Source organism: Streptomyces sp. NPDC088915, from assembly GCF_044749825.1.
Classification (GTDB): domain Bacteria; phylum Actinomycetota; class Actinomycetes; order Streptomycetales; family Streptomycetaceae; genus Streptomyces.
Genome location: NZ_JBIVIR010000010.1, coordinates 111748 through 168192, shown reverse-complemented (window position 1 = coordinate 168192; position 56445 = coordinate 111748). Strand labels below are relative to the sequence as shown.

Sequence of the window (56445 nt, the reverse complement as noted above, 5' to 3'; positions counted from 1 at the left end):
GGCCGCGCCACCATGGTCAGGACCAGGCCGATGACGACGGCGGGCCAGAAGTCGTTGACGAGGTCGTGCGGGGTGACGAGCAGGCCGAGCAGGACGAACATGCCGATCTGCGCGATCCAGCCGAGCCCCTCGGCGAAGCCGCGGTTCGCGGGCGCGTGCGGCAGCTTGGCGTTGCCGAGGATCATCGAGGCCAGGTAGACGGCGAGGAACCCGGAGCCGTGGGCCAGGGCGCCGGCCGCGTACGCGACGACGGCGATGGCCATGACGGCGATCGGGTAGAGGCCGGAGGCGGGCAGGGCGACGTGCCGCAGCCCGTAGGCGCCGAGGAAGCCGACCGCGACGCCGACGGCCGCGCCGATGGCCAGCTCCAGGGTGATCTCGCCGAGGAGCACGTACCAGTGGTCGATCGGTCCCGCGGTGGAGAAGGCGACGACCAGGATGACGACGGGGGCGTCGTTGAAGCCGGACTCGGCCTCCAGGACGCCGGTGACCCGTGAGGGCAGGGGCACCTTGCGCAGCACGGAGAAGACCGCGGCGGCGTCGGTGGAGGAGACGACGGCGCCGATGATGAGGGCCTGCCGCCATTCCAGGCCGACGAGGTAGTGCGCACCGGCGGCGGTGACGCCGACGCTGACCGCGACGCCGACGGTGGAGAGGACGGCGGCGGCCGGGAGGGCCGGCCTGACCTCCTTCCACTTCGTGCCGAGGCCGCCCTCGGCGAGGATGACGACGAGGGCCGCGTAGCCGATGACCTGCGTCAGCTCGGCGTTGTCGAAGGCGATGTTGCCGATGCCGTCCTGCCCGATGGCGACGCCGATCCCCAGGTACAGCAGGAGGCTGGGGAGGCCGCTCCGGGAGGAGATCCGCACGGCGGCCACCGCGATCAGCAGCACGAGCGAGCTGACGAGCAGGAGTTCGTTGAGCTGGTGGACAGTCAGTGGCCGGTCCTTCCCCTCACATGCAGCTGGATCGTTCCTCCAGCGGGCGACACTTCGTTACCTTACCTAATCTTTAACGTTTTCTTGACGCCTTCCCGGTGGCTCACCCGCTCACCAGTACGGTTCTCTTCCTGACACCGCGTCCGAGCCGTCCGGACGCTGCGCCTAAGGTGGCTCCCGTACTCCAGGACCACCCTGCCCCTCGAAGGACAGCGATGCCCTCCAACACGTCCGCGCCCCCCGCCAAGAAGAAAGGGCGGCGTGCCCGCCTGCTCCTCGTCCTCCTGGTCCTCGTGCTGGTCGCGGGCGTCGGGGCCGGCGGTTACTGGGGCGTCAGCACCGTCCGGGCCTCGTTCCCGCAGACCACCGGTGAGATCCGCCTCGACAGCCTCTCGGGCCGGGTGGAGGTGAAGCGGGACGCCACCGGGGTCCCGCAGATCTACGCCGACAACGAGACGGACCTCTTCCGCGCCCAGGGCTACGTCCAGGCGCAGGACCGCTTCTACGAGATGGACGTCCGCCGGCACGTGACCGCGGGCCGGCTCTCCGAGATGTTCGGCGAGGGCCAGGTCGAGACCGACTCCTTCCTGCGGACCCTCGGCTGGCGCCGGGTCGCGCAGGAGGAGTACGACAAGGTCCTGTCGGCGGAGACCAAGAAGTACCTCCAGGCGTACGCGGAGGGCGTGAACGCCTACCTGAAGGACCGGAAGCCGGGCGACGTCTCCGTCGAGTACGCGGCCCTGGCCCTCACCAACGACTACGCGATCGAGCCGTGGACCCCGGTCGACTCGGTGGCCTGGCTGAAGGCCATGGCCTGGGACCTGCGCGGCAACATGCAGGACGAGATCGACCGCTCGCTGCTCACCAGCCGGCTGACCCCGGCGCAGATCAAGCAGCTCTACCCGGAGTACCCGTACGCGCTCCACCAGCCGATCGTGGACGAGGGCGCGGTGGACGGCTCCACCGGGAAGTTCGACCCCGAGGGCAAGGGCGACGACGACCTGGGCACGGGCGAGACCCCGGGCACCAACCCGGCCGGCTCGAACGGCACCGGTGGCTCCGACGGCTCCACCGGCACCGGCAGCTCGAACGGCTCCACCGGATCGAACGGCTCCCAGGGCATGTCGTCCCAGCTGAGCGCCCTCTCCGAGGTCCTCGACGGCGTCCCGGCCCTGCTCGGCCCCAACGGCAACGGCATCGGCTCGAACTCCTGGGTCGTCGCCGGGAAGTACACGACCTCCGGCAAGCCGCTGCTCGCCAACGACCCGCACCTCGCGCCGCAGCTCCCGTCCCTCTGGTACCAGATGGGCCTGCACTGCCGCTCGGTCTCGGCCACCTGCCGCTACGACGTCTCCGGCTACACCTTCTCCGGCATGCCCGGTGTGATCATCGGACACAACGACAGGATCGCCTGGGGCCTCACCAACCTCGGCGCCGACGTCACCGACCTCTACCTGGAGAAGATCGGCCCCGACGGCTACCTCGTCGACGGCAAGGTCAAGCCCTTCACCGTCCGCGAGGAGACCATCAAGGTCGCCGGCGGCGCCGACCGGAAGATCACCGTCCGCTCCACCGGGCACGGACCGCTGGTCTCCGACCGCTCCTCCGAGCTGGAGACGGTCGGCCAGAAGGCCCCCGTCGGCAACGCCGCCCCCGACCGCGGCACCGGCTACGGCGTCTCCCTCCAGTGGACCGCCCTCCAGCCCGGCAGGTCGATGGACGCGATCTTCGCCATCGACCGCGCCAAGGACTTCGACACCTTCCGGGCCGCCGCCAGGAACTTCGAGGTCCCCTCGCAGAACCTGATCTACGCCGACACCGAGGGGCACATCGGCTACCAGTCGCCGGGCAAGATCCCGCAGCGCGCCAAGGGCGACGGCACCCTGCCCGCGCCCGGCTGGGACTCCTCGTACAAGTGGAAGGGCTACATCCCCTTCGAGAAGCTGCCCTACGAGTACGACCCGGCGCGCGGCTACATCGTCACCGCCAACCAGGCCGTGATCGACGCGAAGAAGTACCCCGACCTGCTCACGAAGGACTGGGGCTACGGCTCGCGCAGCCAGCGGATCAACGACCTGATCGAGTCGAAGATCAAGGACGGCGGGAAGGTCTCGCCGGACGACATGCGGACCATGCAGACGGACAACCGCAGCGAGATCGCGACCCTGCTCAACCCGCTCCTGCTCAAGATCGACATCGCCGACCCGCACGTCCGCGAGGCGCAGAAGCTCCTGGAGGGCTGGGACTACACCCAGGAGCCCGACTCGGCCGCCGCCGCCTACTTCAACGCGGTCTGGCGCAACGTCCTCAAGCTCGCCTTCGGCAACAAGCTGCCCAAGGAGGTGCGCGCCGAGGGCGACTGCGTCAACGTGCGCCCGGCCGACGCCACCGGCCCGGTCGACGAGCAGAACAAGCTCGTCCGCGAGTGCGGCCAGCGCGACCCCGACTCGGCGCAGCCGGACGGCGGCGACCGCTGGTACGAGGTCGTCCGCCCGCTCCTCAAGCAGGAGAAGAGCGAGTGGTGGACCACCCCCGGCACCCGCACCGACCAGGCCACCGAGACCCGTGACCAGCTGCTCGCCCGCGCCATGAAGGACGCGCGCTGGGAGCTGACCGCCGAGCTCGGCAAGGACGTCTCCACCTGGAGCTGGGGCCGGCTGCACCAGCTCACCCTGAAGAACCAGACCCTCGGCACCGCCGGACCCGGCGTCGTGCGGCAGCTCCTCAACCGCGGCCCGTGGAACCTGGGCGGCGGCGAGGCGGCCGTCGACGCCACCGGCTGGAACGCGGCCGGCGGCTACGAGGTGATCTGGGTCCCGTCGATGCGGATGGTCGTCAACGTCGGCGACTGGGACAAGTCCCGGTGGATCAACCTCACCGGCGCCTCCGGGCACGCCTTCCACACCCACTACACCGACCAGACGGACGCGTGGGCGAAGGGCGACCTGTACGACTGGGCCTACGGCAAGGCGGCGGTCGACGCGGCGACGAAGGACACGCTGGTCCTCAAGCCGTAGGCGCGGGGGCGGCCCGGAAACGGATCACCGCCTCCGGGGTCACCACCGCGTGCACGGGGTGGTCGTGCGGTTCCTCCGGGACCCGTCCGACCACCTCGTCCGCGTAGAGGAGGACCACCAGGGCCGGGTCCCGGCCGGCCCGTACGAGCCGGGCGAGGACGCGGTCGTACGAGCCGCCGCCCCGCCCGAGCCGCATCCCGCGCGCGTCCACCGCGAGCCCCGGCAGCAGCACGGCGTCCGCCGCGCACACCGCCTCCGGGCCGAGCCGGGGTCCGACCGGTTCGAGCAGCCCCCGGCCCGCCCGCGCGAGCCGGTCCGGACCCTCGTACGCGGCCCAGTCCAGGTCGTTGTCCGGGAGCAGGACCGGGAGCAGGACCCGCACCCCGCGCGCGTGGAGCGCGTCGAGCAGCGCGCGCGTGCCCGGCTCGCGGCCCACGGACACGTACGCGGCGACGGTGAACGCCCCGGCCAGCTCGGCCAGTTCCACCCCCTGCCGGGCGAAGGACTCGGCGGATTCCGCGAGGAATTCGGGAGTCAGCGCGGCGCGGGCGCCCAGAAGTCGGCTGCGCAGCATGGTCTTTTCGGACATCTCCGGCGTCATGAAGGTTCCTTCTCAATGCGCGAAATTCTCGTCACTGCCTTTATGTGAAGGAAGTTAATCCGAAGCACATCTTCCTCTCATTCCGTGCGGTTTCCGAGTCGTTAAGGTGCACCGTATGAATCAGTCCCTCCCCAGGCTCGGCCGGATCAGCAAGGCCGTCATCCCGGCCGCCGGCCTCGGCACCCGCTTCCTCCCGGCGACCAAGGCGACGCCGAAGGAGATGCTGCCGGTCGTCGACAAGCCGGCCATCCAGTACGTCGTGGAGGAGGCCGTGGCGGCCGGCCTCTCCGACGTCCTGATGATCACCGGCCGGAACAAGCGTCCCCTGGAGGACCACTTCGACCGGAACTACGAGCTGGAGGAGGCCCTGAGCCGGAAGGGCGACGCCGAGCGCCTCTCCAAGGTCCAGGAGTCCAGCGACCTCGCCACCATGCACTACGTGCGCCAGGGCGCCCCGCGCGGCCTCGGCCACGCCGTCCTGTGCGCCGCCCCGCACGTCGGCGAGCAGCCCTTCGCGGTGCTCCTCGGCGACGACCTGATCGACCCGCGCGACCCGCTGCTCGCGCGCATGGTGGAGGTCCAGGAGCGGGAGGGCGGCAGCGTGATCGCCCTGATGGAGGTCGAGCCCTCGCAGATCCACCTCTACGGCTGCGCGGCGGTCGAGGCCACCGCCGACGGGGACGTCGTCAAGGTGACGGACCTGGTCGAGAAGCCCGGACCGGGCGAGGCGCCCAGCAACTACGCGATCATCGGCCGCTACGTCCTGGACCCGGCCGTCTTCGGCACCCTGCGGGAGACCGAGCCGGGCCGCGGCGGGGAGATCCAGCTCACCGACGCCCTGCAGAAGCTCGCCTCGGACGAGAAGATCGGCGGCCCGGTGCACGGCGTCGTGTTCAAGGGGCGCCGTTATGACACCGGCGACCGCGGCGACTATCTGCGTGCCATTGTCAGACTCGCGTGCGAACGTGAAGATCTGGGACCGGACTTCCGGGCCTGGCTCCGGAGATACGTCAGCGAGGAGATGTAGGCCTTGAGCAGCAGCACGACGCCGTCGCCGTCCCACGACGACCACGACGAGGACCGGCAGAAGGGCGCGTCCGACCCCTGCGCGGGCCCGGCCCGCGACCTGTGGACGGTCGACGAGCACCTGGCCGACGTCCTCGCGTCCGTGGGCCCGCTCGAACCCATCGAGCTGCAACTGCTCGACGCGCAGGGCTGCGTCCTCGTCGAGGACGTGACGGTGCCGGTCGCGCTGCCCCCCTTCGACAACAGCTCCATGGACGGGTACGCGGTCCGGGTCGCCGACGTCGCCGGGGCCACCGAGGAGTTCCCCGCCGTCCTCACGGTGATCGGCGACGTCGCGGCCGGCGCGGACGGCCTGCCCGAGGTCGGCCCCGGCCAGGCCGCCCGGATCATGACCGGCGCCCCGTTGCCGCCCGGCGCCGAGGCCGTCGTCCCCGTCGAGTGGACCGACGGCGGTACGGGCGGGGGAGCGGCCACCGGCATGAGCGCCGCGAGCGCCTCACCCGAGGGCGCGGCCGGCGAGGTCCGGGTGCACCGCGCCGCCGGGGCCCGCGCCCACGTGCGCGCGCAGGGCAGCGACGTCCGCGCCGGAGAGCTGGCCCTGGCGGCCGGCACGGTCCTCGGGCCGCCGCAGCTCGGGCTGCTCGCCGCGATCGGGCGCGGCACGGTCCGGGTGCGGCCCCGCCCCCGGGTCGTCGTCATCTCCACCGGCAGCGAGCTGGTCCAGCCGGGCGAGCCGCTGGGCCCGGGGCAGATCCACGACTCCAACAGCTTCGCGCTCGCCGCCGCCGCGCGGGACGCCGGCGCCCTCGCCTACCGGGTGGGGGCCGTCGCCGACGACGCGGAGTCGCTGCGCTCCACCATCGAGGACCAGCTCATCCGGGCGGACCTGATCGTGACCACGGGCGGGGTCAGCGTCGGCGCGTACGACGTGGTGAAGGAGGCGCTGACCGCCGACGGCGAGGTCGACTTCCGCAGGCTGGCCATGCAGCCGGGCAAGCCGCAGGGCTTCGGCGCGATCGGCGCCGAGCGGATCCCGCTGCTCGCCCTGCCGGGCAACCCGGTCTCCTCGTACGTCTCCTTCGAGCTGTTCGTCCGGCCCGCGATCCGCGCCCTGATGGGCGTGGAGGACCTGCACCGGCCCCGGGTGCGGGCGGTCCTCGACGCGGACGGCCCCCTGAGGTCCCCGGCGGGCCGCCGGCAGTTCCTGCGCGGGGTGTACGACCGGGAGACCGGCGCCGTCACTCCCGTGGGCGGTGCCGGCTCCCACCTGATCGCGGCCCTCGCGCACGCGGACTGCCTGCTCGTGGTCCCGGAGGAGACGGAGCGCGTGGAGCCGGGCGCCGAGCTGGAAGTGGTCCTCCTCGGCTGAGGGGGCGAGGGTGGGGGTACGGTGTCGTCCCACACAGCGACCGGGAGTGTCACGGCCATGAGCACGCAGCAAGGTCTCACCCACATCGACGAGGCGGGGGCGGCCCGCATGGTCGACGTCTCCGCGAAGGACGTCACGGCCCGCACGGCGCGCGCCAGCGGACGGGTCCTCGTCTCGCCGCGCGTGATCGAGCTGCTGCGGGGCGAGGGCGTCCCCAAGGGCGACGCGCTCGCGACCGCCCGGATCGCCGGGATCATGGGCGCGAAGAGGACCCCGGACCTCATCCCGCTCTGCCACCCGCTCGCCGTCTCGGGCGTCACCCTCGACCTGTCGGTCGCGGACGACGCGGTCGAGATCCTGGCGACCGTGAGGACCACGGACCGCACGGGCGTCGAGATGGAGGCCCTGACGGCGGTCTCGGTGGCGGCCCTGACGGTCGTCGACATGGTGAAGGCGGTCGACAAGGGCGCGGTCATCTCCGACGTGCGGGTGGAGGAGAAGACGGGCGGCAAGTCCGGCCGCTGGACGCGGGGCGAGTCGTGACGCGCGCCGGCCGGGTCGCGGGCACCCACGAGCACCCGGAGCCCGCCGGGACCGCCGCGCCCCGGGAGACCCCGGCGGACGCCTACTCCGCCCTGGTCGTCACCGCCTCCAACCGGGCGGCGGCCGGGGTGTACGAGGACAAGGGCGGCCCGCTGATCGCCGAGGCCCTGACCGCGCTGCGGTTCGCGGTCGAGGGTCCGCAGGTCGTCCCGGACGGGGAGCCCGTCGAGGCGGCGCTGCGGGCAGCCGTGGCCGCCGGGTACGACCTGGTGGTCACCACCGGCGGCACGGGCATCTCGCCCACCGACCTGACCCCCGAGATGACCCGCCGGGTCCTGGAACGGGAGATCCCGGGCATCCCGGAGGCCATCCGCGCGTACGGCCGGGAGAAGGTGCCGACGGCGGCGCTCTCCCGGGGCCTCGCCGGGGTCGCGGGCACCACCCTGATCGTGAACCTGCCGGGCTCGTCGGGCGGGGTGCGGGACGGCCTGGCCGTCCTGGAGCCGCTCCTGAGGCACGCCGTCGACCAGATCCGCGGCGGCGACCATCCGAGACCGTCGTGATCCCGTCCTGGCCCGCCGTCCTCGTCGACGGCGAAGTGGTCCTGCGGCCGATAAGGATGCGGGACCACGCGGTCTGGCGCGAGGTGAACCGCCGCAACCGCGAGTGGCTGCGGCCCTGGGAGGCGACGGTCCCGCCGCCGCCCCCGGGCGCCCCGCCCGCCCAGCGCCCGACCTACCGTCAGATGGTGCGCCACCTGCGGTCGGAGGCGAACGCGGGCCGGATGCTGCCCTTCGTGATCGAGTACCGGGGGCGGCTCGTCGGCCAGTTGACGGTGGCCGGGATCACCTGGGGCTCGATGTGCTCGGGCCACGTGGGCTACTGGGTGGACAGCGCGGTGGCCGGGCGCGGGGTGATGCCGACGGCGGTCGCGCTCGCCGTCGACCACTGCTTCCGCACGGTCGGTCTGCACCGCGTGGAGGTGTGCATCCGCCCGGAGAACGGGCCCTCGCGCCGGGTCGTGGAGAAGCTGGGCTTCCGCGAGGAGGGGCTGCGGCCCCGCTACCTCCACATCGACGGGGCGTGGCGGGACCACCTGGTGTTCGCGCTCACGGCGGAAGAGGTGCCGGAAGGGCTGCTGAGACGCTGGCGTCAGACGAGAATGAAATAAGTGTTCGAATTCCATCGGCAGTTGACGGCCGATCGATCCGAACAATCACAAAAAAGTTCAGTGATATCAGCCAGATCGTGCGACACACCGGGCCAATTGGCCTATGCCCTCCTGCGAACCCCTCTACCGTGTGAGGCGTGAGCAGCAGCGGCCTCATCTACGCAGTCATCGTCGGGGCCTGGGCCGCCTACTTGGTACCGATGTGGCTCCGCAGGCAGGACGAGCTGAACGAAGCCCGTCCGACGGAACGCTTCAGCACCGCCATCCGGCTGCTTTCCGGACGGGCGGGCATGGAACGCCGTTACGCCAAGGAGCTGAAGGAGCGGGACCGTACGGCGCAGGGCCCGACGCCCGACGTGGACCCGGACGCGGCGACCGAGCACCTCGACTCGGTCGACGTCCGGGCCTTCTCCGCGCCCGCGGCCAGGACGGAGGCGCGCCTGGAACTCCCGGACCGCGACCCCGAACCGGCGCCCGGGGCGGAACGGGGCGCCGCCGAGCGCGCCCGCCGCGGCAAGGCCCTCGCCCGCCGCCGCCGCACCACGATCGTCCTCTTCCTCGCCTTCACCCTCGGCGCGGTCGTCGCGGCCGTCGGCGGCGTCCCCTTCCTGTGGGCACCGGCCGTCCCCGCCCTGCTCCTCAGCGCGTACATCGTCCACCTGCGGATCCAGGAACGGCGCCGCTTCGTGTACGTGATGGACCGGCGCCGCGCCGAGGCGGCGGCCGCCCGGCTGCGCGAGAGCCGCCGCCCCGCCCCGACGCCCGAGCCGGAGGCCGACCCGGCCCCCGCGACGGCCCCCGCGCTCTCCCCGCAGGAGGCGGACCGGCGCGCCCTGGTCGAACAGACCGACCACGCCGAGTGGGTGGACCAGCAGCGCGAGCGCGGCCCGTCCCGCGGCGACAGCTGGGACCCGGTCCCGGTCCCGCTCCCCACGTACGTCACCGCCCCGGTCGCCCCGCGCGCGTCGAGCGGCGTCGACATCACGGACCCGGAGACCTGGAGCGCGGCCCGCTCCTCCACGGCGGCCGACCCGACCCCCGCCCCGGCCCCCCGCCGGCGCCCGGCCGCCCCCCGCCGCGACCGCGACCACGGCCGCACCCCGCTCTTCGACCAGTACGCGGACGACGACCGCCCCCGGGCCGCCAACGAGTGACCCGCCGGGCGGCGTCTCCTGGGCTCCGCCCATGGACGGGTACGAGAACCTCACGGCGCGGGTCGAGCGGGCCTGGACGGAATTCGACGACCCGGCCACGCCCCGCCGGGACTTCTGCCTGGACGGCATCGGCGACCTCCTGAAGGCGGGCCTCCTGACCCGGGAGGACGCCGAGCGGGCCGTCGGACGCATGACCGCGGTCGCCCTGTCCGGCGACGAGGACCGGACGGTCCTGGAGTCCGCCCTGCACGCGGTCTGCACGGCGGGCACGCGCTACGTGCTCCCCCTCCCGCCGGTGGCCCCGCTCGCCGACGCGGCGGACCGCTTCGACCCCCCGCTCCTCGCCCACGTCCTGTCCGCCCTCGGCTCCACGTACGACAGGGCGGCGATACCGCTCGTCAAGCGGTTCCTCGACCACCCCCACCCCGGGATCCGCCGGGAGGCGGAGGACGCGCTCACCGAGATCCGGTGGCGGTACCGGGACGAGCCGATCCGGGGAGCCGCGCGACGGACGGACCGGGCCGCCCCCGACGCCCTCGGCTGACCTGCGGCGGAAGCGATTTTTGTTCTCGCCGATCGGGGTGCTAATGTTTCACACGTCGCAAGGGCCTGTGGCGCAGTCTGGTAGCGCACCTCGTTCGCATCGAGGGGGTCTGGGGTTCAAATCCCCACAGGTCCACAGACGACGGAAATCCCGCCCGGTTGAAAAACCGGGCGGGATTTCCGCTTTTCCGGTGTTCCGTCGGGGCGGCACCCGGGCGCGCGTTCACTCCGGGACGACAATGCGGAGCGTGACCCAGAGTTCGAAGGACCGGTGGAACGAACTCGCGCTGTTCCTGGTGGTGACGGGCGTCGGCGTCTTCGCCCTCTCTTCTCTGGTGGCGTTCCTGATCGGAGATCAGGACCTGAGCGTCCGCGGGCTCCTCGTCGTCCTGCCCAGCGTCCTCATCGGCCTCGGCACCGCCCGGGCCCACCGTCGCCGCCGCGCCGCGAGCGGGGGCGGCGGCTGACGGGTCCGGCGCGTCAGGCCAGGGACTTCGCGTAGCAGCGGCTGTTCTCGTACTCCCGGTAGTGGCCGAACTTGGTGCACGGGGCGTAGCCGCTGGAGGTGTAGAGGGCGATGGCCTCGGGCTGGGCGGTGCCCGTCTCCAGGACCATGCGGGTGCGGCCGGCGGCGCGGGCGTCGGCTTCGAGGGCCGCGAGGATGCGGCGGGCCAGGCCCAGGCCGCGGGCCTCGGGGATCACGTACATGCGCTTGAGCTCGGCGTCGCCGTCCGCGTACCCCTGGTCGTTGGCGTCCTGGGTGCGCCAGCCGCCGGTGGCGAGGGGGTGGCCCTCGGGGTGGTAGGCCAGCAGGTAGAGGCCCCGCGGCGGGACGAACATGCCGGCGTCCAGCGGGGTGGCGTCGCCCTCGTCGCCGTAACGGACGGCGTACTCCGCCTGGACCGCGTCTTCGAGCTTGACCGCGTCGGGGTGGTCGTAGGGGGTGGGACGGATGTTCATGCGGTTCATCGTACGTGTGTGCGGGTGACGGGTGTCGGTATTCTCCCGGGATGCTCACTGTCACAAGTGTGAATGTCAATGGTCTCCGCGCCGCCGCCAAGAAGGGCTTCGCCGAGTGGCTGGCCGGGACCTCCGCCGACGTCCTCTGCCTCCAGGAGGTGCGCGCCGAGGAGGCGCAGCTGCCCCCGGAGGTGCGGGCGCCCGAGGGCTGGTTCGCCGTGCACGCCCCCGCCACCGCCAAGGGGCGGGCCGGCGTCTCCCTCTACACCCGGCGCGAGCCGGACGCGGTCCGGGTCGGCTTCGGGTGCCTGGAGTTCGCCGACAGCGGCCGGTACGTCGAGGCCGACCTGCCCGGCGTGACCGTCGCCAGCCTCTACCTGCCCTCCGGCGAGGTCGGCACCGAGCGGCAGGACGAGAAGTACCGCTTCATGGGCGAGTTCCTGCCCTACCTGAAGGACCTCCGGGCCCGGGCCGCCGCCGACGGGCGCGAGGTCGTCGTCTGCGGCGACTGGAACATCGCCCACCGCGAGGCCGACCTCAAGAACTGGAAGGCCAACCAGAAGAAGGCCGGCTTCCTGCCCGACGAGCGGCAGTGGCTGAGCCGGGTCCTCGACGCGGAGGAGGGCGGGTACGTGGACGTGGTCCGCGAGCTCCACCCCGACCAGGAGGGGCCCTACTCCTGGTGGTCCTACCGCGGGCGCGCCTTCGACAACGACAGCGGCTGGCGGATCGACTACCAGATCAGTACGCCGGGACTCGCCGCCAGGGCAGTGAAGGCGTACGTCGAGCGGGCCGCCTCCCACGACGAGCGGTGGAGCGACCACGCGCCCGTCACCGCCGTCTACGACCTCTAGGGGCGTCTCAGGGGCTGTCGCGCAGGCGGCGGTCCAGGGCCATCGACAGCTCCGCCTCCACCACGCTCTTGGCCAGCGGGCGCAGCCGCCACAGGTCCTCCTCGGCCGCGTGGGCGCGGAGCAGCTCGGTGAAGAGCTCCGCGAGCGCCTCGGCGTGCTCGCGGACCCGGGACCCCGCCTCGAGGACCTCCGCGAGCGGCACGCCCTCGCGGACGAGGGCGGCGGAGACGTCGAGCAGCCGGCGGCTGATGTGGACGATCTCCTCGCCGTCGGTGGCGAGGTAGCCGAGGTCGAGGGCGGCGGCGAGGTTCTCGGGCGTGACCTCGCCCGCGAAGTGGTCCGCCAGCTCCCCGGGGGTGAGCCGGACCGGCTCCTCCTCGCTGGGGACGTCGATGGCGAGGACCTCCCGGACGTTCCGGCCGCTCTCGAAGGCGGTGGTGAGGTCGGCGATGCCGTTGAGGGTGTGGCCGCGCTCCAGGAGGGCGGCGATGGTCCGCAGCCGGGCCAGGTGCTGCTCGTCGTACCAGGCGATCCGGCCCTCGCGGCGGGGCGGCGGGATCAGGCCGCGCTCGCGGTAGAAGCGCAGGGTGCGCACGGTGATGCCGGCGGCGGCCGCCAGCTCCTCCACGCGGTACTCGCGCGCGCCGCCCTCCGCCGGGGACGCGGCGGCGTACGCGCCCGTCGGGCTTGTGTCCGCCGCGCCTGCGCCCGCCGCGCCTGTGCCTGCCGGGCCTCCGCCCGCGCCCGCCGCACCGCCCGCGCCCGCCGCGCGCTCGCCCGTCCTGGGACCCGATCCTTCTGCCACGTCCGCCAGCCTATGTTGTACCGCCGGTAACTTTCCCTCGTCGTACCCCTACCGCTCGGTATGGAGCTGCTCTACAGTCCCCACCATGCCAGTGATTGCTGGCGGAATCGGGCCGGGCGCACGGGAGGCGGCATGGCGAAGCACGAGCACGTACGGGTGGCGGTGATCGGATCGGGATTCGGCGGCCTGGGGGCCGCCGTCCGGCTGCGCCGCGAGGGGATCACCGACTTCGTGGTCCTGGAGCGGGCCGACTCCGTGGGCGGCACCTGGCGCGACAACAGCTACCCCGGCTGCGCCTGCGACGTCCCCTCCCACCTCTACTCCTTCTCCTTCGCGCCCAACCCGGACTGGCCCCGCACCTTCTCCGGGCAGCGGCACATCCGCGCCTACCTGGAGCACGTCACCGACACCTTCGGGATCCGGCCCCACCTGCGCCTGAACCACGAGGTGCTGCGGATGGAGTGGGACGCCGACGCCTTGAGGTGGGAGATCGAGACCTCCGCCGGCTCCTTCAGCGCCGAGGTCGTCGTCTCCGCCACCGGACCGCTCTCCGACCCCAAGATCCCCGAGATCCCGGGGCTCGCCGACTTCCCCGGCAAGGTCTTCCACTCGGCCCGCTGGGACCACGACTACGACCTCACCGGCAAGCGCGTCGCCATGATCGGCACCGGCGCCTCCGCCATCCAGATCGTGCCCGCGATCCAGCCGAAGGTCCGGACGCTCACGCTCTTCCAGCGCACGCCCCCGTGGGTCATGCCCCGCATGGACCGCAACATCACCGGAGCCGAGCGGTGGCTCCACCGGGCCCTGCCCGCCACCGCCACCCTGCGCCGCGGCCTGCTCTGGGGCATCCGCGAGCTCCAGGTCGGCGCCTTCACCAAGCACCCCGGCGAGCTGGGCCTCGTCGAGAAGCTGGCCAGGGCCAACATCGCCCGGGCGGTCAAGGACCCGGCGCTGCGGGCCAGGCTGACCCCCTCGTACCGCATCGGCTGCAAGCGGATCCTGCTGTCGAACACGTACTACCCGGCGGTCGCGCGGCCCAACGTCGACGTCGTCGCCTCCGGTCTGCGCGAGGTCCGCGGCTCGACCCTGGTCGGCGCCGACGGGAGCGAGACCGAGGTCGACGCGATCGTCTTCGGCACCGGCTTCCACGTCACCGACATGCCGATCGCCGAGCGCGTCTTCGGGGCCGACGGGCTCTCGCTCGCCGACGCCTGGAAGGACGGCATGGAGTCGCTGCGCGGCGCCACCGCCGCCGGCTTCCCCAACTGGATGACGATCATCGGCCCCAACACCGGCCTCGGGAACTCCTCGATGATCCTGATGATCGAGTCCCAGCTGAACTACATGGCCGACTACCTGCGCCAGTTGAACGTCCTCGGCGGGCGCGCCGCACTCGCCGTCCGCCCCTCCGCGGTCCACGCCTGGAACCGCAAGGTCCAGACCCGCATGGAGCGGACCGTCTGGAAGGCGGGCGGCTGCGAGAGCTGGTACCTCGACGCCAACGGCCGCAACACCACCCTCTGGCCGGGCACCACCGGCGAGTTCCGGCGCGAGACCCGGCAGGTCGACCTCTCCGAGTACGAGGTGATCCGCGCGCCCCGCACGGCGTCCACCGCCACGTCCCGTCCCCCGCGCACGAAGGAGGCCGCCCAGTGAGCCGGCACCTGACCCCGCTCCCCGGAGCCCGTGAACTCACCGTCACCTCCACCGACGGCTCCCGCATCCACGTCGAGGTGTACGGCCCCGAGGGCGCCCCCGCCGTCGTCCTGGCCCACGGCTGGACCTGCTCCATCGGCTTCTGGGCCGAGCAGATCCGGGCCCTCGCCGCCGACCACCGGGTCATCGCCTACGACCAGCGCGGTCACGGCCGCTCCCCGGCCCCCGGCCCCGGCGGGTACTCGACGACCGCGCTCGCCGACGACCTGGAGGCGGTGCTCTCCGCCACCCTCGCCACCGGCGAGCGGGCCGTGCTCGCCGGCCACTCCATGGGCGGCATGACGATCATGGCCGCCGCCGAGCGCCACGGCCTGCGCGACCACGCCGCCGCCGTCCTGCTCTGCTCCACCGGCCCCTCGCGGCTGACCGCCGAGGCCACCGTCGTACCCCTGGGCCCGAGCAGGCTGCGCACCCGGCTCACCGCCGCCGTCCTCGGCTCCAAGGCGCCGCTCGGACCGGTCAACGCCGTCTCGAAGCGGATCCTCAAGTACGCCACCATGGGACCCGGTTCGGCCCCCGAGAAGGTCGACGCCTGCGCCCGGATCGTGCACGCCTGCCCGCGCGTCCCGCGCCACGGCTGGTCGCAGGTCCTGGCCGGGCTCGACCTCGAACGGGACGTGCGGGCGCTGCGGCTGCCGGTCGCCGTCCTCGTCGGCACCGCCGACCGGCTCACCCCGGCCGTCCACTCCCGCGCCCTCGCGGAGGCGCTGCCGCACTGCACGGGCTTCGTCGAGCTGCCCGGCATGGGGCACATGACCCCGGTGGAGGCCCCCGAGGCCGTCACCGCGCAGATCCGCGAACTGACCCTCACGTACCTGGGCGTGAAGGACACCGCGAACGTGACGAACGTGAAGGAAGACGCATGAGCAGGGTGAGTCTCGAAGGACAGGTCGCGGTCGTCACCGGAGGGGCCCGCGGCGTCGGCGAACTCCTCGCCCGCAAGCTCTCCGCGCGCGGCGCGAAGATCGCGCTCGTCGGCCTGGAGCCGGAGCAGCTCAAGGAGGTCGCCGGGCGCCTGCACACCGAGGCCGACTGGTGGCACGCCGACGTCACCGACCACGAGGCGATGTCCCGGGTCGCGGCCGAGGTGAAGGAGCGGTTCGGGAAGGTCGACATCGTCGTCGCCAACGCCGGTGTCGCCTCGGGCGGTCCGTTCGTCGACTCCGACCCGGTCGCCTGGCGCCGGGTCATCGAGGTCAACCTGATCGGCGGCGCCGTGACCGGCCGGGCGTTCCTGCCCGTCCTCATGGAGTCCCGCGGGTACTTCCTCCAGATCGCCTCGCTCGCCGCGATCACCCCGGCCCCGATGATGACGGCGTACTGCGCCTCCAAGTCGGGCGTGGAGGCCTTCGCGCACAGCCTGCGCGCCGAGGTCGCGTACAAGGGCGTGAAGGTCGGCGTCGGCTACCTCTCCTGGACCGACACGGACATGGTGCGGGGCGCCGACCAGGACGACGTCATGCGGGAGTTGCGGCAGCGGCTGCCGTGGCCGTCGAACCGCACGTACCCCCTCGGTCCGGCCGTCGACCGGATCGTCGCGGGCATCGAGCGGCGCGCGCCGCACGTCTACGCCCAGTGGTGGCTGCGCGGGATGCAGTCGATCCGCGGCTACCTGCCCGGGGTGATCGCGACCGTGGGGCAGCGCGAGATGAAGCGCTTCGAGCCGCGTCTCGGGTCGGTCTCCAAGGGGCTCGTGGGGGCGGGCGGCGCGGCCGACGAGCAGGCGCGGACGGAGCGGGTCTGAGCGGCTCCGAGCGGATCCGAGCGGATCCGAGCGGAGGCCCGGGGGCGGCTTCGGAGAAGGGCCGACCCCCGGGCCTCACCGTCCGTGACTGATCGAAATGCGTGGAATGTCCGCTCGTGCGAGGCTGATCGAGGTCGGGGACACGACGTCCCCCCACCTCGCTAGGAGTGAACTTCGATGGGTATGAAGGACCAGTTCAAGGGCAAGGCCGAGCAGCTCAAGAACCAGGCCAACGAGGCCATGGGCAAGGCCAAGGACGAGGCGTCCGAGCGCGCCTCCCAGGGCCGCGAGCGCTCCGCCGACGAGGCGCGCGACACCCGCCGTCAGGCGCAGGACCGCGCCGAGCAGGCCCGCGACCGCCAGGCCTGACCCGGCTGTTCCACGCGGAGGGCGCACCCGGTACGCCGGGTGCGCCCTTCCGCGCGTCCTCCCGCGCCGGCCGCTCCCTCCACGCGCGCGCGTGGTCCGGCGCGAAACCGCTCGTCCCGCGCCCCGGTTCTCCGTACGGTGGCGCCCATGGCCGCACTCGAACGACTCCGACCCGACCACGCCCCCGCCCTGCTCGCGTTCGAGCGGGAGAACCGGGCCTACTTCGCCGCGTCCGTGCCCGACCGGGGCGACGCGTACTTCACCGACTTCGACGCGCGGCATCGGGCGCTCCTCGACGAGCAGGAGACGGGGACGGCCCACTTCCACGTGCTCGTGGGGGAGGGCGGGGAGGTCCTCGGACGGTTCAACCTGGTCGACGTCGCCGACGGCGGCGCCGAACTCGGCTACCGGGTCGCCGAACGGGCCACCGGGCGCGGGACGGCGACGGCCGGGGTGCGGGAGCTGTGCCGACTGGCCCGCGAGGAGTACGGGCTGAGCCGGCTGACCGCCGCCACGACCCTCGACAACGCGGCGTCGAGGACCGTGCTCGGCCGGATCGGGTTCGGCGCGGTCGGCAGCGTGGCACTGAACGGCCGGCCGGGCGCCTCGTACGAACTGGACCTGAGGTACGGGGCGGTGTGAGGGAGGTCAGACCTCCGGCCGCGGCGGCAGCTTCGGGCGGGAGCGGTCCGGGAGGGACTCGTACCCCGGGGGGCTCGCCGCCGGGGTCTCCTCCAGGAGGGCGAGGGCGACGTGGACGGCGTCGTCGAGCTGGGCGTGGCGGCCCTCCGCCCAGTCCAGGGGGGTGCGCAGGACCGCGAGGTCGGGCTCGACGCCGTGGTTCTCCAGGGACCAGCCGTACTCGGGGAACCAGGCCGCGTTCATCGGCACCGTGATCTGCGTGCCGTCCCCGAGCCGGTGGCGGCCGGTCATGCCGACCACCCCGCCCCAGGTGCGCTGGCCGACGACCGGGCCGAGGCCCAGGAGCTTGAACGCGGCGGTGATCATGTCGCCGTCGGAGGAGGTGGCCTCGTCGGCGAGGGCGACCACGGGGCCGCGCGGCGCGTTCGAGGCGTAACTGACCGGCTGGGCGTTGCGCGTGAGGTCCCAGCCGAGGATCCGCCGGGTCAGCTTCTCGATGACGAGCTCGCTGATGTTGCCGCCCGCGTTGCCGCGCACGTCCACGATGAGGGCCGGCCGGGAGACCTCCATGCGCAGGTCCCGGTTGAACTGCGCCCAGCCGGAGCCGCCCATGTCCGGGATGTGGAGGTAGCCGCAGCGCCCGCCGCTCAGTTCGCGGACCACCGTCCGGCGCTTGGCGACCCAGTCCTGGTAGCGCAGCGGGCGCTCGTCGACGAGCGGGACGACGGCGACGCGCCGGGCGCGCCCCTCGCCCTCGGCGGGGGTGAAGGTCAGCTCGACGGTGGTGCCGCCGGTCCCGGAGAGCAGCGGGTACGGCCCGGTGACCGGGTCCACGGGCCGTCCGTCGACGTGGGTGAGGACGGCGCCCTCGCGGATGCCCGTACCGGCCAGCGGGGAGCGGGCCTTGGAGTCGGAGGACTCGCCGGGCAGGATCCGTTTCACCGTCCAACCCGCCTCGCGGGGAACGAGGTTGGCGCCGAGCAGGCCCATGGGCCGCTGGTAGTGCGGCGGGCCCTCGTTGCGGCGGGCCGGGGTGACGTACGCGTGCGAGGTGCCCAGCTCGCCCATCACCTCGCGCAGCAGGTCGGCGAACTCGTCGGGGGAGGAGACCCGTTCGACCAGCGGCCGGTACTGGTCCAGGATCGCCGTCCAGTCGACCCCGCCCATGCCGGGCTCCCAGAAGTAGGCGCGGACGATCCGCCCGGCCTCGTCGAAGGCCTGCCGCCACTCGGCGCCCGGGTCGACCTCGTGCAGGATGCGCCGCAGGTCCAGGTAGACGGTCGAGTCGCCGTCCCCCGCCTCGGTCGCGGGCACCGCCCGCAGCTCGCCCTCGTCCGCGACGACGAGCCGGGTGCCGTCGCCGCTGACCGCGAACCAGTCCAGGTCGGAGGCGAGTTCGCTCTTGCGGGCCTTGGTGATGGAGAAGTGCTCCAGGGTGGGGCGGCCCGAGGTGTCGGCCGGGTTGGCGAAGGTCTCGCCGAGCGCGCCCGAGATGGGCCAGCGCAGCCAGACCAGGCCGCCGCCGCTGACCGGGTGCAGCGCGGAGTACTTGGAGGCGGCCACCGGGAAGGGCGTGACCCGCTCGGCGAGGCCCTCGATCTCCACCGTCACCGTGCCCTCCGCCGGAGCCGTGTCCTCGTCGGCCGGGTCCAGGCCGCCGGCCGCCGGGCGCCCGTCCGGGAGCAGCGCGAAGGGGGACGGGGTCGCGGAGGAGAGAGGTACGAGGTAGGGGCGGCAGCCCAGCGGGAACGACAGGTCGCCGGTGTGCACGTCGTACACCGGGTCGAAGCCGCGCCAGGAGAGGAAGGCGAGGTAGCGCCCGTCCCGGGTGAAGACCGGGTTCTCGTCCTCGAAGCGCCCGTTGGTGACGTCCACGACCGTGCGGGCGCCGGGGCCCGAGATCCGGGCCATCTTGATCGAGCGCAGGGAGCGGCCGATGCCGGGGTGGGACCAGGTCAGCCAGTCGCCGTCGGGGGAGAAGGCGAGGTCGCGGACGGGCCCGTTGACGGACCGGATCAGCTCGGTGACCTCGCCGTCGGACTCCTCGCTCGCGTCGAGCAGGAGGAGCCGGCCGTCGTGGGAGGCGAGGGCGAGCCGCTCGCCGTCCGGGTCGGAGACCAGCTCCTCGACCCGCCCGAGGCCCCCGGAGGCGAGCCGGCGCGGCGGCCGGTCACCGCTGGCGCGCGGCAGGTGGGCGACCTCGACGGCGTCCTCGCCGTCGGCGTCGGTCACGTACGCGACCTGGCCGCCGCTGCCGAGCATCTCGGGCAGCCGGACCCGGACGCCGGGGGAGTCGGTGATCGTGCGGGCCGGTCCGTCGCGGTGCGTCAGCCAGTACAGGCTGCCCCGGACGGAGACGGCGCTGGCCCGGCCGGTCTCGTCCACGGAGAGGGAGTCGATGTGGTGGGCGGCGGGCACCTGGTAGCTCCGCCGGCCGACGCGCTGGCCGCCGAGCCGCACCTCCAGGCGGCGGGGGCGGGAGTCGGGCGTGAGGTCGTCGACGGTCCACAGCTCGCCCGCGCACTGGTAGACGACCCGCCGCCCGTCGCTGGAGGCGTGCCGGGCGTAGAAGTCGTCGTGGTCGGTGTGGCGGCGCAGGTCGGTGCCGTCGGGCCGGCAGGAGTACAGGTTGCCGACGCCCTCGTGGTCGGAGAGGAACGCGATCCGGTCCCCCACGGCCATCGGGCAGTCCAGGTGCCCGCCGAGGCCGGCCAGCAGCCGCCTGCCGTGCAGCCAGAGGCGGCCGGTGGCGCCGCCCAGGTACCGCTTCCAGGAGGCGGGCTCGTGCGGGGGCTTCCCGGTCAGGAGCAGCGTGCACCGCTCGGCCTCGTTGTCGGGGGCGACCAGTTCCTCGGTGACCGCGATGTCGGAGACCGGGCCCCAGGGCAGCCGGCGGCCCGGGGTGCCGTCGGTGGGGACGGTGTAGGCCCAGGAGTAGTACGAGAAGGGCTGCCCGTGCGAGGAGACGGCGAGGATGTCGGAGCGGCCGTCCTTGTCGGGGGGCGTCCAGCCGCAGACCCGGGTGTCGGTGGACCCCCAGTAGGTGAGCCGCCGGGCGGTCCCGCCGTCGACCGGGACGAGGTGGATCTCGGGGTCCAGGCTGCGCCAGTTCGTGTACGCGATGTGGCGCCCGTCCGGCGAGAAGCGCGGGTGCCCGACCCGGGTCCGGTCGACGGTGAGCCGCCAGGCCCGGCCGGGGCGCCGGCCCTCGGCCGGGAGCGGGGCGACCCAGAGGTCGTCCTCGGCGACGAAGCACAGCAGGTCGTCGTGGAGGTGCGGGAAACGGAGATACGCGACGTCGTCACTCACCATCCCATGCTTTCGAGGTGGCGGGGGCGTGGCAACTCGTACGTGTATGCGGGCGTCTTCGGGTATGCGGGCCAAGGGGGGCGGATGTGGTTCAGAACACGTACGAAACGGTTTCGTTTCGCTGGGGGCGGGGGTACCTTCGTACAGTACGAAACCGTTTCGTTCGCACTCCGTCGACGCACCGGGTAGGAGACACGGCATGGCACGCAGCAGACTCACTCCCGAGCGGGAGTCCGAGCTGTACGCGGCCGTGCTCGACCTCCTGCGCGAGGTCGGCTACGACGCCCTCACCATGGACGCCGTCGCCGCCCGCACCCACTCCAGCAAGGCCACCCTCTACCGCCAGTGGGGGAGCAAGCCCGAGCTGGTCGCCCGGGCGCTGCGCGCCAACAAGCCGGCCGACCTCTCCGAGATCGACACCGGCTCCCTGCGCGGTGACTTCCGGATCATGCTCGAACGGACCGACGACTGCCAGATGGAGAAGGACTCCGCGCTGATGCGGGGTCTGGCCCATGCCGTCCACGACAACCCCGACCTGCACCGGGCGCTGCGCGAGCTGCTCATCGAACCCGAGATGAACGGCTTCCAGGAAGTGCTGCGCCGAGCGGTCCGCAGGGGCGAGGTCGACGCCGACAACCCGGCGCTGAAGCTCGTCCCGCACATGCTGATCGGCGCGTTCGTCGCCCGCCCGCTGATCGAGGATCAGCCGGTCGACCACGCGTTCCTCAGCGCCTACGTCGACGCCGTCGTGCTCCCCTCACTCGGCGTCTGAGCCCCACGGGACCCACGGGTCCCGCCGCAGGACCCGCACCACCCCTCTCCACCTGACGTCGCGCCGCTCACGCCGTCGGGCCGGCTCCCCATGCCCTTGTCCCTCAACACCGGGAGTACGCCCCCGTGGCCACGTTCCTGTACAAGCTGGGCCGTTCCGCCTTCCGGCGCCGACGGCTCGTCGCCCTCCTCTGGGTGGCGCTCCTCGCGCTCGCCGGCGTCGGCGCCGCGACCGCGCCCGCCGCCACCTCCAGCTCCTTCTCGATACCCGGCACCGAGGCCCAGCGCGCCTTCGACCTGCTCGAAGAGCGCTTCCCGGGTGCCGGGGCCGACGGGGCCACCGCCCGCGTCGTCTTCAAGGCCCCCGAGGGCCAGAAGGTGACCGACGCGGCGCACAAGGCCGTCGTCGAGGAGACCGTCGCCGCGCTGAAGTCCGGCTCGGACCAGATCGTCTCGGTCGCCGACCCGTACACCGCCCGGGCCGTCTCCCAGGACGGCTCCACCGCCTACGTCTCCGTCGCGTACAAGGTCAACGCCATGGAGCTGACCGACGGGACGCGCGAGGCCCTCAAGCAGGCCGGACACGAGGCGCAGGGCAAGGGCCTGACGGTCGAGGTCGGCGGCGACGCCCTCCAGACCATGCCCGAGACCGGCGCGGGCGAGATCGTCGGCGTGGTCATCGCCGGCATCGTGCTCGTCGTCACCTTCGGCTCGCTCGTCGCCGCCGGACTCCCGCTGCTCACCGCGATCATCGGCGTCGGCATCGGCGTCTCCTCGATCACGGCGCTCGCGAACGTCCTCGACCTCGGCTCCACCACCTCCACCCTCGCGATGATGATCGGCCTCGCGGTCGGCATCGACTACGCCCTCTTCATCGTCTCCCGCTACCGCGCGGAGCTGGCCGAGGGCCGGAGCAAGGAGGAGGCCGCGGGCCGTGCGACCGGCACGGCCGGCTCCGCCGTCGTCTTCGCCGGACTCACCGTCGTCATCGCCCTCGTCGGCCTGGCCGTCGTCAACATCCCGATGCTGACGAAGATGGGCTTCGCCGCCGCCGGCACGGTCGTCATCGCCGTCCTCATCGCGCTCACCCTGATCCCGGCCCTGCTCGGCTTCGCCGGCGACAGGGTCGTGGGCCGCAAGCAGCGCAAGGGCGCGGCAGCCGAGGGCGACAAGGGCGACAAGGGTGACAAGGGCGTCAAGGAGGAGAAGCCCAACGGCGGCACCCGCTGGGCCCGGTTCGTCATCCGCCGTCCCGTGTTCGTGCTCCTCGTCGGCGTCCTCGGCCTCGGCGCGATCGCGGTCCCCGCCGCCTCCCTGGAGATGGGCCTGCCGGACGACGGCGTCAAGCCGGTCTCCACCACCGAGCGCCGGGCGTACGACATGCTGTCCGACGGCTTCGGCCCCGGCTTCAACGGCCCGCTGCTCGTCGTCGTCGACGGCGACAAGGCCACCGCCGACGAGACGGTCTCCACGATCAAGAAGCTCGAAGGCTGGGCCGCCGTCACCCCGGCGACCCCGAACAAGGCCGGCGACGCCGCGATGATCACGGTGGTCCCGAAGGACCGCCCGTCCTCCGTCGCCACCGAGGACCTCGTCCACGACATCCGGAACGCCACCGGCGACGACGTCCTCGTCACCGGCGCCACCGCGATGAACATCGACTTCTCGCAGAAGATGAACGACGCCCTGGTGCCGTACCTGGCCCTCGTCGTCGGCCTCGCCTTCCTGCTCCTGACCCTGGTCTTCCGCTCGGTCCTCGTCCCCCTGAAGGCGGCCCTCGGCTTCCTGCTCTCGGTGGTCGCGGCCCTCGGCGCGGTCGTCGCGGTCTTCCAGTGGGGCTGGCTCGGCGGCCTCTTCGGGGTCGAGCAGACCGGCCCGATCATGTCGATGATGCCGATCTTCATGGTGGGCGTCGTGTTCGGCCTCGCGATGGACTACGAGGTGTTCCTCGTCACCCGGATGCGGGAGGCGTACGTGCACGGCGAGCGCCCCGGCGAGGCGATCGTGACCGGCTTCCGGCACAGCGCCCGGGTGGTCACCGCCGCCGCGGTGATCATGATCGCGGTCTTCTCCGGCTTCATCGGGATGACCGACCAGATGATCAAGATGATCGGCTTCGGCCTGGCCGTCGCGGTCCTCTTCGACGCCTTCGTGGTCCGCATGGCGATCGTCCCGGCCGTCCTGGCGCTGCTCGGCCACAAGGCCTGGTGGCTGCCGAAGTGGCTGGACCGGGCGCTGCCCAACGTGGACGTGGAGGGCGAGGGACTCGCCCGGCACGCCGGGGAGACTGGCGCGGAGGCGAAGCCTGACCTCGTGAAGGCCTGACCTCGTGAAGGCCTGACGTCTCCGGGCGTACGCCCGGCGCCTTCAGCCGTACGCCCGACGCCGTCGGCGCGCCGTCTCAGCGGTGCGCCGACGGCGTCCGCGCGTCCGGGGCGGCGGAGGCGGCGGGACCGCCCGCGTGGCCCGAGGAGTACGTGTGGCGCAGGAAGCGCACCAGGGCGGCGGTGTCGAACTGGACGACCTCCACCCCCTCCTCCGTGTGGAACTCGACCACCGTCTGCACCCGGCCGCAGGGCCAGACGCCGATGTCGCCGCGCCGGGTCGGGTTCCGCAGGCCCTTCTCCAGGAGGGCGCGCGGGAAGGACCACTCGACGGCGCCGGGGAAGACGAAGCGGACGGTCGCGGGGGAGTGGCCGGGGTCGTAGCGCAGGGCCACCGGGACGGGTCGGGAGAGCGGGGCGTCGCTGATGATCCGACCCTTGGCACGGTCGTCGACGGCGTGGGCGGGTGCGGTGGCCATCAGTGGCTCCTGACTTTTTGTCCTCTTATAAGCCAATGTGGCACTTCTTCCCCGTGATCGCACGGCTCATGCGGGGGAAGCCGCGGCCATGATGTGACCCGTGCGCTCTTGCAACTCCTTCGCAGGAGCGCCCATCATTCCGACGTGCACGTACCTGACGGATTCATCAACGCCCCCGTATCGGCCGTCGCCGGTGTCGTCGCCGCCGGCGCCGTCGCCGTCAGCCTGCGCGGAGCCCGCCGCGAGCTGGACGAGAAGACGGCGCCGCTCGCCGGCCTCGTCGCGGCCTTCATCTTCGCCGTCCAGATGCTGAACTTCCCGGTCGCCGCCGGGACCAGCGGACACCTCCTCGGCGGCGCGCTCGCCGCGATACTCGTCGGCCCCTGGACCGGCGTCCTCTGCATCGCGGTCGTCCTGCTCATGCAGGGCGTCCTCTTCGCGGACGGCGGCCTCACCGCCCTCGGCGTCAACATCACCGTCATGGGCGTCGTCACCGTCGTCGTGGCCTACGCGCTCTTCCGGGGCCTCGTCCTGGTCCTGCCGCGCACCCGCCGCTCGGTGACCGTCGCCTCCTTCGCCGCCGCGCTCGTCTCCGTACCGGCCGCGGCCGTCGCCTTCACGCTGATCTACGCGATCGGCGGCACCACCGACGTGCCCGTCGGCAAGGTCCTCACGGCCATGGTCGGCGTCCACGTCCTCATCGGGATCGGCGAGGCCGTCATCACCATGCTGACCGTCGGCGCGGTCGTGGCCGTCCGCCCCGACCTGGTGTACGGCGCGCGCGGCCTGACCGCCCCGCTCAAGCTCCGGGTGGACGGCGAGCTGGTCGACGCCGAGCCCGCGACCGCCCCCGTCCCGGTCTCCGCCGGCTCCCCGAGGAAGCTGTGGACCGCCGGCGTCGTCACCGCCCTCGTCCTCGCCGGCTTCGTCTCCTTCTACGCCTCCGCCAGCCCCGACGGCCTGGAGAAGGTCGCCGCCGACAAGGGCATCGACGCCAAGGCCGACCAGTACGAGCACGCCACCGCCGACTCCCCGCTCGCCGACTACGGCGTCAAGGACATCACCGACGCGCGCCTCTCCGGCGGTCTGGCCGGCGTCATCGGCGTGGGCGCGACCCTGGCCGTCGGCACCGGAGCCTTCTGGGTCGTGCGCCGCCGCCGCGCCGCCGTACCGGAAAGCGCCTGACGTGGGTGCGGGCCACGCCCACAAGCTCTACCGGCACGGACACTCGCCGGTCCACGGGCTGCCCCCGCACACCAAGCTCGTCGCCGTCCTCGGCTTCGTCGTGGTGGTCGTCTCGACGCCCCGCGAGGCCGTCTGGGCCTTCGCCGCGTACGCCGCGCTCCTCGCGGTCGTGGCGGCGAAGGCCCGGGTGCCGGCCGGCTTCCTGTGCAAGCGGCTGCTCGTCGAGGTGCCGTTCGTCGCGTTCGCGCTGCTCATGCCGTTCGTCGTGCCCGGCGAGCAGACGGAGGTGCTCGGGATCTCCCTGAGCGTCCCCGGCCTGTGGGGCGCCTGGAACGTCCTCGCCAAGGGCACCCTCGGCGTCGCCGCCTCCGTGCTCCTGGCCGCCACCACCGAGCTGCGCTCCCTGCTCCTGGGCCTCCAGCGCCTGAAGCTGCCGCCGCTGCTCGTCCAGATCGCCTCCTTCATGATCCGGTACGGCGACGTCATCACCGACGAGATGCGCCGCATGTCCGTCGCCCGCCGCTCGCGCGGCTTCGAGGCGCGGGGCGTGCGCCACTGGGGCGTCCTCGCCAAGTCCGCGGGCGCGCTCTTCATCCGCTCGTACGAGCGCGGGGAGCGGGTCCACCTGGCCATGGTCAGCCGCGGCTACACCGGCACCATCCCGGTCCTCGACGAGGTGACCGCCACCCGCGCCCAGTGGGCGCACGCCGCGGCGCTGCCGCTGACCGCCCTCCTGATCCGCCTCCTGGGATGGACCTTCCGATGACCCCTCCGCCCTCCCTCGACGTCCGCGGCCTCGCCTACGCCTACCCCGACGGCCACCAGGCCCTCTTCGGGGTGAACCTGACCGTCGGGCGCGGCGAGCGGGTCGCCCTGCTCGGCCCCAACGGCGCCGGCAAGACCACCCTCGTCCTGCACCTCAACGGCATCCTCACCGGCGGCGCGGGCACCGTCACCGTCGCCGGGCTCCCGGTCGGCAGGAAGCACATGGCCGAGGTCCGCCGCAAGGTCGGCATCGTCTTCCAGGACCCCGACGACCAGCTCTTCATGCCGACCGTCCGCGAGGACGTGGCCTTCGGCCCGGCCGCCGCCGGACTGCGCGGGGCCGAGCTCGACGCCGTGGTGCGCCGCGCCCTGGAGCGGGTCGGGATGGCCGAGTACGCCGACCGGCCGCCGCACCACCTCTCCTTCGGGCAGCGCCGCCGGGTGGCCGTGGCGACCGTCCTCGCCATGGAGCCGGAGATCCTCGTCCTCGACGAGCCGTCCTCCAACCTGGACCCGGCCTCGCGCCGCGAGCTCGCGGACGTCCTGCGCTCCCTGGACGTCACCGTCCTGATGGTCACCCACGACCTGCCGTACGCCCTGGAGCTCTGCCCGCGCGCGGTGGTGCTCAGCGAGGGCGTCATCGCCGCCGACGGGCGGACCGGTGAACTCCTCGCGGACGAGGAGCTGATGGCCCGGCACCGCCTGGAGCTGCCGTTCGGCTTCGTGCCGCAGTCGGTGGCCTGAGCGCTTGCCCTCCGGTGCTCCGCGACCCCCGGAATCGGCCCTCCACGTGCCGCGTTGCACCATGGAGGGTCGGAACGCGGAGAGACACGGAGAGACGAGGAGCGGGAACGTGGACGTCCGGGGCACGGTGGCGGCGGGCTGGGAGCCCGTCCGGGACGCGTTCCTGCGCAACTTCGAGCAGCGCGGCGAGCGCGGGGCGGCCGTCGCCGTCCACCGGGACGGCGTGAAGGTCGTCGACCTGTGGGCGGGCGCCCGGGACGTTGACGGCGAGGACGTCGACGGCGAGGACGTCGGCGGCGGGGCGCCCTGGACCGGGGAGACCGCCCAGGTCGTCCGCTCGGCCACCAAGGGCGTCGCCGCCGCCGTGCCCCTGCTGCTCCACCAGCGCGGCCTGCTCGACCTGGACGCCCCCGTCGCCACGTACTGGCCCGAGTTCAAGGCGGCCGGCAAGGACCGCGCGACCGTACGGGACCTCCTCGCGCACCGGGCCGGTGTGCCCGTCCTCGACCGGCCGCTCACCCTCGCCGAGGCCGTAGACCTGCCGACGGCGACCGCCGCCGTCGCCGCCCAGGCCCCCGTCTGGGAGCCCGGCACCGCCCACGGCTACCACGCCCACACCTTCAGCTGGCTGCTCTCCGGCCTCGTCCACCGCGTCACCGGCCGGACCGTCGGCCGCTGGGTGGCGGAGGAGATCGCCGACCCGCTCGGCCTCGACCTGTGGATCGGGCTCCCGGACGCGGAGGCCCACCGGGTCGGCCGCATCGGCCCCGTCGAGGAGGTCGAACCGGCCGGGAGCGGCGCGCTCCGGCTCCGCCCCAAGCGCGCGGTCACCGAGGCGTACCGGGACCCGGACTCCCTCACCCGCCGGGCCTTCGGCGTCATCGATCCGGCGCCCGACGAGAACGACCCCGTCTACCGGGCCGCCGAACTCCCGGGCTCGGCCGGCGTCGCCACCGCCCGCGCGCTCTCCCGCTTCTACGCCGCCACCCTCGGCCCCGTCGACGGCGCCGAGCGCCTCTTCGCCCCGGCGACCCTCACCCTCGCCCGTACCGAGGAGTCCGCGGGCACGGACCGCGTCCTGCTCGTCGGCACCCGCTTCGGCCTCGGCCACATGCTGCACGGCCCGGCCTCGCCGCTCCTCGGCCCGTCGTCCTTCGGCCACCCGGGCCGCGGCGGCTCCCTCGGCTTCGCGGACCCCGACTCGGGCATCGCCTTCGGGTACGTCACCAACGGCATGCGGAAGACGGTCACGGCCGACCCGCGCGCCCAGGCCCTCGTCCGGGCGGTGGCGGCGGTGACGGCCTGACGCCTGTGCTTCCGGCCGGGGCTCAGGCCGCCGACGGCGTCAGCGCGAGCACCACCCCGAGACCCACGAGCACGGCGCCGATGGCCTTGTTGAGCACGGTCTGCCGCCGCAGCAGCCGGTCCCGCAGGCCCTGCCGGGAGAAGAGCAGCGCGGCGAGCGCGAACCACACCAGGTGCGCGAACGACATGAACAGGCCGTAGCCGATCTGCTGGGCCACGGGGGTGTCGGCGCTGACGACCTGGGTGTAGGTGCTCAGGACGAACAGCATCGTCTTCGGGTTGAGCGCGTTCGTCAGGAAGCCGGTGCGCAGCGCGCCGGCCTTCGACAGGCCCTCGCCGTCCGACAGGTCGACGTCCACCCGGGCCTTGGTGACGAAGGTCTTGTACCCGACGTAGACCAGGTACGCGGCGCCGATCAGCTTCATCGCCGTGAAGAGCGCCGGGCTCCGGGACACCAGGAGCCCGACGCCCAGCATGGTGTACGTGACGTGGACCAGGACGCCGAGGGCGATGCCGACGGCGGCGAGGACCCCGGCGGTCCGCCCGTACAGATAGCTGTTGCGGACGGTCATCGCGAAGTCCGCGCCGGGGCTGATGACGGCCAGGACGGTGATGACCGCCACGGCGACGAGCTGACCCATGTTCCCGACGTCCCCCTCCGCTGGTCCGGGCCGGGAGGGCGGGGATCCGCGCCGGGCACCGGGGCTTGCGACAGTAGGTGATCACCGGAGCGGTGCGCGAGGGGTCTTTCCGCCACGGACCCGCGTTCTCCGGCCCGTTGCGCGGGTGTTCCCCCTGGTGCGGGCGGCGGACCGGGTGTTGTGATCACTCCATGGAACACAAGGAGCGTACGGAACACACGGAACACACGGATCGCATGGATCTCGGGAAGAGACTCGACGGGTACGGGGTGCTGATCACGGGCGCGGCGCGCGGCATCGGCGCGGCCACCGCGCGGCGCCTCGCGGCGGAGGGCGCGCGGGTCCTCGTCACGGACGTGGACGGGGAGGCGGCCCGCGCGACGGCGGCGGAGCTGCCGGGGGCGGAGTCCGTACGCTGCGACGTGTCCGACCAAGGCTCGGTGGACGCGGCCGTGGCGTACGCGGTGGAGGCCTTCGGCGGCCTCGACGTCCTCGTGAACAACGCGCTCGGGCCCGTGGCTCCCGACCGGGACCGCTTCGAGGACGAGCCGGACGAGGGCTGGGCCGTCCAGCACGAGGTCACGTTCATGGGGGCCGTGCGCTGCGCGCGGGCGGCGCTGCCGCACCTGGCGGCTGCGGGCGGGCGCGGGGCGATCGTCACCATCGGCTCGGTCAACGCGGAGGCGGACTTCGGCAACCACGCGTACAGCGCCGCCAAGGCCGGTCTCGCCTCCCTCACCCGCACGCTGGCGGGGGACGCGGCGGCGCGCGGGGTCCGGGTCAACCAGATCAACCCGGGCACGATCGCGACCAGGGCCTGGGAGGGCAGGGAGGAGGGGCTCGCGGCCCTCGCCGAGCGGGTCTACCCCCTGGGCCGCGTCGGCACCCCCGACGACATCGCCGCCGCCGTGGCCTTCCTCGCCTCCCCGGACGCCTCCTGGATCACCGGCACGGTCCTCCGCGTCGACGGCGGACTCCTCGCGGTGAACCGGCACTTCAGGGAGGTGCTGGGCGACTGAGGCGCGCCGCCCCGCGCCGGGGGCGAACGGGCCCGTGTGAAATCGCTCCGACCGAGCAGGCGAAGGAGAAGGGAAGTCAAGGGAGACGGACGGAGAGAGGACGCGATGAGCACCATCCAACGACCGGCCCACGGCGGCACCGCCGACGCGTCGGTGGGCGAGCTCGTCTCACGGGCGTCGCAGCAGATCTCGGAGCTGGTCCGCGACGAGATGCGGCTCGCCCGGGCGGAGATGACCGAGAAGGGCAAGCGCTACGGCGTGGGCGGCGGCCTGTTCGGCGGCGCCGGCCTGGTCGGCGTCCTGGCCGCACAGGCCCTCGTCGTCGCCGTGATCGCGGCCCTCGCCCTGGTCCTCCCGGTCTGGGCCTCGGCCCTGATCGTCGCCGTGCTGCTCGCGGCGGGCGCGGCGGGCATGGCCGCGGCCGGGAAGAAGCAGATCGACGAGGCGGGCGCGCCGACCCCGGAGCAGACGATCGACAACGTCAAGGCCGACGTGGCCGAGATCAAGGAGAGGGCCCACCGATGAACCACCAGCCGCAGCGTGACAAGACCGCGAACGACCTCGGGGAACTGCGCGAGCAGGCCGAGCACACCCGCGACGAACTGGGCCGTACGGTCGAGGCGTTGGCGGCCAAGGCCGACGTCAAGGCGCAGGCCGGGGAGAAAGTGGCCGCGGCGCGGGAGAAGGCCGTGGTCGCGACGGAGAAGGCCAAGGTGAAGGCGGCGGTCGCCACGGACCTGGTGAAGGAGAAGGCCGCGGTCGCCACCGACCTGGTCAAGGAGAAGGCGGCGGTGGCGTCCGAGAAGGCCAAGGTGACGGCGGCGGTGGCGTCCGAGAAGGCCAAGGAGAAGGCCGCGGTCGCGTCCGACCTGGTCCAGGAGAAGACCCCCGACCCGGTCCTGGAGAAGGCCGGAGCGGTCGCGGACAAGGCGAAGGCCAACCGCACCCCGCTGCTCGCCGGGATCGCCGCCCTGGCCGCCTTCCTGCTCCTGCACCGGACCCGCCGGAACCGCCGCGGACGCCGCTGAGGGTCACCGGAACGGCCGACGCCACCGCCCCGGGGGGATACCTCCCGGGGCCCGGGGCACACGGGATCCATGCACGGACACCATGCGCGCCCCAGCAGCAGCACTCTGTTCGGCTCGTCCCCCGCCCCGTCGCCCGACCGGACCGCGGGCAGGCACTCGCGACCGGGCAGGATCGCCACCCGCCTCCGCCGCCGGTTCCTGGTGTACGGGGCGGTGGAGTTCCTGTCCACGCACGTCCCGGACGACCCGGGCCCCGGCGAGGAGTGCCTGCTCCTGGTCCACGCCCGCCAGGTCGTCGGGGAGATCCACTACCGGATGTGCGCCCGGTGCGCCCGGGGCGTCATCACCGACGTCACGCTCGACGAGCGCTTCCACGGCAGCGGCCTGGGCACCCGGGCCCTCTCCCACCTGCGCGCCCGCCACCCGGGCACCGCCTGGCACAGCACCCTGACCCTCCGCGCCACCCGCGACCTCCTGCGCCGCATGCGCATCCCGACGACGGCCCCGGGCCCGCTCTGCGCCCACGCCGGGTGATGGCCGGCCCGCTCACCCGGGCACGAGCCGCCCGGTGAACCCCGCGTCCCGAAGGCGCTCGTAGGCGGCGACCACGGTTCCGGGGATCTCCTGCTCGATCATGAACCCCCGCGCCGGATAGACGGTCAACCGCTGTACGGCTCCCACGAGCATGTCGAGGACGAGCCGGGCGTCCCCGATGGACTCGACGTACTCGTCGAGCGCCAGGGGAGCGGACGCGCTGACGACCTCCACCTCCGGCCAGAGCCGCCGGGCGGTGGCGTACGCCCGCCGCTCCTCGTACGGCTTGCTGACGAGCAGCACGGACGACACGTCCACCCCGTGCTCCGCGAGCAGTTCCCGCGAGAACCGGATGTTCTCCCCGGTGTTCCGCGCCCGCGTCTCCACGAGCACGACCTCCCTCGGCACCCCGCTCTCCAGCGCCCGCTCCCGGTAGTGCACGGCCTCGCCGCGCGGCATCCGGTCCCGGGTGGTCGGGCTGCTGGCCCCGGTGAACACGATCAACGGCGCCATGCCCCGCCGGTACAGCTCCACCGTCACGTCGGCCACCCCGAGGTCGTGACTCCCGAGCCCGACGGCCACGGAACAGGGGCGCGGCTCGTGGCCCATCCGCTGGAAGTCCCAGAGGAGTTGTGCGTCGGCCCGGTTGTGCTCGGGGATCACGGCATCTCCTCCCGGGCGCTGTCGGGGACCTTGAACTCGTAGGACCAGGCGAACCGCGTGGCCGCGTGGACGCCGACGGCGAACTCCACGACGGTGCCGTCCGCCGTGTACGTGGTCCGGTGCAGCTCCACGACCCACTCGCCCGGAGCCAGCCGCAACTGCGCGGCCTCCTCGGGCGTGGCCGCCCGCGCGTGCAGTTCCTCGCGCATGTGGTCGATCTCGTACCCCGCGTCGTAGAGCACGCGGAAGCCGCCGCCGCGTCCGGCGGGCCCGGGAGCCGGATCGACGAGCCGGGTCCCCTCGACGTGCTCGGGACGGTAGTAGCTGGTCAGCGTGTGCGTCGGCCGGCCGTCCTCCTTGACCAGGCGTGCCCTCGCGTAGACGTCCGCCCCCTCGGGCACGCCGAGCGCGGAAGCGACGGCCTCGGACGCCGTCGTACGGCTGACGGTCTGGGTCTGCTCTCCGCGTCGGTACGCACGTCCCGAGGCGACCCGGTCGGCGATGAACGCCACCTCGTCGCCGTCGCGCCACTTGGCCTTGTCGTACCGGGCGATGCCCAGCCGCTTCAACGGCGCCTGATGGCGTACGACGGTGCCGTGCCCCCGAGAGGACGTGACGAGGCCCTCGGCCTCCAGGGCCTTGTAGGCCGCGTGGACGGTGGACTTCGACCCCTCGCCGGCCTCCACCAAGTCCCGGATGTGGGGAAGCCGCTGACCGGCGGCGTACTCGCCGCTCCTGATGCGCTCGGCCAGTCTGTCCGCCAGTTCCCGCCACTTGGGTGTCACCCCAGCTCCTTTCAACACCTCAGTCAACCACAGTCCCAGGACTGTTGACAGTCTCGGGACTGTGCGTCACTGTTGCCTCCATGTTCCGTAGTCCCAGGGCAATGAATAACTGAGATGCGGAACGAGCGGGCCCCTGTGACCGAGTGAACGGCCCGGGGCATGGCCAACGCTTCGAGGAGCGTCAACGTGAACGACCCCATCCTCCCCTCTGCCGACCCGACGGATACGGCACCGGCGCAACCACAGAACGGCGAGGCGGTCGTGTTGCGTTGGCGGCAGACGGCCAGGAGTGTGCCGCTGGCCCGGGGCGAGTTGCGCCGGACATTGGAGCGTTGGGGCGGGGAGGCCGTCGAGGATGCCGCCTCGCTGATCCTGTCGGAGCTGCTGACGAACGCCGTGCGCCACGGGAGGGTGGTCGGCCGGGAGATCGAGACGCGCTTTCTCCGGACCTCCGAAGGCCTGCGGATCGAAGTCCACGACGCCTCGGAGAAGCAGCCCTCGATGGCACTTCCGGCCGAAGGGGCGGAGGGTGGTCGAGGGCTCCACCTGGTCGACGCCCTCGCCGCGAAATGGGGCGTCGACGAGCGGAACGGCCCCGGCAAGCTGGTGTGGGCCGAGTTGCCCGTGGGCGGTGAGCCGTGGTGATCCGGGCAGGGCGATCGCGCGGCGAGGCGGGATTTCCGGCGGCTTCCGCGGATCGGCTGCCCGACCACCCCAGTACCGTGGAAGGACTGTTGGACCTGGGGAGGCAGGACATGGATCCGTCCCGCCGCAGCGTCCTCGGGGTCGGCCTCTTCTCCGTCGCGCTGACCATTCCCCACTGGCCGGACGTCATCGGCCGCATGGAAGCGGCGCACAAGGGTCACGTGCGGCGCATAGGAATGGCGGACGTCCGGGCCGTGGCCGCCATGACCGAGCGGATCTCCGACCTCGACGACCAGTTCGGCGGCCGGACCGCCCGCCCCATGGCCGCGGCGTTCCTCGTGAACACGGCGGCCCCGTACTTGCGCGCGGAAGCCCCCGACGGCGTGCGCAAGGCGATGATGGGCGCCGTCTCGGACCTCTGCTACCTCACGGGGTACATGGCGGTGGACGAGGGGCTGCACGGGCTGGCGCAGCGGTACTACCTCAAGGCGCTCGAACTCGCCGGGGCCGCCGAGGACCACTTGACCTTCTGCACCACCCTGCGGGGCATGAGCGTCCAGGCCGTCGACCTGGGGCACGGCGCGGAGGCGATGCGGCTCGCGGACGCCGCTGCCGCCGCCTCGCCGCAAGCGGGCCCCCGGATGCGGGCCTTCCTCGCCGGCCAGCAGGCCCACGCGGCGGCGCAGACGGGGGCGCGAGGCGCGGCGCTGACGTACCTCAAGGAAGCCGAAGTGGCCATGGAGAAGGCCGAGTCGCAGTCCAAGGCCTTCGGCTCCTACGATCCTTCCTCGCTCCTCTACCACGCCAGTCAAGTGCGTTTCGAACTCGGCGACGTCGCCGGGTCGATCGCGGCCATGCGGGAATCGGACAAGGTCCGCCAGAGCGTCTACCGGCGCGCTCGCGTCCGGCATCGCTGCACCCTGGCCGAGAGGCAGCTCGACCTGGGGCACCTCGAAGCGGCGTGCGCCACATGGAACCTCGCGCTGGAGGACTACCCGAGCCTTCAGTCCGGGCGGGCGGACGAGCGCATCGAGGTCATGCACAGCCGCATCAAGCCGTACCTGAAGAACCCCGTGGCGCGGGATCTTTTCGAGCGGGCGCGGGGAGTGACGCCGGTCGGCCTCCTCCCCCGGTGAGGGGAAGCGAGCCCCTGGTCCCGTCAACGCGCCGCCCCGTCACCCCGCGTGCAGCATCAGACCGATTCCCACCGCCATCAGCGCCGCCGCCGCGATGCGCGGAGCGCCGAAGCGTTCCTTGAAGAGGAGGGCGCCGATGGCCGCGCCCACGATGATCGAGGACTCGCGGAGGGCGGCGACCGGGGCGAGCGGGGCCTGCGTCTGGGCCCAGAGGACCAGGCCGTACGCGGCGACCGAGAGGGCCGCGCCCAGGAGGCCGCGGGCGGCGTACGGGCGGAGCTGGGGGAGGAGGGCGGCGCGGCGGCGCCACAGGGCGTACGCCGGGATCGCGAGGCCCTCCAGGACCATCAGCCACGCGATGTAGCCGAGCGGGGTGCCGGAGGCGCGGACGCCCGTGCCGTCGACGACCGTGTACAGGGCGATCGCGACGCCCGTCGCGCCCGCCGCCAGGAGGGCCGGGCCGTGCGGTCGCGCGCCCTTGCCCCGGATGCCCCACAGGGCGAGCCCGGTCAGGCCCGCGCAGGCCACCGCCACCCCGAGGAGCTGCCAGCCGTCCGGGACCTCGCCGAGGAAGACGGCCGCCAGGAGGGTCACGATCAGCGGGGCCGTACCGCGCGCGATCGGGTACATCTGCCCGAAGTCGCCCAGCGTGAACGAGCGCATCAGGAGCACGTAGTACCCGACGTGCAGGAGCGCGGACACGACCAGGTACGGCCACGCCCCCGCCGCCGGGAAGGGGGCGAAGGGGGCGAGGGCCAGGCCGATCAGCGCCCCGCCGCCCGCGATCAGCGTGAAGGAGAGCAGCTGGTCCTCGATGTGGTGCGCGAGGGCGTTCCAGCCGGCGTGCGTGACGGCCGCGACCAGGACCGCGAGCGTGACGAGCGGGGTCACGCCGAGGGCTCCCGGACGTCCACCAGGGTGCCGCCCGCGTGCGCGACCAGCGCCTTCGGGTCCATCGCGAAGACCGTGTGCGGGGTGCCCGCCGCCGCCCACACCACCTCGTGGTCGAGGATCCCCCGGTCCGCGAGGACCCGGGTCCGGGTGCGGTGGCCGAACGGCGGGACGCCCCCGATCGCGTACCCCGTCGTCTCCCGGACCGCCTTCGCGTCGGCCCGGGTCACCTTCTCCGCGCCCAGCTCCTCCCGCACCCGCTCGACGTCCACCCGCGACGCGCCGTCCATGAGGACGAGCACCGGCACCCCGTCCGCCGCGAAGACCAGCGACTTCACGATCTCCGCGACCGCGCAGCCGATCGCGTCGGCGGCCTGCTGCGCGGTGCGGGTCTCGTCCGGGAAGCGGCGGACCTCGACGTCGAGCCCCAGCTCCTGGAGCGCGGCGGCGAAGAGGGGGTGGGCGGGGGACGTCTCGTCAGGAGTCATGGCCCGCACGCTAGTGGCAGGTGCAGGGGCCACGCGACCCGCTTCCGCCTTGCGGACACCTCCGACCCGGCCCGGCTTCGGACCTTCGCCACCCCCGGCCCGCCCAGGCTCGGCTCAGCCCGCCCAGGCTCGGCTCAGCCCGACCCGCCTCGGCTCAGCCCGGCCAGGCCCGGCTCAGCCCGCCCAGGCCCGGCTCAGCCCGGCCCGCCTCGGCCCAGCCCGGCCAGGCCCGGCTCAACCCGCCTTCAAGACCCTCGCCACCACCGGCCCCGCCGCGTCGCCCCCGTGCCCGCCCGCCTGGACGACGGCCGCCGCCGCGAGGTCGCCGGAGTAGCCGGTGAACCAGCTGTTCGACTCGCCCTGGTTGTCGACCTCCGCCGAACCCGTCTTCGCGCCCCTCGGGGACGGCACCCCCGCCATCGCCTCGGCCGCGGTGCCGCCGGGGGCCGCCGCCGCCCTCATCATCGCGCGCAGCCCCGAGGCGATCCCCTCGGGCAGCCGCTCGGCCGTGGCGAACTCCCGGTCGCCGTACTCCTTCGCCACCAGGTACGGCTGGTGGAAACCGCTGTTCTTCACGGTCGCGGAGAGCGAGGCGACGTTCAGGGCGTTCATCGTGATCCTCCCCTGGCCGATGTACGAGGCGGCCGTCTCGGGTCCGTCCGACGCGGGGACGCTGCCGTCCGTCGTCGGGACGCCGGCCTCCCAGGTGGAACCGATGCCGAAGTAGCGGCGGGCGGTCTCGCCGAGGGCGGTGTCCGCGATCCCCTTCTCGTTGAGGGGGCCGATCGCCTTGATGAAGGCGGTGTTGCAGGAGCGGCGGAAGGCGTCGGTGAGGGTGCCGCCCTTGATCTCGAAGCGGTCCAGGTTCTGGAAGGGGGTGCCGAGCCACGTCACGCTGGGCGGGCACTCCACCCGGTCGCCGGGGCCGGCGATCCCGTGCTCCATCATCATCGCGGCCGTCACGATCTTCATCGTCGAGCCGGGGGCCTGCGTCCCCAGGAACGCCGTGTTGAAGCCCCCCGCCGGGCTGTTGGCGACCGCCCGTATCGCACCCGTCGACGGCTCGACCGCCGCCACGGCGGCCCGGGAGTACGCCTTGACCGCCTTCTCGGCCGCCGCCTGCACCCCCGCGTCGATGGTGGTCTCTATCGTGCCGGGCTTGCCCTTCCGCAGGACGAGGAGGGTGGTGTCGGCGACGGTCTCGCTGCCCGAGTCGATCCAGGTCTCGACCCCGGTCGTGCCGCCCGCCTGCGCCCCGTACCGCTGCCGCAGGGTGTCGATGATCAGGCCGAGCGAGGGGTACTTCTCCTCGGTCAGCTCGACCCCGTTCCGGTCGACGGCCTTCACGGAGGCGACCTTCGCGGTGCCGGTGCGCAGGGTCGCGCCGGCGGTCAGCTTCGGGTGGAGGACGGCCGGCCGCCACCGCACCAGCGGCCGGCCGGTGGTCGTCCCCCGGACCACGGTCAGCTCGGAGGCGTACGACAGGTCCTTGGACACGCCCTCGTACGAGACCGTCGCCCGCACCGTGAACGGCACCTTCGTGCCGACCGGCGTCCCGGGGGTGATCACGGACTTCGAGACCTTCGCGCCCTCCTTGTAGGCGAGCAGCGCGGGACCGGCCGTGACCGGGTCGTTCGTGAGCTGAGCCGCCTTGTCCGACTCCCCGGCGGCCCAGGCGGCCAGGAAGTCCTTCGCGGTGGCCGTCGTCTCCTCGGGGGTGACGGGACCCGATCTCTTCTCCGGCACGGACTCGCTCCGGGTGTTCACGGTCGCGTCGCCGCCCGTGACGCCGTTCCACAGGTTGTAGCCCCCGTAGCCGACCCCGCCCGCGACGACCGCGAAGACCCCTCCGACGATCGCGACCTTGGCTCCGCCGCGCATGGCTGCGCCTCCCCTCCCCCAGACGACCGTCCAGTCAAGCAGTGCCCCTGGTGCGTGTCGAGCAACTTCCGTCATGTCCGTCAGACCGCCGGGCTTCCCACCTCATTTCCGATCGGTCGTACAACTTTTCGCTTCCCGGGGGTGTCAGAGGGGTGAACAGCTTGGGTGACGGCCCGTCACCCAAGGCTTCGACGCACATCCGGCATGCGTGAGACGCACGCCGAAACAGGGGGATTCCATGGCACGCGTACGTACGGCCGTCGTGATCGCGACGGCGCTGGTGGCCGGTCTCGGACCGGTGGCGCTGGGCGGGGTCCCCGCCTTCGCCGCACCGGCTTCCGTCCCTGCGGCCACGTCGGCGACCGCACCGGGAGCGACGGCCGAGGCGGGGACGGTCGTGCAGGAGGGGGGCCGACTGGCCGTTCCCGCCGGCGAGGAGGGCCCGGTCACGTTGCGGCTGAAGGCCTCGCTCCCGGCCGGGGTCACGGGACCCGTGAAGGCCCGTGTCGAGCTGCCCATCACCAACTGGCCGCCCGGCGGCTGGACCGACCACCGGACGGCGGCCCAGATCGACTCCACCTGCGCGGTCGGCGGGGGCGCCCCCGCGCGGTGCAACTGGCTCGGGACGAGCTTCACCGACGAGCCCGGCCCCTACCGGGTGCTCCTCGACCTGCCCGCCACCGAGGCCGCCACCACCCTCACCTACGCCGTGACGATCGACATGCCGGAGACGCTCGCGTGGATCGGCTCCCTCGACGCGCCCGTCACGCTGAAGGACGCCGCCGGCACCGTGGTCGCCCGGGGCACGGCCGGACTCGACGTCGTCCAGGGCCGCCCGGCCACCTGGAACCGGGGCGCCGTGCACGGCCGCGACAAGGCCGGAATCCTCTGGCGCTACGAGGGCACCTCCGAGGCCGGCAAGCCGCTGGCGGCCCCCAAGAAGGTCGGCGGCGGCTGGAACGCCTACGACACCGTCGTCCCGGTCGACACCACCCGCGCGAGCGGGCACGGCGACCTCGTCGCCCGCGACAAGGCCGGTGTCCTCTGGTACTACAAGGGCACCGGCAACCCCGACGCCCCCTTCGCGCCCCGCGTCCGCGTGGGCGCCGGTTGGAACGTCTACACCGCACTCGTGGGCCGCTCCGGCGACCTCGTCGCCCGCGACAAGGCCGGTGTCCTCTGGTACTACAAGGCCACCGGCAAGGCCACCGCCCCCTTCGCGCCCCCCGTCCGGGTGGGCGCCGGCTGGAACGCGTACGACCGGTTCACCTCCCTGAGCGACCAGGGCGCCCTGGCCCGTGACACGGCCGGCGTGCTGTGGAAGTACGACCCGAGGACCCTGACGGGCCCCACCGACAACCAGCCCTACAAGCCGCGGGTCCGGGTGGGCGCCGGCTGGAACGCCTACACCGCCGTCGTCGGCACGGCCGACCTCGGCCGCGACCGGACCCCCGACCTGGTGGCCCGTGACAAGGAGGGGAAGCTCTGGCTCTACCAGGGCGTCACCGGCGCGAGCGTCGTCCCCGGCTCCTCCCGCACCCCCGTCGGGGGCGGCTGGAACGTGTACGACCTCCTCTTCTGAGCCGCACGGATCCTGAACCGTACGGCCCCCTCGTACGAAAGGCCGCGGGCCCCGGGAGATCCCGGGGCCCGCGGCCTTGCCGTGTGCGGGTCTCACACCCACGTGTCCAGCCACATCCGCCCCCGCCAGTCCTCCAGCGGAATCGGCGTGCCCGTGTAGATGGGCCAGAAATAGATGAAATTCCAGACGATGAGGAGGACGAGACATCCCGCCGCCACCGCGCCGAAAGTGCGGCGCCTTTCCGTGGAACCCCGGGGCCCGATGAGCGCGCCCAGCATCATGGCCACCGCCAGGCACAGGAAAGGCACGAAGACGACCGCGTAGAAAAGGAAGATGGTGCGTTCCTGATAGAGGAACCAGGGGAGCCATCCGGCCGCGATGCCGCAGGCGATCGCGCCCGCGCGCCAGTCGCGGCGGAAGGCCCAGCGCCACAGGACGTACAGGATCGCGAAGCAGGCGGCCCACCACAGGAGCGGGGTGCCGAGGGCGAGGACCTCCTGGGCGCACTTCTCCCCGGCGTCGGCCGGGCAGCCCTTCGTGCCGGGCGCCGGGGACTCGTAGAAGTACGAGACGGGGCGGCCGAGGACGATCCAGGACCAGGGGTTCGACTCGTACGTGTGCGGCGAGGTCAGGCCCACGTGGAAGGAGTAGACCTCGGTCTCGTAGTGCCACAGGCTGCGCAGCCAGTCCGGCAGCCAGCTCCAGGTCCCGCCCCCGTCCAGCTTGTCCTGGTCGGCGGCCCACGTGCGGAAGTAGCCCTTGTCGCCGGCGATCCAGCCGGTCCAGGTCACCAGATAGGTCGCGATCGCCACCGGCACCACCGAGACGAACGCCGGGACCAGGTCCTTCCTGATCACCGAGACGTACGGGCGGACCGCGCCCGCCGTGCGCCGCCCGGCCACGTCCCACAGCACCGTCATCAGGCCGAAGGCCACCATGACGTACAGGCCGTTCCACTTGGTCGCCGCCGCGAGGCCCAGCATCACGCCGGCCGCGATCCGCCACGGCCGCCACCCGAACCGCAGGGACTCCGCGACCTCCCCGTCCGGCCGCAGCACCCCCTCCTCGTCCTCCGGGAGCGCCGCCGCCAGCCGCTTCCTGACCCGGTCGCGGTCCAGGACGAGGCAGCCGAAGGAGGCGAGCACGAAGAACATCAGCACCTGGTCGAGGAGCGCGGTGCGGCTCATCACGAAGTGCAGCCCGTCGACGGCGAGCAGCAGGCCCGCCAGACAGCCCAGGAGCGTCGAGCGGAACAGGCGCCGCCCGATCCGGCACAGCATGAGCACCGACAGGGTGCCGAGCAGGGCCACCATGAAGCGCCAGCCGAACGGCTCGAAGCCGAACAGCTTCTCGCCGGCGCCGATCACCCATTTGCCCATCGGCGGGTGCACGACGTAGCCCGGGTCGGTCGGCACGAGGACCGATCCCGGGTCCTTCAGGATCGTCTTGTCGATGTCCTTCGGCCAGGCCCCCTCGTACCCCTGGTTGATCAGCGCCCAGGAGTCCTTCGCGTAGTACGTCTCGTCGAATATCACCGCGTTCGGCTTGCCCAGGTTCCAGAACCGGAGCAGGCCCGCGACCGCCGTGACCAGGAGCGGACCGCCCCAGGCAAGGAGTCGCCACAGCTTCTCGGCCCCGTCGGGGCCGACGCCGAGGAACGACCACACGCGCGCGGAGGGACGGGTGTACGGGGGGTCGAGCCGCTCCCGCAGCCCGATGGGGGCGGCGCGTCCGGCGGGCGGCTCGTAGCCGAAGAGCCGGAGCCGCTGCTGCCACGAAGAGGGCTCTGCCACGGACTGCCGGCCCTCCAGGGTCTCGGGTGCGGTACTGGTCACCGCGCCATCGTAGGGAACGCGCCTGTGCGCGTCGCCCGTCCGGGCTGGGAGGATGGCACCCGTGACAGGAACGCTGGTACTCGCAGGGACCCCCATCGGCGACATCGCGGACGCCCCGCCCCGGCTCGCCGCCGAGCTGCAGAGCGCGGACGTCGTGGCCGCCGAGGACACGCGCAGGCTGCGCGGCCTGACCCGGGCGCTCGGCATCCACACCTCCGGGCGCGTCGTCTCCTACTTCGAGGGCAACGAGTCCGCCCGGACGCCCGAGCTGGTGGAGGCGCTGGTCGGCGGGGCGCGGGTGCTGCTCGTGACCGACGCGGGCATGCCGTCCGTGTCGGACCCCGGCTACCGGCTCGTCGCCGCCGCCGTCGAGGAGGGCGTCAGGGTGACGGCCGTGCCCGGCCCGTCCGCCGTCCTCACCGCCCTCGCCCTCTCCGGGCTGCCCGTCGACCGCTTCTGCTTCGAGGGCTTCCTGCCCAGGAAGGCGGGCGAGCGCCTCGGGCGGCTGCGCGAGGTCGCGGACGAGCGGCGGACCCTCGTCTACTTCGAGGCCCCGCACCGCCTCGACGACACCCTCGCCGCGATGGCCGAGGTCTTCGGCGCCGACCGCCGGGCCGCCGTCTGCCGCGAGCTGACCAAGACGTACGAGGAGGTCAAGCGCGGCCCGCTGGCCGACCTGGCGGCCTGGGCGGCCGAGGGCGTACGGGGCGAGATCACCGTCGTCGTCGAGGGCGCCCCGGAGACCGGACCCGCCGCACTCGACGCGGAGGAGCTGGTGCGCAGGGTGCGGGTGCGCGAGGAGGCGGGGGAGCGGCGCAAGGAGGCGATCGCCGCCGTCGCGGCCGAGGCGGGCCTTCCCAAGCGGGAGGTCTTCGATGCCGTCGTCGCGGCAAAGAACGCGGCCGCACAGGACCCCGGAAAGGCTGCGCGGGGCCCCGGAAACGGTAAAGAGCTAATCTGAAAGGCAAAGCCGAAACCGGCGCCGGGACTCTTCACCGGGCGCTTGGCAAGGGAAGGACCAAAAGCCTTCCATGGTTCGACCCGCGCTGATGCGCTCCGGCCCGAAAAGGCGTCCACTGATCAGTGGAGAGGAGCTGGCATGAGCGAGATCACCGGCACCGGCATATCCGTCGCGCACGAGGCGTACGCCTTCGCCTGCATGCGCTGCGGATACGGCTGGGAGCAGGCGTACGACATCGAGCACCACGTCGACGCCGCCGGCCAGGAATTCGTCGTCTACAAGGCCGGGGGAGAGCGGGTCCCGTCCCCGCTGTCCCGACCCACCTGCATGAACTGCGGCGGCCACGTCGTCAGGATCATGCGCGCGGGACAGGTGTCCTCGGTGCTCGACCTGATCGCCGCGACGGAGAAGCACGGGCACGGGTCCAGGGAGACCAAGCCGATCGGGCCCGCCGGTCCCATCGGACAGGAACTGACCGAGGGGGACGACGCCCCGCCGGTGCCGCACCACTGGCACCTGTCGGACCTCCTGCACCCCTTCCGGAAGCGCGGATAGCGCGGACAGCGCGGGCAGCCGGAAAGGGACGGGCAGCCGGATAGGGACGGACGCCGGCGCTCGTGGCCCCCGTACGGGCGACCCTCGTACGATCGGGGCCATGAGTGCCAAGGACGCCCCGCCGCCGCTGCCCGAACCCCTCCTCGTGGAGGTCGCGGACTCGCACACCCACCTGGACCTCCAGTCCGGGACCGTCGAGGAGGCCCTGGTGAAGGCCGCCGCCGTCGGTGTCACCACGGTCGTGCAGGTCGGCTGCGACGTGAAGGGCTCCCGGTGGGCCGCCGAGACGGCCGCCGCCCACGAGAACGTGCACGCGGCCGTCGCCCTCCACCCCAACGAGGCCCCCCGGATCGTCCTGGGGGACCCCGACGGCTGGTCCCGGCAGGGGGCCAGGGAGGGCGGCGGGGACGCGGCCCTCGACGACGCGCTCACCGAGATCGACCGGCTCGCCGCCCTGCCGCACGTGCGCGGGGTCGGCGAGACCGGCCTCGACTTCTTCCGCACGGGGCCCGAGGGCGTCGCCGCGCAGGAGCGCTCCTTCCGGGCCCACATCGAGATCGCCAAGCGGCACGGCAAGGCGCTCGTCATCCACGACCGCGAGGCCCACGCCGACGTGCTGCGCGTCCTGGACGAGGAGGGCGCCCCCGAGCGGACCGTCTTCCACTGCTACTCCGGCGACGCGGAGATGGCGGAGATCTGCGCGGCCAAGGGCTACTACATGTCCTTCGCCGGCAACGTCACCTTCAAGAACGCCCAGCCGCTCCGGGACGCCCTCGCGGTCGCCCCCCTGGAGCTGGTCCTCGTCGAGACCGACGCCCCCTTCCTCACCCCGGCGCCCTTCCGGGGCCGCCCCAACGCCCCGTACCTGATCCCGGTCACCGTCCGGGCCATGGCGGAGGTGCGCGGGATCGGGGAGAACGAGCTCGCCGGGGCGATCGCGGTGAACACGGCCCGCGCGTTCGACTACTGACCCGACCGCCGGCCCCGGCGCCCGCTCCGGCGGTCACCGATCCATAACGGTTACGGGAAGTGGTCGGGTCGTCGTGGAGCGTGACCGGGGCCGGGGCTAGGGTCCCGGCCTCGTGAGCACTTCCCAGGGCAGTCACCGGGCCGGACGCCGGGGCGCGGCCCCCACCGCCCTCCCCGCCCCCACCGCCCTCCCCGGCCTCTCCGTCCACGAGCAGCCGACGCAGGCGGCCCCGCTGGTCGTGCCGTCCTCCCCGGGAGCCCCCGGCACCGTCCCCGGCCAGGGCACCCGCGCCGGGGCCCGCCGGGCCGCCCGCCGCCGCAGGACCGCCGGACCCGCCACCGGCTCCTCCGGGGCCCCCGGCCTCGCGAAGTCCGCCGGAGAAGGCCTGCGGCGGCTCGTCCCGCAGGCCCTCGTCGTCGCCTTCCTCGCCGGCGGCACCACCGCCTTCGTCGCCGACGACAAGGCCGTCCGCCTCTCCGTCGACGGCGTCCCCCGCACCCTGCACACCTTCGCCGACGACGTCGGGGAGCTCCTCGCCGACGAGGGCCTGGCCGTCGACGGGCACGACATCGTCGCCCCCGCCCCCGGCGAGCCCCTCGCCGACGGCGACGAGGTCGTGGTCCGCTACGGCCGCCCGGTCGCCCTCACCCTCGACGGCCGGCGCCACCAGGTGTGGACGACCGCCCGCAGCGTCGAGGAGGCGCTGCGCCAGTTCGGGGTCCGCGCGGAGGGCGCCCACCTCTCGGTCTCCCGCTCGGCCGCCATCTCCCGGCACGGCCTCGCCCTCGACGTGCGCACCGAGCGGGCCGTCACCTTCCTCGCCGACGGGCGCGAGCGGACCGTCCGCACCAACGCCGCCACCGTCCGCGAGGCGCTCGCCGAGACCGGGATCACCCTCTCCGGACAGGACGCCCTCTCCGTGGACCCCGGCTCCTTCCCCCGCGACGGCCAGACGGTCACCGTGCTGCGGATCACCGACAGCAGGCGGGTGCGCGAGGAGACCGTCCCGTACGCCGTCGAGCGGGTCCGCGACCCGGAGCTCTTCGCCGGGACCGAGGTCGTCGAACGGCAGGGCGTCCACGGCGTCCGCCGCGTCACGTACGCCCTGCGCTCGGTCAACGGCGTCCAGGGGCGGCCCCGCCGGATCGGCGAGGAGATCGTCCGCGAGCCCGTCAGCCGCACGGTGCGGATCGGCACCCGCCGCCCGCCCGCCTCCGTCTCCGGCGCCGACGGCCTCGACTGGGGCGCGCTCGCCGCCTGCGAGTCCGGCGGCCGGCCCGACGCCGTCGACCCCTCGGGGACGTACGGCGGGCTGTACCAGTTCGACCCCGCCACCTGGCGCTCGCTCGGCGGCACCGGCACCGCCCAGGACGCGCCCGCCGCCGAGCAGACCTTCCGGGCGAAGAAGCTGTACGTGCAGCGGGGGGCGAGCCCGTGGCCCCACTGCGGGCGCAGGCTCCGGGGGTGAGCGGGCGGCGGGCCGTGCAACAGGTAAGCCCTAGTCTGTACTGGTGAGCGACACCACCGGTTCCGAAACCCCCGACGCCCTCCTCGGCCCCGCCGACATCCGTGAGCTGGCCGCCGTCCTCGGCGTGCGCCCCACGAAGCAGAAGGGCCAGAACTTCGTCATCGACGCCAACACCGTCCGGCGGATCGTCCGCACGGCCGGGGTGCGTCCCGACGACGTGGTCGTGGAGGTGGGCCCCGGTCTCGGCTCCCTCACCCTGGCCCTCCTGGAGGCCGCGGACCGGGTGACCGCCGTCGAGATCGACGACGTGCTCGCCGCCGCGCTGCCCGCCACGATCCAGGCCCGGATGCCCGCCCGCGCCGACCGCTTCGCGCTCGTGCACTCCGACGCCATGCTGGTCCGGGAGCTGCCGGGCCCGGCGCCCACCGCGCTCGTCGCGAACCTGCCGTACAACGTGGCCGTGCCCGTCCTGCTGCACATGCTGGAGCGCTTCCCCAGCATCGAGCGGACCCTCGTCATGGTCCAGGCCGAGGTCGCGGACCGGCTCGCCGCCCGGCCGGGGAACAAGGTGTACGGCGTGCCGTCGGTGAAGGCCAACTGGTACGCCGAGGTGAAGCGGGCCGGCGCCATCGGCCGCAACGTCTTCTGGCCCGCGCCGAACGTCGACTCCGGCCTGGTCTCCCTGGTCCGCCGCGCCGAGCCGCTGGCGACCACGGCCACCCGGCAGGAGGTCTTCGCGGTCGTCGACGCGGCCTTCGCACAGCGCCGCAAGACCCTCCGCGCGGCCCTCGCGACCTGGGCGGGCTCCCCGGCGGCGGCCGAGGAGGCCCTGGTGAAGGCCGGGATCTCGCCGCAGGCGCGCGGCGAGGCCCTGACGGTGGAGGAGTTCGCGCGGATCGCGGAGGCGAAGGCATGAGCGGCGGTACGGAGCCGGTGGGCGGCGGTACGGAGACGGTGCACGGCGGTACCGGCGGTACGGAGGCGGTGCGCGGCGGCACACACGACGGCGGCACGCACGGCGGCGGCACGCACGGCGGCGGCACACACGGCGGCGGGGCGCGGTCCGTCACCGTCCGCGTCCCCGCCAAGGTCAACGTCGGGCTCGCGGTCGGCGCCGCCCGCCCCGACGGCTTCCACGACCTGGCCAACGTCTTCCTCGCGGTCTCCCTCCACGACGAGGTGACCGCCACCCCCGCCGAAGGGCTGACGGTCACCTGCGAGGGCCCGGACGTCGACAAGGTGCCGCTCGACCGCACCAACCTCGCCGCCCGCGCCGCCGAGCTGCTCGCCGCCCGGCACGGCATCGCCCCGGACGTGCACCTGCACATCGCCAAGGACATCCCGGTGGCCGGCGGCATGGCCGGCGGCAGCGCGGACGGGGCGGGCGCGCTGCTCGCGTGCGACGCGCTCTGGGGGCTGAACACCCCCCGCGCCGAACTCCTCGACATCTGCGCCGAACTGGGCTCCGACGTGCCGTTCAGCCTGGTCGGCGGGGCGGCGCTGGGCACCGGCCGGGGCGAGAGGCTGACGGAGCTGCCGGTGGGCGGCGACTTCCACTGGGTGTTCGCCCTCGCGGACGGCGGGCTCTCGACCCCGGTCGTCTTCGGCGAGTTCGACCGGCTCACCGAGGGCACGGACGTCCCCGAACCGGCCGCCCCGCCCGCCCTCCTGGAGGCCCTGCGCACCGGTGACACCACCGCCCTCGCGGGCACCCTCGCCAACGACCTCCAGGCCCCGGCGCTCTCCCTGCGCCCCTCGCTCGCCGCGACCCTGTCGGCCGGCACCGACGCGGGCGCCCTCGCCGCGCTCGTCTCGGGCTCGGGCCCGACGACCGCGTTCCTGGTGAAGGACGCGGAGGCGGCGAGGACGGTCGCCGCCGCCCTGACCGCCTCGGGCACCTGCCGCACGGCCCGCACGGCGACGTCCCCGGCGGCGGGAGCGACGATTCTTCCGGCCTGACACCTTCCCTTCACCCGCCCCTGTCACCCTGACCCGCCGGGCCGGACGGGCCGGAGCGGCGGACGGAGGCGACGGATGAGGAAGCGGCGACGGACCGCGTGGGCGCGACTGCTGTCGCACGCCGCCGTGGTGGGGCTGTGCGGCTGGTTCACGCTCCTGTGGTGCGTCCGGGACGAGCCGCTGCGGCCGCCGCCCCTCCTCGGGTGGGTCCCGTCGCCGGCGCTCCCCGGCCTCGTGCTCCTCCTCCTGACCGCCCTCACGGTCGACTCCGTCCGCGGCCTCGTCCGCGCCTGGCGGGACCGGCGGCCGGAACGCGCGCCCTCGGACGACGACCGAGACGCGTAGGCGGTCCGGGCCCGTCACGGACACCCGGCGGGCGAGCGGCCGTGCCGACGTACCCTGGACGTCGATCGATCACCCCGTACAGGAGTCAACGTGGCCGTCAACCTGGTCAATGTCGAGAACGTCAGCAAGGTGTACGGCACCCGTGCCCTGCTCGACGGCGTCTCGCTCGGCGTCTCCGAAGGGGACCGGATCGGGGTCGTGGGCCGCAACGGCGACGGCAAGACCACCCTCATCCGGATGCTCGCGAGGCTGGAGGAGGCCGACACCGGCCGCGTCACCCACAGCGGCGGCCTGCGCCTGGGCGTCCTCACCCAGCACGACTCGCTCGACCCGAAGGCCACCGTCCGGCACGAGGTCATCGGCGTCATGGCCGACCACGAGTGGGCCGGCAGCGCCAAGATCCGCGACGTGCTCACCGGCCTCTTCGGCGGGCTCGACCTGCCCGGCTTCGAGCACGGCCTGGACACCGTCATCGGCCCGCTCTCCGGCGGCGAGCGGCGCCGGATCGCGCTCGCCAAGCTCCTCATCGAGGACCAGGACCTCATCGTCCTCGACGAGCCCACCAACCACCTCGACGTCGAGGGCATCGCCTGGCTCGCCCAGCACCTCCAGAACCGGCGCTCGGCGCTCGTCTGCGTCACCCACGACCGCTGGTTCCTCGACCAGGTCTGCACCCGGATGTGGGACGTGCAGCGCGGTGACGTGCACGAGTACGAGGGCGGCTACTCCGACTACGTCTTCGCCCGCGCCGAGCGCGAGCGGATCGCGGCCACGGAGGAGGTCAAGCGGCAGAACCTGATGCGCAAGGAGCTGGCCTGGCTGCGGCGCGGCGCCCCCGCCCGCACCTCCAAGCCCCGCTACCGCATCGAGGCCGCCAACGAGCTGATCGCCGACGTGCCGCCGCCGCGCGACACCAGCGAGCTGATGAAGTTCGCCAACGCGCGCCTGGGCAGGACGGTCTTCGACCTGGAGGACGTGACCGTCACCGCCGGGCCCAAGGAACTCCTGAAGCACCTCACCTGGCAGCTCGGCCCCGGCGACCGCGTCGGTCTGGTCGGCGTCAACGGCGCGGGCAAGACCTCCCTCCTGCGGGCCCTCGCGGACGCGGCCACCAGCGGCGGCGAGATCCAGCCGGCCGCCGGCCGGATCGTCGTCGGCAAGACCGTCCGGCTCGCCTACCTCTCCCAGGACGTCACCGAACTCCCCGGCACCCTGCGCGTCCTGGAGGCCGTGCAGCAGATCCGCGACCGGGTCGACCTCGGCAAGGGCCGCGAGATGACGGCCGGGCAGCTCTGCGAGCAGTTCGGCTTCTCCAAGGAGAAGCAGTGGACGCCGGTCGCGGACCTCTCCGGCGGCGAGCGCCGCCGCCTCCAGCTGCTGCGCCTGCTCATGGACGAGCCGAACGTCCTCTTCCTCGACGAGCCCACCAACGACCTCGACATCGAGACCCTGACCCAGCTGGAGGACCTCCTCGACGGCTGGCCGGGCTCCATGGTCGTCATCTCCCACGACCGGTTCTTCATCGAGCGCACCACGGACAAGACGTTCGCCCTGCTCGGCGACCGGACGCTGCGGATGCTGCCGCGCGGCATCGAGGAGTACCTGGAGCGGCGCCGCAAGGCGGTCGAGGCGTCCGTCCCGGCCCCCGCCGCCGCGCCCGCCCAGCAGAAGCCGGGCGTCTCGGCCGCCGACGCCCGCGCCGCGAAGAAGGAGCTGCAGAAGGTCGAGCGGCAGCTCGACAAGGTCTCCGAGAAGGAGACGAAGCTGCACGCGCGGATCGCGGACAACGCCACCGACTTCGAGAAGGTGGCCAAGCTCGACGCGGAGCTGCGGGACCTGGCCGCGGAGCGCGAGGAGCTGGAGATGCGCTGGCTGGAACTGGCCGAGGACGCATAACGAGGGCATCACAGGCCGGTCCTCCCTTGGGAACAAGGGGTGGACCGGTCGCTTTTGCGCCATCGCGTGAGTGGTAGAAAGAAAACCCGTTCACGCCTAGGGGGAACCAGCCGATGACGCAGCCGCCCAGCAACCAGCCGCCGGGGGGCTTCGGAGCCCCTCAGGATCCGAACCAGCCCTCGGGCCGGTCCCCGCAGCCGGGGCAGCCGCCCGTACCTCCGGTTCCGCCGCAGGCGCCGCCGGTCCCGCCCGCCCCGCCGCAGGGCCCGCCGACCGCGCCCGGCCCCTACGGGCAGGCCCCGCAGCAGCCCGCGCCCGGGTACGGCTACCCGCAGCAGCCGGGTCAGCAGCCGGGTCAGCCCGGCCCGTACGGGCAGCCGGTGCCGCCGCCCTACGGCTACCCGCAGCAGGGACAGCCGCAGCCCGGCCCGTACGGCCAGCAGCCGAATCCCTACGGCGGCTACCCGACCCAGCCCGGTTACCCCGGCGCCCCGACCCCGCCCCCGCCCGGCGGCGGTCCCTCCAAGAACCGGACCGCCCTCGTCGCGGGTGTGGCCGCCGCCGCCGTCCTGGTCGCCGCCGTCACGACCTGGGCCGTCGTCGGCGGCGGGGACGACGAGAAGGACCCGGTGGCCGGTCCCACCGCCACGGCCGCCCCGACCTCGGGCGCCCCCGAGCCCACCGCATCGGTGGACGAGGGCGACGGCTCCGGCGACGGGAGCAACGGGGACGAGGACCTCAACGCGGGTCGCCAGGACGGCGAGGCCAAGGTGAACTGGCTGCTCAAGAACACCGTCGACCTGCCCCGCAACGGCGCCGACGTCCACGGCCCCTGGATCGCCGGCGACACCGTCGTCAAGGCCATGTACAAGAGCGTCCAGGGCTACGACCTGAACACCGGCGCCGTGAAGTGGACCGTCGACCTGCCGTTCCCCCTGTGCGCGGCCCCGCCGGAGCCCTCCGCCGACGGCCTCATGGCCTTCGGGTACCAGCAGAGCGCCAAGGAGGGCGCCGACTGCACCGAGCTCCAGCAGATCGACCTCAAGACCGGCAAGGCCGGCTGGAAGAAGTCCATTCCCAAGCCCACCGGCCTCTTCGCCTTCTCCGACCACACCCTGGCCATCAGCGGCAACACCCTCACCGCGGCCGGCAGCAGCAGCGCGTACGGCTTCTCCCTCACCGACGGCCGGCAGCTCTTCAAGGGCGCCACCACCGGCTGCAAGCCCTTCGCCTACGCGGGCGGCAAGAAGCTGTTCGCCGCCATGAACTGCCCCTCGGGCGACGCGTCCAAGAAGGTCCAGGCGATCGGCGAGGTCGACCCGAACACCGGAAAGCCCAAGTACACCTACCAGTTGAAGGCGAACTGGGAGATCGACAAGGTCTACTCGGTCGACCCGCTGGTCGTCTCGGCCCGCCAGCGCGAGCCGGAGCAGTGGGCCATCTTCTCGCTCCGCCCCGACGGCAGGCTCCGCTCGAACGTCCAGGGCGGCAAGAACGACAAGTTCGGCCCCCGGTGCGGCGGCGGCTTCGTCGTCTTCGGCAAGAACCTCCAGGGCTGCACCGGCGTCGCGGCCGACGCGAACAACCTCTACATGGCGACCGAGACCAAGTACGGCACGCCCAACGAGGTCGTCGCCTTCGACCTGAACACCGGCAAGGCCAGGTGGCGCTCCAAGGCCCCCGGCGAGCAGACCATGAAGCCCCTGCGCATGGAGGGCTCCGAGGTCCTGCTGTACGTGGAGGCCGCGTACGGCAAGGGCGGCGCCGTCGCCACCCTCGCCCCGACCGGCGGCGCGCCGAAGATCCTGCTCCAGCACCCGGCCTCCACCGCCGAGATCGAGAACAGCTTCTACGATGCGGCCTACGCCTACGGCAACGGCACCTTCGTCCTGGCGAGCGGACGCGTCTCCGCCTCCAACGACAAGGAAGAGAAGCTGGTCAAGACGATGATGGCCTTCAGCAAGTGAGGTACACGGACCGATGACGCAGCCACCCCCGCCCCCGCCGAACCAGCCGCCGGACCCGCAGGGCGGCTTCGGAGCCCCGACGCCTCCGCCGCAGGAGCCCGGATACGGCTACCCGCAGCAGCCCGGGCCCGGTTACGGGTACCCGCAGCAGCAACCGGCCGACCAGGGCTACGGCCACCCGCAGCAGCCCCCGTACGGCTACCCCGGGCAGCCCGGGCCTCCCCAGCCCGACCAGGGGTACGGCTACCCGACGCAGCCGCAGCAGCCGCAGGCCCCGTACGGCTACCCGACGCAGCCCCAGCAGCCGCAGTACGGCGGGTACCAGCAGCCCGCCCCGCCGGCGTCCGGCGGCGGTGGCAAGAAGCTGTCCGCGCAGCTCCAGATCGTCATCGCGGCGGCCGTCGCGATCGCCCTGATCGTCGGCTTCGGCATCTGGTACGCCAACTCCGGCGACGGCCCCGGGGAGGCCAAGGGCCCCGACGGCACCGCGCAGGGCTCCACGGCCGGGGGCGGCGGCGACACCGGCGGCAAGGGCGGCGGGGGCGGCAAGGAGAAGGCGCCCGCCGACACCGGGGCGAAGGTGGCCTACACGGTCGCCCAGCCGAAGGTCCCGGACGTCACCGACGTCTCCGGCTCCTGGATCACCGACAAGGCGTTCGTGAAGCCGGGGCTCAACTCGCTGGTCGCCTACGACCTGGACAAGGGCGGCGTCCTGTGGACGCTGCCACTGACCGGCCAGGTCTGCGGCGCCTCGCGGCACGTCAGCGCCGACAACAAGGTGCCGATCCTCTTCGAGGCCGCCAAGCGGGTCGCGCCGCGCTACTTCCAGCAGTGCACCCAGGTCGGCGTGGTCGACCTGAACACCGGCAAGCTGGTGTGGTCCGACGCGGTCTCCGTCGGCGACGACAAGGCGCGGTTCAGCGAGGTCACGCTCAGCGGGACGACCGTCGCGGCCGGCGGCACCGACGGCGGCGCGGCCTTCGACCTCGCCGGCGGCAACCCGCGCTGGAAGCCCAAGGTCGAGGACGACCACTGCTACGACCTGGGGTACGGCGGCGGCGAGGGCCTCGTCGCGGTCCGCAAGTGCGGCACGTACGACAACCCGAGCGTGCTGGTCCAGAACCTCGACCCGATGTCGGGCAAGCCGCTCTCGCAGTTCAAGATGCCGGCCGGCGTCAAGTACGCCTCGGTCGTCTCCACCAAGCCGCTGGTCGTCGCGGCCGACGTCGGCGAGACCGCCGGCGACGGCAGCGGCATCTCGGACTTCTTCTCGATCGACGAGAAGACCGGGAAGCTGAAGGCGAAGATCACGGCGGACGCGGAGCAGTACGGGGCCCGCTGCCGCACCACCCAGGTCGAGTCCTGCGAGCAGGCGCTCGTCGGCAACGGCAAGCTGTACGTGCCGACCGAGGAGCACGAGGGCAGCAGCGGCGAGTACGGCGACGAGACCAACGAGATCATCGCCTTCGACCTGGCCACCGGGCGCACGGCGCCGGAGAAGGCCGACGCGGGCGACAAGTACACCTACGTCCCGATGCGGATGGACGGCGCCAACATCATCGCCTACAAGGAGGCGCCGTACGACAAGGGCGGCCGGATCGTCTCGGTCGACGGGGCCACCATGAAGGAGACGCTGCTCCTGGAGAACCCGGCGGACCGGACGACCGGGAACCCGGAGCGCAGCTTCAGCCTGAACGGTGCCGAACTCCGGTACCGGGACGGCCGGTTCTTCATCTCGGACCGGCTGGTCAGCAAGCCCAGGGAGTCGGACACCGGCCCCAAGGAGTACCTGCTGGTCTCCTTCGCCGTCCCGCGCTGACGGCGGATCCGCACGGCCGACGGGCCCCTCCGGCGATCCGGAGGGGCCCGTCGGCCGTTTCCGGCGCCCCGGGGCCGCCGCCCCTCGCGTCGCCCGGTCCGTCGTTCGGGCGGCCTGTGTCCGGGATTGGCGGGATACGGGGCGGGGGAGCGTGTAGCTTGCCGGGTTCAGGCCCGCCGGACCTCCGGCGGGTTCGGAGGAGGGGGGAATGACCGGGATGGGCGTACGCCTCGTGGTGGTCGACGACCACCGGCTGCACGCGGAGGCGCTGGCCTCGGCGCTGAAGCTGCGCGGGCACCGGGTGCTCGCGGCGGCCGCGCCGGTGGCGGGGGCGGCGGAGCTGGTGGTGAGCCGGGCGCCGGAGGTCTGCCTCCTGGGCACGGCGGCGCCGGACGGGCCGGGGGTCTTCGACCCGGTCGCGCGGATCAAGCGGGAGCGGCCGCAGGTGGCCGTGGTGGTGCTCGGCCCGGTGCCGTCGCCGCGCGGGATCGCGGCGGCGTTCGCGGCCGGGGCGTCCGGGTACGTCCGCCACGACGAGCGCATCGAGGGGGTCGAGCGGGCCCTGGTGAAGGCCAGGGCGGGGGAGGCGGCGGTGGCGCCGCAGCTCCTCCAGGGCGCCTTCGCGGAGCTGCTGCACCCCTCGGAGCAGCCGGACGACGAGGGGCAGCGGCTGCTGCGGCTCCTGACGCGGCGGGAGGTGGAGGTCCTCGTGCGGGTCGCGGAGGGGGAGGACACCCGGCTGATCGCGCGGGGGATGGGGATCGCGCCGAGCACGGCCCGGACGCACGTGCAGCGGGTCCTGATGAAGCTGGGGGTCGGCTCCCGGCTGGAGGCGGCGGCCCTGGCGGCCCGCACGGGCCTCCTGGACCGGGCGGTCCCCCGCGCGCGGGATGGCTCCTAGGGGGTGTGCGGACGAGGCCGGGGCGGGTTTCGCCATTGACGCCGATGTTTGAATGTGATTCTTTGTGCGTGGTTCTGTTTGATTGCGCTGGTCCTGCCCGGAGGGCATCACGTGAAGAAGACCGCCACCACGCTCGCCGACGGGCGCGAACTCATCTACTACGACGCACGCGAGGACACCGTCCGCGACGCCGTCGACCCCCGCCCCCTCACCCGCGTCGTCTCCCGCTCCGAGATCCGGTACGACGAGCTGACCGGCGACCCGGTCACCGTCGCCTCCCACCGGCAGGACCGCACCTATCTCCCGCCGGCCGACGCCTGCCCGCTCTGCCCCTCCCGGGACGGCCGCGAGAGCGAGATCCCCGAGAAGGGCTACGAGGTGGCGGTCTTCGAGAACCGCTTCCCCTCCCTCTCCGGCGGCGTCGGCCGCTGCGAGGTCGTCTGCTTCACCGACGACCACACGGACTCCTTCGCCGACCTCACCGAGGAGCGGGCCGCCCTCGTCCTCGACGCCTGGACCGACCGCACCGCCGCGCTCTCCGCCCTCCCCGGCGTCGAGCAGGTCTACTGCTTCGAGAACCGGGGCGCCGAGATCGGCGTCACCCTGCCCCACGCCCACGGCCAGATCTACGCCTTCCCCTACGTGACGCCCCGGACGGCAGCCGTGCGGCGCCGGATCGACGCGCACCGGGAGGCGACCGGACGGAACCTCTTCGACGACGTCGTCGCCCGGGAGCGGACCGACGGCGAGCGGGTGGTCCTGGAGACCGACCACTGGATCGCCTTCGTGCCGTACGCCGCCCACTGGCCCTACGAGGTGCACCTGCACCCCAAGCGGCGGGTGCCCGACCTGCTCGCCCTCGACGGCGGGGCCCGCACAGAGTGCCCACAGGTCCTTCTGGAACTCTTGAGGCGCTTCGACCGGATCTTCGGCCCGGACGAGCCGCCGACCCCCTACATCGCCGCCTGGCACCAGGCGCCGTTCACCGACGAGCGGCGGGAGGACTTCGGGCTCCACCTGGAGCTCTTCACCGTCCGGCGGGCCCCCGGCAGGCTCAAGTTCCTCGCGGGCACCGAGTCCGGCATGGGCGCCTTCATGAACGACGTACGGCCCGAGGACGCGGCCCGACGACTCCGAGAGGTGGCAAGCGCATGACCAAGAGGTATCTGGTGACGGGCGGGGCGGGGTACGTGGGCAGCGTCGTCGCCGCCCACCTCCTGGAACGGGGCCACCGGGTCACCGTCCTCGACGACCTCTCCACCGGCTTCGCCGAAGCCGTCCCCGAGGGCGCCGAGTTCGTCGAAGGACGCGTCCAGGACGCCGCGCGGTGGCTCGACGGCTCCTACGACGCCGTCCTGCACTTCGCCGCCTCCTCCCAGGTCGGCGAGTCCGTCGCCAAGCCGGAGAAGTACTGGGAGAACAACGTCGGCGGCACCATGGCCCTGCTCGCCGCCCTGCGCGCGGCCGGGGTCCGCCGGCTCGTCTTCTCCTCCACCGCCGCCACCTACGGCGAGCCGGAGACCGTGCCGATCCGCGAGACCGCCCCCACCGCCCCCACCAGCCCCTACGGGGCGAGCAAGCTCGCCGTGGACCACATGATCGGCGGCGAGTGCACCGCCCACGGCCTGGCCGCCGTCTCGCTGCGGTACTTCAACGTGGCCGGGGCGTACGGCCCGTACGGCGAGCGCCACGAGCCCGAGTCGCACCTGATCCCGCTCGTCCTCCAGGTCGCCCTGGGCCGGCGCGAGGCGATCTCCGTGTACGGCGAGGACTACCCGACCCCGGACGGCACCTGCGTCCGCGACTACATCCACGTCGCCGACCTCGCCGAGGCCCACCTGCTCGCCCTCGACGCCGTGACGGCGGGCGAGCACCTGATCTGCAACCTGGGCAACGGCAACGGCTTCTCCGTCCGCGAGGTGATCGAGACCGTCCGGAAGGTCACCGGCCACCCGGTCCCCGAGGTCGTTGCCCCGCGCCGCCCCGGCGACCCGGCCGTCCTCGTCGCCTCCGCCGACACCGCGCGCGAACGGCTCGGCTGGACCCCCTCCCGCCCCGACCTGGCGGACGTCGTCACCGACGCCTGGGCCTTCGCCCGGAGCGGGGAAGGAGAGCGCCCGTGAGCGTCGCGGCCGGATT

General features: G+C 73.3%; 55 protein-coding genes and 1 tRNA gene (2 of these 56 cut by a window edge). 43 read left to right on the top strand and 13 right to left on the bottom strand.

Translation table 11 applies throughout. From position 1 onward, the window contains the following. Positions 1-893, bottom strand: partial view of a potassium/proton antiporter gene (locus ACIP5O_RS19860; protein WP_401294981.1) — the 5' portion only. It extends 646 nt beyond the left edge of the window; the window shows 893 of its 1539 coding nt (coding positions 1-893); it begins with the start codon at positions 891-893; the stop codon falls past the left edge of the window. 260 nt (positions 894-1153) lie between these two features. On the opposite strand from ACIP5O_RS19860, the gene ACIP5O_RS19855 reads away from it, so the two are divergent. After that, positions 1154-3955, top strand: a complete 2802-nt coding sequence (locus tag ACIP5O_RS19855) for a penicillin acylase family protein (RefSeq protein ID WP_401294979.1) — start codon at positions 1154-1156, stop codon at positions 3953-3955. Here ACIP5O_RS19855 and ACIP5O_RS19850 read toward each other — a convergent pair. After that, positions 3945-4556, bottom strand: coding sequence for a 5-formyltetrahydrofolate cyclo-ligase (locus ACIP5O_RS19850; protein WP_401294977.1), 612 nt, complete (start codon positions 4554-4556; stop codon positions 3945-3947). The two genes, ACIP5O_RS19855 and ACIP5O_RS19850, sit on opposite strands and share 11 nt — an antisense overlap. Positions 4557-4671: 115 nt before the next feature. Here ACIP5O_RS19850 and galU point away from each other — a divergent pair, with 115 nt between their 5' ends. The 9 genes from galU to ACIP5O_RS19805 all read left to right on the top strand — a co-directional run bounded on the left by galU (position 4672) and on the right by ACIP5O_RS19805 (position 10829). Beyond that, a complete protein-coding gene (galU, locus tag ACIP5O_RS19845; RefSeq protein WP_401294975.1) occupies positions 4672-5583 on the top strand; it encodes a UTP--glucose-1-phosphate uridylyltransferase GalU in 912 nt (303 codons plus the stop codon). Between the two features lie 3 nt (positions 5584-5586). Next, positions 5587-6951, top strand: coding sequence for a gephyrin-like molybdotransferase Glp (glp, locus tag ACIP5O_RS19840; protein ID WP_401294973.1), 1365 nt, complete (start codon positions 5587-5589; stop codon positions 6949-6951). Positions 6952-7008: 57 nt separating this feature from the next. Then, entirely contained in the window at positions 7009-7494 is a 486-nt protein-coding gene (moaC, locus tag ACIP5O_RS19835) for a cyclic pyranopterin monophosphate synthase MoaC (RefSeq protein WP_401294971.1), read from the top strand. Then, positions 7491-8057 (top strand): molybdenum cofactor biosynthesis protein B, encoded by a 567-nt coding sequence (locus ACIP5O_RS19830; protein ID WP_401294969.1) that lies wholly within the window; start codon positions 7491-7493, stop codon positions 8055-8057. The genes moaC and ACIP5O_RS19830 overlap by 4 nt, the downstream gene beginning before the upstream one ends. Continuing rightward, the gene (locus ACIP5O_RS19825; RefSeq protein ID WP_401294967.1) at positions 8054-8665 is read left to right on the top strand and encodes a GNAT family N-acetyltransferase; all 612 of its coding nucleotides are present in this window, start codon (positions 8054-8056) and stop codon (positions 8663-8665) included. The genes ACIP5O_RS19830 and ACIP5O_RS19825 overlap by 4 nt, the downstream gene beginning before the upstream one ends. A 137-nt stretch (positions 8666-8802) precedes the next feature. Further along, on the top strand, positions 8803-9819 hold the full coding sequence (gene glpR, locus ACIP5O_RS19820; RefSeq protein ID WP_401294965.1) for a gephyrin-like molybdotransferase receptor GlpR: 1017 nt from the start codon (positions 8803-8805) through the stop codon (positions 9817-9819). A 31-nt stretch (positions 9820-9850) separates the two neighbouring features. Next, positions 9851-10363 carry a HEAT repeat domain-containing protein gene (locus ACIP5O_RS19815; protein ID WP_401294963.1) on the top strand — a complete coding sequence of 171 codons (513 nt, stop codon included), beginning with the start codon at positions 9851-9853 and terminating at the stop codon, positions 10361-10363. A 61-nt stretch (positions 10364-10424) separates the two neighbouring features. Next, positions 10425-10498: transfer RNA gene (locus ACIP5O_RS19810), tRNA-Ala, on the top strand. Between the two features lie 112 nt (positions 10499-10610). Then, entirely contained in the window at positions 10611-10829 is a 219-nt protein-coding gene (locus tag ACIP5O_RS19805) for a hypothetical protein (protein ID WP_356544107.1), read from the top strand. Between the two features lie 13 nt (positions 10830-10842). Here ACIP5O_RS19805 and ACIP5O_RS19800 read toward each other — a convergent pair whose 3' ends face one another. Then, complete coding sequence (locus tag ACIP5O_RS19800; protein WP_401294960.1) at positions 10843-11322, bottom strand: GNAT family N-acetyltransferase; 480 nt, start codon at positions 11320-11322, stop codon at positions 10843-10845. Between the two features lie 50 nt (positions 11323-11372). Here ACIP5O_RS19800 and ACIP5O_RS19795 point away from each other — a divergent pair, with 50 nt between their 5' ends. Next, on the top strand, positions 11373-12176 hold the full coding sequence (locus tag ACIP5O_RS19795; protein ID WP_401294958.1) for an exodeoxyribonuclease III: 804 nt from the start codon (positions 11373-11375) through the stop codon (positions 12174-12176). A 7-nt stretch (positions 12177-12183) separates the two neighbouring features. Here ACIP5O_RS19795 and ACIP5O_RS19790 read toward each other — a convergent pair whose 3' ends face one another. Beyond that, positions 12184-12804, bottom strand: a complete 621-nt coding sequence (locus ACIP5O_RS19790; protein ID WP_401295245.1) for a MerR family transcriptional regulator — start codon at positions 12802-12804, stop codon at positions 12184-12186. 309 nt (positions 12805-13113) lie between these two features. On the opposite strand from ACIP5O_RS19790, the gene ACIP5O_RS19785 reads away from it, so the two are divergent. The 5 genes from ACIP5O_RS19785 to ACIP5O_RS19765 all read left to right on the top strand — a co-directional run bounded on the left by ACIP5O_RS19785 (position 13114) and on the right by ACIP5O_RS19765 (position 17455). Further along, entirely contained in the window at positions 13114-14640 is a 1527-nt protein-coding gene (locus ACIP5O_RS19785) for a flavin-containing monooxygenase (RefSeq protein ID WP_401294956.1), read from the top strand. A gap of 8 nt (positions 14641-14648) precedes the next feature. Beyond that, positions 14649-15566: an alpha/beta fold hydrolase gene (locus ACIP5O_RS19780; RefSeq protein ID WP_401295243.1), complete on the top strand. Its 918-nt coding sequence runs from the start codon at positions 14649-14651 to the stop codon at positions 15564-15566. Continuing rightward, positions 15563-16444 carry an SDR family oxidoreductase gene (locus ACIP5O_RS19775; protein ID WP_401294955.1) on the top strand — a complete coding sequence of 294 codons (882 nt, stop codon included), beginning with the start codon at positions 15563-15565 and terminating at the stop codon, positions 16442-16444. Before ACIP5O_RS19780 ends, ACIP5O_RS19775 begins: the two co-directional genes overlap by 4 nt. Before the next feature lie 177 nt (positions 16445-16621). Further along, complete coding sequence (locus ACIP5O_RS19770; RefSeq protein ID WP_401294953.1) at positions 16622-16813, top strand: hypothetical protein; 192 nt, start codon at positions 16622-16624, stop codon at positions 16811-16813. Positions 16814-16960: 147 nt separating this feature from the next. Continuing rightward, complete coding sequence (locus ACIP5O_RS19765) at positions 16961-17455, top strand: GNAT family N-acetyltransferase (protein WP_401294951.1); 495 nt, start codon at positions 16961-16963, stop codon at positions 17453-17455. Positions 17456-17461: 6 nt separating this feature from the next. On the opposite strand, the gene ACIP5O_RS19760 is transcribed toward ACIP5O_RS19765, so the two are convergent. Beyond that, entirely contained in the window at positions 17462-20764 is a 3303-nt protein-coding gene (locus ACIP5O_RS19760; RefSeq protein WP_401294949.1) for a S41 family peptidase, read from the bottom strand. 199 nt (positions 20765-20963) lie between these two features. Between ACIP5O_RS19760 and ACIP5O_RS19755 the strand changes: the two genes are divergently transcribed. Together ACIP5O_RS19755 and ACIP5O_RS19750 are read left to right on the top strand one after the other, a co-directional pair. After that, complete coding sequence (locus ACIP5O_RS19755; protein ID WP_365545116.1) at positions 20964-21536, top strand: TetR/AcrR family transcriptional regulator; 573 nt, start codon at positions 20964-20966, stop codon at positions 21534-21536. 125 nt (positions 21537-21661) lie between these two features. Next, positions 21662-23860, top strand: a complete 2199-nt coding sequence (locus ACIP5O_RS19750; protein ID WP_401294947.1) for an MMPL family transporter — start codon at positions 21662-21664, stop codon at positions 23858-23860. Between the two features lie 76 nt (positions 23861-23936). Here the strand turns inward: ACIP5O_RS19750 and ACIP5O_RS19745 are convergent, their stop codons facing one another. Beyond that, complete coding sequence (locus ACIP5O_RS19745; RefSeq protein WP_401294945.1) at positions 23937-24338, bottom strand: SsgA family sporulation/cell division regulator; 402 nt, start codon at positions 24336-24338, stop codon at positions 23937-23939. A 144-nt stretch (positions 24339-24482) separates the two neighbouring features. Here ACIP5O_RS19745 and ACIP5O_RS19740 point away from each other — a divergent pair, with 144 nt between their 5' ends. The 4 genes from ACIP5O_RS19740 (at position 24483) to ACIP5O_RS19725 (ending at position 28338) form a co-directional block, all read left to right on the top strand. Further along, on the top strand, positions 24483-25523 hold the full coding sequence (locus ACIP5O_RS19740) for an energy-coupling factor ABC transporter permease (protein ID WP_401294943.1): 1041 nt from the start codon (positions 24483-24485) through the stop codon (positions 25521-25523). 1 nt (position 25524) lies between these two features. Further along, positions 25525-26289: a cobalt ECF transporter T component CbiQ gene (gene cbiQ / locus ACIP5O_RS19735; protein WP_401294941.1), complete on the top strand. Its 765-nt coding sequence runs from the start codon at positions 25525-25527 to the stop codon at positions 26287-26289. Then, a complete protein-coding gene (locus tag ACIP5O_RS19730) occupies positions 26286-27032 on the top strand; it encodes an energy-coupling factor ABC transporter ATP-binding protein (RefSeq protein WP_125660028.1) in 747 nt (248 codons plus the stop codon). Before cbiQ ends, ACIP5O_RS19730 begins: the two co-directional genes overlap by 4 nt. A 61-nt stretch (positions 27033-27093) precedes the next feature. Further along, the gene (locus tag ACIP5O_RS19725; protein ID WP_401294938.1) at positions 27094-28338 is read left to right on the top strand and encodes a serine hydrolase domain-containing protein; all 1245 of its coding nucleotides are present in this window, start codon (positions 27094-27096) and stop codon (positions 28336-28338) included. Positions 28339-28360: 22 nt separating this feature from the next. On the opposite strand, the gene ACIP5O_RS19720 is transcribed toward ACIP5O_RS19725, so the two are convergent. Then, positions 28361-28978 (bottom strand): LysE family translocator, encoded by a 618-nt coding sequence (locus tag ACIP5O_RS19720; protein WP_401294936.1) that lies wholly within the window; start codon positions 28976-28978, stop codon positions 28361-28363. 236 nt (positions 28979-29214) lie between these two features. Between ACIP5O_RS19720 and ACIP5O_RS19715 the strand changes: the two genes are divergently transcribed. The 4 genes from ACIP5O_RS19715 (at position 29215) to ACIP5O_RS19700 (ending at position 31559) form a co-directional block, all read left to right on the top strand. Then, the gene (locus ACIP5O_RS19715; RefSeq protein WP_401294934.1) at positions 29215-29997 is read left to right on the top strand and encodes an SDR family NAD(P)-dependent oxidoreductase; all 783 of its coding nucleotides are present in this window, start codon (positions 29215-29217) and stop codon (positions 29995-29997) included. Between the two features lie 105 nt (positions 29998-30102). Next, positions 30103-30522 (top strand): phage holin family protein, encoded by a 420-nt coding sequence (locus ACIP5O_RS19710; protein ID WP_401294932.1) that lies wholly within the window; start codon positions 30103-30105, stop codon positions 30520-30522. Continuing rightward, the gene (locus tag ACIP5O_RS19705; protein WP_401294930.1) at positions 30519-31025 is read left to right on the top strand and encodes a DUF3618 domain-containing protein; all 507 of its coding nucleotides are present in this window, start codon (positions 30519-30521) and stop codon (positions 31023-31025) included. Before ACIP5O_RS19710 ends, ACIP5O_RS19705 begins: the two co-directional genes overlap by 4 nt. A 69-nt stretch (positions 31026-31094) precedes the next feature. Beyond that, entirely contained in the window at positions 31095-31559 is a 465-nt protein-coding gene (locus ACIP5O_RS19700; protein WP_401294928.1) for a hypothetical protein, read from the top strand. Positions 31560-31571: 12 nt separating this feature from the next. Here ACIP5O_RS19700 and ACIP5O_RS19695 read toward each other — a convergent pair whose 3' ends face one another. Together ACIP5O_RS19695 and ACIP5O_RS19690 are read right to left on the bottom strand one after the other, a co-directional pair. Beyond that, positions 31572-32168 (bottom strand): YdcF family protein, encoded by a 597-nt coding sequence (locus tag ACIP5O_RS19695; protein ID WP_401295241.1) that lies wholly within the window; start codon positions 32166-32168, stop codon positions 31572-31574. Between the two features lie 50 nt (positions 32169-32218). Then, the gene (locus ACIP5O_RS19690) at positions 32219-33007 is read right to left on the bottom strand and encodes a GntR family transcriptional regulator (protein ID WP_401294926.1); all 789 of its coding nucleotides are present in this window, start codon (positions 33005-33007) and stop codon (positions 32219-32221) included. Between the two features lie 186 nt (positions 33008-33193). Here ACIP5O_RS19690 and ACIP5O_RS19685 point away from each other — a divergent pair, with 186 nt between their 5' ends. Continuing rightward, entirely contained in the window at positions 33194-33652 is a 459-nt protein-coding gene (locus tag ACIP5O_RS19685; RefSeq protein WP_401294924.1) for an ATP-binding protein, read from the top strand. 77 nt (positions 33653-33729) lie between these two features. Further along, entirely contained in the window at positions 33730-34788 is a 1059-nt protein-coding gene (locus tag ACIP5O_RS19680) for a transcriptional regulator (protein WP_401294922.1), read from the top strand. Positions 34789-34827: 39 nt separating this feature from the next. On the opposite strand, the gene ACIP5O_RS19675 is transcribed toward ACIP5O_RS19680, so the two are convergent. The 3 genes from ACIP5O_RS19675 to ACIP5O_RS19665 all read right to left on the bottom strand — a co-directional run bounded on the left by ACIP5O_RS19675 (position 34828) and on the right by ACIP5O_RS19665 (position 38048). Continuing rightward, positions 34828-35679, bottom strand: coding sequence for an EamA family transporter (locus ACIP5O_RS19675; RefSeq protein ID WP_401294920.1), 852 nt, complete (start codon positions 35677-35679; stop codon positions 34828-34830). Then, a complete protein-coding gene (locus ACIP5O_RS19670; protein WP_401294918.1) occupies positions 35676-36167 on the bottom strand; it encodes a YbaK/EbsC family protein in 492 nt (163 codons plus the stop codon). Before ACIP5O_RS19670 ends, ACIP5O_RS19675 begins: the two co-directional genes overlap by 4 nt. Before the next feature lie 234 nt (positions 36168-36401). After that, positions 36402-38048, bottom strand: a complete 1647-nt coding sequence (locus ACIP5O_RS19665) for a penicillin-binding transpeptidase domain-containing protein (RefSeq protein ID WP_401294916.1) — start codon at positions 38046-38048, stop codon at positions 36402-36404. Positions 38049-38286: 238 nt separating this feature from the next. On the opposite strand from ACIP5O_RS19665, the gene ACIP5O_RS19660 reads away from it, so the two are divergent. Then, positions 38287-39630, top strand: coding sequence for a hypothetical protein (locus ACIP5O_RS19660; protein WP_401294914.1), 1344 nt, complete (start codon positions 38287-38289; stop codon positions 39628-39630). 92 nt (positions 39631-39722) lie between these two features. Here ACIP5O_RS19660 and ACIP5O_RS19655 read toward each other — a convergent pair whose 3' ends face one another. Next, positions 39723-41465 (bottom strand): dolichyl-phosphate-mannose--protein mannosyltransferase, encoded by a 1743-nt coding sequence (locus tag ACIP5O_RS19655; RefSeq protein WP_401294912.1) that lies wholly within the window; start codon positions 41463-41465, stop codon positions 39723-39725. Positions 41466-41517: 52 nt separating this feature from the next. On the opposite strand from ACIP5O_RS19655, the gene rsmI reads away from it, so the two are divergent. The 14 genes from rsmI to galK all read left to right on the top strand — a co-directional run. Then, positions 41518-42426: a 16S rRNA (cytidine(1402)-2'-O)-methyltransferase gene (gene rsmI, locus ACIP5O_RS19650; RefSeq protein WP_401294910.1), complete on the top strand. Its 909-nt coding sequence runs from the start codon at positions 41518-41520 to the stop codon at positions 42424-42426. Positions 42427-42564: 138 nt separating this feature from the next. Beyond that, on the top strand, positions 42565-42981 hold the full coding sequence (locus ACIP5O_RS19645) for a hypothetical protein (RefSeq protein ID WP_401294908.1): 417 nt from the start codon (positions 42565-42567) through the stop codon (positions 42979-42981). Between the two features lie 100 nt (positions 42982-43081). Next, entirely contained in the window at positions 43082-43951 is an 870-nt protein-coding gene (locus ACIP5O_RS19640) for a TatD family hydrolase (RefSeq protein ID WP_401294906.1), read from the top strand. A gap of 112 nt (positions 43952-44063) precedes the next feature. Then, positions 44064-45419, top strand: coding sequence for a ubiquitin-like domain-containing protein (locus tag ACIP5O_RS19635; RefSeq protein ID WP_401294904.1), 1356 nt, complete (start codon positions 44064-44066; stop codon positions 45417-45419). Positions 45420-45462: 43 nt separating this feature from the next. Further along, positions 45463-46335 carry a 16S rRNA (adenine(1518)-N(6)/adenine(1519)-N(6))-dimethyltransferase RsmA gene (rsmA, locus tag ACIP5O_RS19630; RefSeq protein WP_401294902.1) on the top strand — a complete coding sequence of 291 codons (873 nt, stop codon included), beginning with the start codon at positions 45463-45465 and terminating at the stop codon, positions 46333-46335. Further along, positions 46332-47378, top strand: coding sequence for a 4-(cytidine 5'-diphospho)-2-C-methyl-D-erythritol kinase (locus tag ACIP5O_RS19625; RefSeq protein ID WP_401294900.1), 1047 nt, complete (start codon positions 46332-46334; stop codon positions 47376-47378). Before rsmA ends, ACIP5O_RS19625 begins: the two co-directional genes overlap by 4 nt. Before the next feature lie 75 nt (positions 47379-47453). Beyond that, positions 47454-47723: a hypothetical protein gene (locus ACIP5O_RS19620; RefSeq protein ID WP_401294898.1), complete on the top strand. Its 270-nt coding sequence runs from the start codon at positions 47454-47456 to the stop codon at positions 47721-47723. Positions 47724-47813: 90 nt separating this feature from the next. Beyond that, entirely contained in the window at positions 47814-49619 is a 1806-nt protein-coding gene (locus ACIP5O_RS19615; protein ID WP_401294896.1) for an ABC-F family ATP-binding cassette domain-containing protein, read from the top strand. Positions 49620-49732: 113 nt separating this feature from the next. Next, entirely contained in the window at positions 49733-51586 is a 1854-nt protein-coding gene (locus ACIP5O_RS19610; protein ID WP_401294894.1) for a PQQ-binding-like beta-propeller repeat protein, read from the top strand. A gap of 13 nt (positions 51587-51599) precedes the next feature. Then, the gene (locus ACIP5O_RS19605) at positions 51600-53405 is read left to right on the top strand and encodes a PQQ-binding-like beta-propeller repeat protein (RefSeq protein WP_401294892.1); all 1806 of its coding nucleotides are present in this window, start codon (positions 51600-51602) and stop codon (positions 53403-53405) included. A gap of 217 nt (positions 53406-53622) precedes the next feature. Next, the gene (locus ACIP5O_RS19600) at positions 53623-54306 is read left to right on the top strand and encodes a LuxR C-terminal-related transcriptional regulator (protein ID WP_401295239.1); all 684 of its coding nucleotides are present in this window, start codon (positions 53623-53625) and stop codon (positions 54304-54306) included. A 111-nt stretch (positions 54307-54417) separates the two neighbouring features. After that, on the top strand, positions 54418-55461 hold the full coding sequence (galT, locus tag ACIP5O_RS19595; protein WP_401294890.1) for a galactose-1-phosphate uridylyltransferase: 1044 nt from the start codon (positions 54418-54420) through the stop codon (positions 55459-55461). Then, positions 55458-56429: a UDP-glucose 4-epimerase GalE gene (galE, locus tag ACIP5O_RS19590; protein WP_401294888.1), complete on the top strand. Its 972-nt coding sequence runs from the start codon at positions 55458-55460 to the stop codon at positions 56427-56429. Before galT ends, galE begins: the two co-directional genes overlap by 4 nt. After that, positions 56426-56445, top strand: partial view of a galactokinase gene (gene galK / locus ACIP5O_RS19585; RefSeq protein WP_401294886.1) — the start only. The gene runs 1120 nt beyond the window's last position; the window shows 20 of its 1140 coding nt (coding positions 1-20); its start codon is at positions 56426-56428; its stop codon lies beyond the right edge, outside the window. Before galE ends, galK begins: the two co-directional genes overlap by 4 nt.

What these genes read in the sequence shown, in the direction of transcription:
- ACIP5O_RS19855 (WP_401294979.1), top strand. Translation starts at nt 1,154, where the DNA reads ATGCCCTCCAACACGTCCGCGCCCCCCGCCAAGAAGAAAGGGCGGCGT.
- ACIP5O_RS19850 (WP_401294977.1), bottom strand. Translation starts at nt 4,556, where the DNA reads ATGACGCCGGAGATGTCCGAAAAGACCATGCTGCGCAGCCGACTTCTG.
- galU (WP_401294975.1), top strand. Translation starts at nt 4,672, where the DNA reads ATGAATCAGTCCCTCCCCAGGCTCGGCCGGATCAGCAAGGCCGTCATC.
- moaC (WP_401294971.1), top strand. Translation starts at nt 7,009, where the DNA reads ATGAGCACGCAGCAAGGTCTCACCCACATCGACGAGGCGGGGGCGGCC.
- ACIP5O_RS19815 (WP_401294963.1), top strand. Translation starts at nt 9,851, where the DNA reads ATGGACGGGTACGAGAACCTCACGGCGCGGGTCGAGCGGGCCTGGACG.
- ACIP5O_RS19800 (WP_401294960.1), bottom strand. Translation starts at nt 11,322, where the DNA reads ATGAACATCCGTCCCACCCCCTACGACCACCCCGACGCGGTCAAGCTC.
- ACIP5O_RS19795 (WP_401294958.1), top strand. Translation starts at nt 11,373, where the DNA reads ATGCTCACTGTCACAAGTGTGAATGTCAATGGTCTCCGCGCCGCCGCC.
- ACIP5O_RS19785 (WP_401294956.1), top strand. Translation starts at nt 13,114, where the DNA reads ATGGCGAAGCACGAGCACGTACGGGTGGCGGTGATCGGATCGGGATTC.
- ACIP5O_RS19775 (WP_401294955.1), top strand. Translation starts at nt 15,563, where the DNA reads ATGAGCAGGGTGAGTCTCGAAGGACAGGTCGCGGTCGTCACCGGAGGG.
- ACIP5O_RS19770 (WP_401294953.1), top strand. Translation starts at nt 16,622, where the DNA reads ATGGGTATGAAGGACCAGTTCAAGGGCAAGGCCGAGCAGCTCAAGAAC.
- ACIP5O_RS19765 (WP_401294951.1), top strand. Translation starts at nt 16,961, where the DNA reads ATGGCCGCACTCGAACGACTCCGACCCGACCACGCCCCCGCCCTGCTC.
- ACIP5O_RS19755 (WP_365545116.1), top strand. Translation starts at nt 20,964, where the DNA reads ATGGCACGCAGCAGACTCACTCCCGAGCGGGAGTCCGAGCTGTACGCG.
- ACIP5O_RS19745 (WP_401294945.1), bottom strand. Translation starts at nt 24,338, where the DNA reads ATGGCCACCGCACCCGCCCACGCCGTCGACGACCGTGCCAAGGGTCGG.
- ACIP5O_RS19730 (WP_125660028.1), top strand. Translation starts at nt 26,286, where the DNA reads ATGACCCCTCCGCCCTCCCTCGACGTCCGCGGCCTCGCCTACGCCTAC.
- ACIP5O_RS19725 (WP_401294938.1), top strand. Translation starts at nt 27,094, where the DNA reads ATGGAGGGTCGGAACGCGGAGAGACACGGAGAGACGAGGAGCGGGAAC.
- ACIP5O_RS19720 (WP_401294936.1), bottom strand. Translation starts at nt 28,978, where the DNA reads ATGGGTCAGCTCGTCGCCGTGGCGGTCATCACCGTCCTGGCCGTCATC.
- ACIP5O_RS19715 (WP_401294934.1), top strand. Translation starts at nt 29,215, where the DNA reads ATGGATCTCGGGAAGAGACTCGACGGGTACGGGGTGCTGATCACGGGC.
- ACIP5O_RS19710 (WP_401294932.1), top strand. Translation starts at nt 30,103, where the DNA reads ATGAGCACCATCCAACGACCGGCCCACGGCGGCACCGCCGACGCGTCG.
- ACIP5O_RS19705 (WP_401294930.1), top strand. Translation starts at nt 30,519, where the DNA reads ATGAACCACCAGCCGCAGCGTGACAAGACCGCGAACGACCTCGGGGAA.
- ACIP5O_RS19700 (WP_401294928.1), top strand. Translation starts at nt 31,095, where the DNA reads ATGCACGGACACCATGCGCGCCCCAGCAGCAGCACTCTGTTCGGCTCG.
- ACIP5O_RS19695 (WP_401295241.1), bottom strand. Translation starts at nt 32,168, where the DNA reads ATGGGCCACGAGCCGCGCCCCTGTTCCGTGGCCGTCGGGCTCGGGAGT.
- ACIP5O_RS19670 (WP_401294918.1), bottom strand. Translation starts at nt 36,167, where the DNA reads ATGACTCCTGACGAGACGTCCCCCGCCCACCCCCTCTTCGCCGCCGCG.
- ACIP5O_RS19665 (WP_401294916.1), bottom strand. Translation starts at nt 38,048, where the DNA reads ATGCGCGGCGGAGCCAAGGTCGCGATCGTCGGAGGGGTCTTCGCGGTC.
- ACIP5O_RS19660 (WP_401294914.1), top strand. Translation starts at nt 38,287, where the DNA reads ATGGCACGCGTACGTACGGCCGTCGTGATCGCGACGGCGCTGGTGGCC.
- rsmI (WP_401294910.1), top strand. Translation starts at nt 41,518, where the DNA reads ATGGCACCCGTGACAGGAACGCTGGTACTCGCAGGGACCCCCATCGGC.
- ACIP5O_RS19645 (WP_401294908.1), top strand. Translation starts at nt 42,565, where the DNA reads ATGAGCGAGATCACCGGCACCGGCATATCCGTCGCGCACGAGGCGTAC.
- ACIP5O_RS19640 (WP_401294906.1), top strand. Translation starts at nt 43,082, where the DNA reads ATGAGTGCCAAGGACGCCCCGCCGCCGCTGCCCGAACCCCTCCTCGTG.
- ACIP5O_RS19625 (WP_401294900.1), top strand. Translation starts at nt 46,332, where the DNA reads ATGAGCGGCGGTACGGAGCCGGTGGGCGGCGGTACGGAGACGGTGCAC.
- ACIP5O_RS19620 (WP_401294898.1), top strand. Translation starts at nt 47,454, where the DNA reads ATGAGGAAGCGGCGACGGACCGCGTGGGCGCGACTGCTGTCGCACGCC.
- ACIP5O_RS19610 (WP_401294894.1), top strand. Translation starts at nt 49,733, where the DNA reads ATGACGCAGCCGCCCAGCAACCAGCCGCCGGGGGGCTTCGGAGCCCCT.
- ACIP5O_RS19605 (WP_401294892.1), top strand. Translation starts at nt 51,600, where the DNA reads ATGACGCAGCCACCCCCGCCCCCGCCGAACCAGCCGCCGGACCCGCAG.
- ACIP5O_RS19600 (WP_401295239.1), top strand. Translation starts at nt 53,623, where the DNA reads ATGGGCGTACGCCTCGTGGTGGTCGACGACCACCGGCTGCACGCGGAG.
- galE (WP_401294888.1), top strand. Translation starts at nt 55,458, where the DNA reads ATGACCAAGAGGTATCTGGTGACGGGCGGGGCGGGGTACGTGGGCAGC.